The 52597-nt window shown below is 59.5% G+C and carries 66 protein-coding genes and 2 pseudogenes (1 of these 68 cut by a window edge); 27 read left to right on the top strand and 41 right to left on the bottom strand.

Features of this window, described 5'->3' with window-relative positions; all coding sequences use genetic code 11:
* The 4 genes from RlegSU303_RS04155 to RlegSU303_RS04140 all read right to left on the bottom strand — a co-directional run.
* Window positions 1-388, bottom strand: the 5' end (the start) of a protein-coding gene (locus RlegSU303_RS04155) for a TRAP transporter large permease (protein WP_077976769.1). The gene continues 1040 nt to the left of window position 1, outside the view; the window shows 388 of its 1428 coding nt (coding positions 1-388); it begins with the start codon at window positions 386-388; its stop codon lies off the left edge, out of view.
* A complete protein-coding gene (locus tag RlegSU303_RS04150; RefSeq protein ID WP_017959442.1) occupies window positions 385-1032 on the bottom strand; it encodes a TRAP transporter small permease subunit in 648 nt (215 codons plus the stop codon). The genes RlegSU303_RS04155 and RlegSU303_RS04150 overlap by 4 nt, the downstream gene beginning before the upstream one ends.
* 59 nt (window positions 1033-1091) lie before the next feature.
* The gene (locus RlegSU303_RS04145; RefSeq protein ID WP_222034640.1) at window positions 1092-2222 is read right to left on the bottom strand and encodes a TRAP transporter substrate-binding protein; all 1131 of its coding nucleotides are present in this window, start codon (window positions 2220-2222) and stop codon (window positions 1092-1094) included.
* A gap of 593 nt (window positions 2223-2815) precedes the next feature.
* Window positions 2816-3172, bottom strand: coding sequence for a winged helix-turn-helix transcriptional regulator (locus RlegSU303_RS04140; protein ID WP_017959440.1), 357 nt, complete (start codon window positions 3170-3172; stop codon window positions 2816-2818).
* Between the two features lie 120 nt (window positions 3173-3292).
* On the opposite strand from RlegSU303_RS04140, the gene RlegSU303_RS04135 reads away from it, so the two are divergent.
* From RlegSU303_RS04135 to RlegSU303_RS04120, 4 genes are all read left to right on the top strand, one after another.
* The gene (locus RlegSU303_RS04135) at window positions 3293-3730 is read left to right on the top strand and encodes an ester cyclase (RefSeq protein ID WP_020485976.1); all 438 of its coding nucleotides are present in this window, start codon (window positions 3293-3295) and stop codon (window positions 3728-3730) included.
* 120 nt (window positions 3731-3850) lie between these two features.
* The gene (locus RlegSU303_RS04130) at window positions 3851-4624 is read left to right on the top strand and encodes an AAA family ATPase (RefSeq protein WP_131630275.1); all 774 of its coding nucleotides are present in this window, start codon (window positions 3851-3853) and stop codon (window positions 4622-4624) included.
* A 201-nt stretch (window positions 4625-4825) separates the two neighbouring features.
* The gene (locus RlegSU303_RS04125; RefSeq protein ID WP_017959437.1) at window positions 4826-4981 is read left to right on the top strand and encodes a hypothetical protein; all 156 of its coding nucleotides are present in this window, start codon (window positions 4826-4828) and stop codon (window positions 4979-4981) included.
* Between the two features lie 83 nt (window positions 4982-5064).
* On the top strand, window positions 5065-5625 hold the full coding sequence (locus RlegSU303_RS04120; protein WP_017959436.1) for a BA14K family protein: 561 nt from the start codon (window positions 5065-5067) through the stop codon (window positions 5623-5625).
* Window positions 5626-5724: 99 nt separating this feature from the next.
* Here the strand turns inward: RlegSU303_RS04120 and RlegSU303_RS04115 are convergent, their stop codons facing one another.
* Window positions 5725-6471: a glucose 1-dehydrogenase gene (locus tag RlegSU303_RS04115; protein ID WP_168280127.1), complete on the bottom strand. Its 747-nt coding sequence runs from the start codon at window positions 6469-6471 to the stop codon at window positions 5725-5727.
* A 106-nt stretch (window positions 6472-6577) separates the two neighbouring features.
* On the opposite strand from RlegSU303_RS04115, the gene RlegSU303_RS04110 reads away from it, so the two are divergent.
* Window positions 6578-6922, top strand: coding sequence for an ArsR/SmtB family transcription factor (locus RlegSU303_RS04110; protein ID WP_129418290.1), 345 nt, complete (start codon window positions 6578-6580; stop codon window positions 6920-6922).
* Between the two features lie 136 nt (window positions 6923-7058).
* On the opposite strand, the gene RlegSU303_RS04105 is transcribed toward RlegSU303_RS04110, so the two are convergent.
* Entirely contained in the window at window positions 7059-8864 is a 1806-nt protein-coding gene (locus RlegSU303_RS04105; RefSeq protein ID WP_168280126.1) for an amidohydrolase, read from the bottom strand.
* Window positions 8865-9066: 202 nt separating this feature from the next.
* Between RlegSU303_RS04105 and RlegSU303_RS04100 the strand changes: the two genes are divergently transcribed.
* Window positions 9067-9936: a LysR family transcriptional regulator gene (locus RlegSU303_RS04100; RefSeq protein ID WP_131720287.1), complete on the top strand. Its 870-nt coding sequence runs from the start codon at window positions 9067-9069 to the stop codon at window positions 9934-9936.
* A gap of 152 nt (window positions 9937-10088) precedes the next feature.
* Here RlegSU303_RS04100 and RlegSU303_RS04095 read toward each other — a convergent pair whose 3' ends face one another.
* Both RlegSU303_RS04095 and RlegSU303_RS04090 read right to left on the bottom strand, forming a co-directional pair.
* Window positions 10089-10511 (bottom strand): hypothetical protein, encoded by a 423-nt coding sequence (locus tag RlegSU303_RS04095; RefSeq protein WP_231283485.1) that lies wholly within the window; start codon window positions 10509-10511, stop codon window positions 10089-10091.
* A gap of 153 nt (window positions 10512-10664) precedes the next feature.
* Window positions 10665-11102, bottom strand: coding sequence for a hypothetical protein (locus tag RlegSU303_RS04090; RefSeq protein WP_231283843.1), 438 nt, complete (start codon window positions 11100-11102; stop codon window positions 10665-10667).
* Between the two features lie 152 nt (window positions 11103-11254).
* On the opposite strand from RlegSU303_RS04090, the gene RlegSU303_RS04085 reads away from it, so the two are divergent.
* Window positions 11255-12238 (top strand): phosphotransferase enzyme family protein, encoded by a 984-nt coding sequence (locus RlegSU303_RS04085; protein WP_222283539.1) that lies wholly within the window; start codon window positions 11255-11257, stop codon window positions 12236-12238.
* Window positions 12239-12379: 141 nt separating this feature from the next.
* Here RlegSU303_RS04085 and RlegSU303_RS04080 read toward each other — a convergent pair whose 3' ends face one another.
* The 3 genes from RlegSU303_RS04080 to RlegSU303_RS04070 all read right to left on the bottom strand — a co-directional run bounded on the left by RlegSU303_RS04080 (window position 12380) and on the right by RlegSU303_RS04070 (window position 14948).
* Window positions 12380-13297 (bottom strand): RNA polymerase sigma factor, encoded by a 918-nt coding sequence (locus RlegSU303_RS04080; protein ID WP_231283484.1) that lies wholly within the window; start codon window positions 13295-13297, stop codon window positions 12380-12382.
* Window positions 13294-14037: an SDR family NAD(P)-dependent oxidoreductase gene (locus tag RlegSU303_RS04075; RefSeq protein WP_231283483.1), complete on the bottom strand. Its 744-nt coding sequence runs from the start codon at window positions 14035-14037 to the stop codon at window positions 13294-13296. Before RlegSU303_RS04075 ends, RlegSU303_RS04080 begins: the two co-directional genes overlap by 4 nt.
* A gap of 98 nt (window positions 14038-14135) precedes the next feature.
* A complete protein-coding gene (locus RlegSU303_RS04070) occupies window positions 14136-14948 on the bottom strand; it encodes a sulfite exporter TauE/SafE family protein (RefSeq protein WP_231283482.1) in 813 nt (270 codons plus the stop codon).
* 217 nt (window positions 14949-15165) lie between these two features.
* Between RlegSU303_RS04070 and RlegSU303_RS04065 the strand changes: the two genes are divergently transcribed.
* A complete protein-coding gene (locus RlegSU303_RS04065) occupies window positions 15166-15450 on the top strand; it encodes a hypothetical protein (protein ID WP_165507549.1) in 285 nt (94 codons plus the stop codon).
* 160 nt (window positions 15451-15610) lie between these two features.
* Here RlegSU303_RS04065 and gcvA read toward each other — a convergent pair whose 3' ends face one another.
* Window positions 15611-16498, bottom strand: a complete 888-nt coding sequence (gene gcvA / locus RlegSU303_RS04060; protein WP_231283481.1) for a transcriptional regulator GcvA — start codon at window positions 16496-16498, stop codon at window positions 15611-15613.
* 116 nt (window positions 16499-16614) lie between these two features.
* On the opposite strand from gcvA, the gene RlegSU303_RS04055 reads away from it, so the two are divergent.
* The 3 genes and pseudogenes from RlegSU303_RS04055 to RlegSU303_RS34480 form a co-directional block, all read left to right on the top strand.
* Window positions 16615-17319 (top strand): SDR family oxidoreductase, encoded by a 705-nt coding sequence (locus RlegSU303_RS04055; RefSeq protein ID WP_131710171.1) that lies wholly within the window; start codon window positions 16615-16617, stop codon window positions 17317-17319.
* A gap of 94 nt (window positions 17320-17413) precedes the next feature.
* Window positions 17414-17983 (top strand): pyridoxamine 5'-phosphate oxidase family protein, encoded by a 570-nt coding sequence (locus tag RlegSU303_RS04050; RefSeq protein ID WP_231283480.1) that lies wholly within the window; start codon window positions 17414-17416, stop codon window positions 17981-17983.
* A pseudogene (locus RlegSU303_RS34480) lies at window positions 17984-18145 on the top strand (kinase); the annotation flags it as partial.
* A 21-nt stretch (window positions 18146-18166) separates the two neighbouring features.
* Here the strand turns inward: RlegSU303_RS34480 and aac(3) are convergent.
* The 10 genes from aac(3) to ccoN form a co-directional block, all read right to left on the bottom strand.
* The gene (aac(3), locus tag RlegSU303_RS04045) at window positions 18167-18982 is read right to left on the bottom strand and encodes an aminoglycoside 3-N-acetyltransferase (RefSeq protein ID WP_131720294.1); all 816 of its coding nucleotides are present in this window, start codon (window positions 18980-18982) and stop codon (window positions 18167-18169) included.
* A 197-nt stretch (window positions 18983-19179) separates the two neighbouring features.
* A complete protein-coding gene (locus tag RlegSU303_RS04040) occupies window positions 19180-19491 on the bottom strand; it encodes a hypothetical protein (protein WP_003546181.1) in 312 nt (103 codons plus the stop codon).
* A gap of 35 nt (window positions 19492-19526) precedes the next feature.
* Window positions 19527-19685, bottom strand: coding sequence for a cbb3-type cytochrome oxidase assembly protein CcoS (gene ccoS / locus RlegSU303_RS04035; RefSeq protein ID WP_003546179.1), 159 nt, complete (start codon window positions 19683-19685; stop codon window positions 19527-19529).
* The gene (locus RlegSU303_RS04030; RefSeq protein WP_131720295.1) at window positions 19682-21952 is read right to left on the bottom strand and encodes a heavy metal translocating P-type ATPase; all 2271 of its coding nucleotides are present in this window, start codon (window positions 21950-21952) and stop codon (window positions 19682-19684) included. The genes ccoS and RlegSU303_RS04030 overlap by 4 nt, the downstream gene beginning before the upstream one ends.
* Window positions 21953-21965: 13 nt before the next feature.
* Window positions 21966-22772, bottom strand: a complete 807-nt coding sequence (locus tag RlegSU303_RS04025) for a DUF2189 domain-containing protein (protein ID WP_017959415.1) — start codon at window positions 22770-22772, stop codon at window positions 21966-21968.
* A gap of 18 nt (window positions 22773-22790) precedes the next feature.
* On the bottom strand, window positions 22791-22982 hold the full coding sequence (locus RlegSU303_RS04020) for a hypothetical protein (RefSeq protein ID WP_131720296.1): 192 nt from the start codon (window positions 22980-22982) through the stop codon (window positions 22791-22793).
* Window positions 22982-23860: a cytochrome-c oxidase, cbb3-type subunit III gene (gene ccoP / locus RlegSU303_RS04015; RefSeq protein ID WP_131720297.1), complete on the bottom strand. Its 879-nt coding sequence runs from the start codon at window positions 23858-23860 to the stop codon at window positions 22982-22984. Before ccoP ends, RlegSU303_RS04020 begins: the two co-directional genes overlap by 1 nt.
* Window positions 23851-24021 carry a cbb3-type cytochrome c oxidase subunit 3 gene (locus RlegSU303_RS04010; RefSeq protein ID WP_131623434.1) on the bottom strand — a complete coding sequence of 57 codons (171 nt, stop codon included), beginning with the start codon at window positions 24019-24021 and terminating at the stop codon, window positions 23851-23853. The genes ccoP and RlegSU303_RS04010 overlap by 10 nt, the downstream gene beginning before the upstream one ends.
* 18 nt (window positions 24022-24039) lie before the next feature.
* A complete protein-coding gene (gene ccoO, locus RlegSU303_RS04005; protein WP_017959411.1) occupies window positions 24040-24792 on the bottom strand; it encodes a cytochrome-c oxidase, cbb3-type subunit II in 753 nt (250 codons plus the stop codon).
* A gap of 3 nt (window positions 24793-24795) precedes the next feature.
* Window positions 24796-26439, bottom strand: a complete 1644-nt coding sequence (gene ccoN, locus RlegSU303_RS04000; RefSeq protein WP_017959410.1) for a cytochrome-c oxidase, cbb3-type subunit I — start codon at window positions 26437-26439, stop codon at window positions 24796-24798.
* A gap of 391 nt (window positions 26440-26830) precedes the next feature.
* Here ccoN and RlegSU303_RS34310 point away from each other — a divergent pair, with 391 nt between their 5' ends.
* On the top strand, window positions 26831-27019 hold the full coding sequence (locus RlegSU303_RS34310; protein WP_017959409.1) for a hypothetical protein: 189 nt from the start codon (window positions 26831-26833) through the stop codon (window positions 27017-27019).
* A 115-nt stretch (window positions 27020-27134) separates the two neighbouring features.
* On the opposite strand, the gene RlegSU303_RS03990 is transcribed toward RlegSU303_RS34310, so the two are convergent.
* From RlegSU303_RS03990 to RlegSU303_RS34195, 7 genes are all read right to left on the bottom strand, one after another.
* A complete protein-coding gene (locus RlegSU303_RS03990) occupies window positions 27135-27785 on the bottom strand; it encodes a pyridoxamine 5'-phosphate oxidase family protein (RefSeq protein ID WP_131720298.1) in 651 nt (216 codons plus the stop codon).
* A gap of 152 nt (window positions 27786-27937) precedes the next feature.
* Window positions 27938-28768 carry a Cj0069 family protein gene (locus tag RlegSU303_RS03985; protein WP_231283477.1) on the bottom strand — a complete coding sequence of 277 codons (831 nt, stop codon included), beginning with the start codon at window positions 28766-28768 and terminating at the stop codon, window positions 27938-27940.
* The gene (locus RlegSU303_RS34200) at window positions 28765-28890 is read right to left on the bottom strand and encodes a hypothetical protein (protein ID WP_261337497.1); all 126 of its coding nucleotides are present in this window, start codon (window positions 28888-28890) and stop codon (window positions 28765-28767) included. The genes RlegSU303_RS03985 and RlegSU303_RS34200 overlap by 4 nt, the downstream gene beginning before the upstream one ends.
* 88 nt (window positions 28891-28978) lie before the next feature.
* On the bottom strand, window positions 28979-29515 hold the full coding sequence (locus tag RlegSU303_RS03980; RefSeq protein WP_231283476.1) for a hypothetical protein: 537 nt from the start codon (window positions 29513-29515) through the stop codon (window positions 28979-28981).
* 23 nt (window positions 29516-29538) lie between these two features.
* Window positions 29539-29790, bottom strand: a complete 252-nt coding sequence (locus tag RlegSU303_RS03975) for a hypothetical protein (protein ID WP_315859781.1) — start codon at window positions 29788-29790, stop codon at window positions 29539-29541.
* 390 nt (window positions 29791-30180) lie between these two features.
* A complete protein-coding gene (locus RlegSU303_RS03970) occupies window positions 30181-30561 on the bottom strand; it encodes a hypothetical protein (RefSeq protein WP_131720300.1) in 381 nt (126 codons plus the stop codon).
* Between the two features lie 287 nt (window positions 30562-30848).
* Window positions 30849-30977 (bottom strand): hypothetical protein, encoded by a 129-nt coding sequence (locus tag RlegSU303_RS34195; RefSeq protein ID WP_269207224.1) that lies wholly within the window; start codon window positions 30975-30977, stop codon window positions 30849-30851.
* 233 nt (window positions 30978-31210) lie between these two features.
* On the opposite strand from RlegSU303_RS34195, the gene RlegSU303_RS03965 reads away from it, so the two are divergent.
* A complete protein-coding gene (locus RlegSU303_RS03965; RefSeq protein ID WP_131720301.1) occupies window positions 31211-32032 on the top strand; it encodes a DUF1206 domain-containing protein in 822 nt (273 codons plus the stop codon).
* A gap of 27 nt (window positions 32033-32059) precedes the next feature.
* Here the strand turns inward: RlegSU303_RS03965 and lov are convergent, their stop codons facing one another.
* Window positions 32060-33097, bottom strand: coding sequence for a blue-light-activated histidine kinase (gene lov, locus RlegSU303_RS03960; RefSeq protein WP_131720302.1), 1038 nt, complete (start codon window positions 33095-33097; stop codon window positions 32060-32062).
* Between the two features lie 205 nt (window positions 33098-33302).
* On the opposite strand from lov, the gene RlegSU303_RS03955 reads away from it, so the two are divergent.
* From RlegSU303_RS03955 to RlegSU303_RS03935, 5 genes are all read left to right on the top strand, one after another.
* Window positions 33303-34328 carry a sensor histidine kinase gene (locus tag RlegSU303_RS03955; protein ID WP_131630290.1) on the top strand — a complete coding sequence of 342 codons (1026 nt, stop codon included), beginning with the start codon at window positions 33303-33305 and terminating at the stop codon, window positions 34326-34328.
* A 249-nt stretch (window positions 34329-34577) separates the two neighbouring features.
* On the top strand, window positions 34578-36191 hold the full coding sequence (locus RlegSU303_RS03950) for a DUF1254 domain-containing protein (RefSeq protein WP_131720303.1): 1614 nt from the start codon (window positions 34578-34580) through the stop codon (window positions 36189-36191).
* Between the two features lie 55 nt (window positions 36192-36246).
* Window positions 36247-36543 carry a hypothetical protein gene (locus RlegSU303_RS03945; RefSeq protein ID WP_131720304.1) on the top strand — a complete coding sequence of 99 codons (297 nt, stop codon included), beginning with the start codon at window positions 36247-36249 and terminating at the stop codon, window positions 36541-36543.
* Between the two features lie 160 nt (window positions 36544-36703).
* The gene (locus RlegSU303_RS03940) at window positions 36704-36976 is read left to right on the top strand and encodes a BON domain-containing protein (protein ID WP_017959395.1); all 273 of its coding nucleotides are present in this window, start codon (window positions 36704-36706) and stop codon (window positions 36974-36976) included.
* A 128-nt stretch (window positions 36977-37104) separates the two neighbouring features.
* A complete protein-coding gene (locus RlegSU303_RS03935; protein WP_094086514.1) occupies window positions 37105-37500 on the top strand; it encodes a DUF1236 domain-containing protein in 396 nt (131 codons plus the stop codon).
* Window positions 37501-37662: 162 nt separating this feature from the next.
* On the opposite strand, the gene RlegSU303_RS03930 is transcribed toward RlegSU303_RS03935, so the two are convergent.
* Window positions 37663-37920, bottom strand: a complete 258-nt coding sequence (locus tag RlegSU303_RS03930) for a GlsB/YeaQ/YmgE family stress response membrane protein (protein ID WP_131645278.1) — start codon at window positions 37918-37920, stop codon at window positions 37663-37665.
* A gap of 167 nt (window positions 37921-38087) precedes the next feature.
* The gene (locus tag RlegSU303_RS03925) at window positions 38088-38306 is read right to left on the bottom strand and encodes a hypothetical protein (protein ID WP_131623460.1); all 219 of its coding nucleotides are present in this window, start codon (window positions 38304-38306) and stop codon (window positions 38088-38090) included.
* A gap of 477 nt (window positions 38307-38783) precedes the next feature.
* Between RlegSU303_RS03925 and RlegSU303_RS03920 the strand changes: the two genes are divergently transcribed.
* Window positions 38784-39098, top strand: coding sequence for an EthD family reductase (locus RlegSU303_RS03920; protein WP_131623462.1), 315 nt, complete (start codon window positions 38784-38786; stop codon window positions 39096-39098).
* Between the two features lie 32 nt (window positions 39099-39130).
* Here RlegSU303_RS03920 and RlegSU303_RS03915 read toward each other — a convergent pair whose 3' ends face one another.
* From RlegSU303_RS03915 to RlegSU303_RS03900, 4 genes are all read right to left on the bottom strand, one after another.
* Window positions 39131-39742: an ATP-dependent Clp protease proteolytic subunit gene (locus tag RlegSU303_RS03915; protein ID WP_131645280.1), complete on the bottom strand. Its 612-nt coding sequence runs from the start codon at window positions 39740-39742 to the stop codon at window positions 39131-39133.
* A gap of 46 nt (window positions 39743-39788) precedes the next feature.
* Window positions 39789-40148, bottom strand: a complete 360-nt coding sequence (locus RlegSU303_RS03910; protein ID WP_131623466.1) for an SRPBCC family protein — start codon at window positions 40146-40148, stop codon at window positions 39789-39791.
* On the bottom strand, window positions 40145-40459 hold the full coding sequence (locus RlegSU303_RS03905; protein WP_003557361.1) for an ArsR/SmtB family transcription factor: 315 nt from the start codon (window positions 40457-40459) through the stop codon (window positions 40145-40147). Before RlegSU303_RS03905 ends, RlegSU303_RS03910 begins: the two co-directional genes overlap by 4 nt.
* Before the next feature lie 136 nt (window positions 40460-40595).
* On the bottom strand, window positions 40596-41207 hold the full coding sequence (locus RlegSU303_RS03900) for a TetR/AcrR family transcriptional regulator (RefSeq protein WP_131645282.1): 612 nt from the start codon (window positions 41205-41207) through the stop codon (window positions 40596-40598).
* Between the two features lie 137 nt (window positions 41208-41344).
* On the opposite strand from RlegSU303_RS03900, the gene RlegSU303_RS03895 reads away from it, so the two are divergent.
* The 3 genes from RlegSU303_RS03895 to RlegSU303_RS03885 all read left to right on the top strand — a co-directional run bounded on the left by RlegSU303_RS03895 (window position 41345) and on the right by RlegSU303_RS03885 (window position 43013).
* Window positions 41345-41734, top strand: a complete 390-nt coding sequence (locus RlegSU303_RS03895; RefSeq protein WP_131720305.1) for a RidA family protein — start codon at window positions 41345-41347, stop codon at window positions 41732-41734.
* 346 nt (window positions 41735-42080) lie between these two features.
* Entirely contained in the window at window positions 42081-42398 is a 318-nt protein-coding gene (locus RlegSU303_RS03890; RefSeq protein WP_012756441.1) for a PepSY domain-containing protein, read from the top strand.
* An 18-nt stretch (window positions 42399-42416) separates the two neighbouring features.
* On the top strand, window positions 42417-43013 hold the full coding sequence (locus tag RlegSU303_RS03885) for a hypothetical protein (protein ID WP_131720306.1): 597 nt from the start codon (window positions 42417-42419) through the stop codon (window positions 43011-43013).
* Between the two features lie 123 nt (window positions 43014-43136).
* On the opposite strand, the gene RlegSU303_RS03880 is transcribed toward RlegSU303_RS03885, so the two are convergent.
* The 4 genes from RlegSU303_RS03880 to RlegSU303_RS03870 all read right to left on the bottom strand — a co-directional run bounded on the left by RlegSU303_RS03880 (window position 43137) and on the right by RlegSU303_RS03870 (window position 45956).
* Complete coding sequence (locus tag RlegSU303_RS03880) at window positions 43137-44000, bottom strand: ferritin-like domain-containing protein (RefSeq protein WP_131630302.1); 864 nt, start codon at window positions 43998-44000, stop codon at window positions 43137-43139.
* Window positions 44001-44158: 158 nt separating this feature from the next.
* A complete protein-coding gene (locus RlegSU303_RS03875; RefSeq protein ID WP_231283475.1) occupies window positions 44159-44887 on the bottom strand; it encodes an RNA polymerase sigma factor in 729 nt (242 codons plus the stop codon).
* Between the two features lie 84 nt (window positions 44888-44971).
* Entirely contained in the window at window positions 44972-45445 is a 474-nt protein-coding gene (locus RlegSU303_RS34475) for a GNAT family N-acetyltransferase (protein WP_445944755.1), read from the bottom strand.
* A 214-nt stretch (window positions 45446-45659) separates the two neighbouring features.
* On the bottom strand, window positions 45660-45956 hold the full coding sequence (locus tag RlegSU303_RS03870) for a DUF982 domain-containing protein (protein WP_131623475.1): 297 nt from the start codon (window positions 45954-45956) through the stop codon (window positions 45660-45662).
* A 377-nt stretch (window positions 45957-46333) separates the two neighbouring features.
* On the opposite strand from RlegSU303_RS03870, the gene RlegSU303_RS03865 reads away from it, so the two are divergent.
* From RlegSU303_RS03865 to RlegSU303_RS03850, 4 genes and pseudogenes are all read left to right on the top strand, one after another.
* On the top strand, window positions 46334-47449 hold the full coding sequence (locus RlegSU303_RS03865; RefSeq protein ID WP_131645284.1) for a sensor histidine kinase: 1116 nt from the start codon (window positions 46334-46336) through the stop codon (window positions 47447-47449).
* Window positions 47450-47460: 11 nt separating this feature from the next.
* Window positions 47461-47835 (top strand): response regulator, encoded by a 375-nt coding sequence (locus RlegSU303_RS03860; protein WP_231283474.1) that lies wholly within the window; start codon window positions 47461-47463, stop codon window positions 47833-47835.
* Between the two features lie 401 nt (window positions 47836-48236).
* Window positions 48237-48920, top strand: a complete 684-nt coding sequence (locus tag RlegSU303_RS03855; protein WP_026265013.1) for a winged helix-turn-helix domain-containing protein — start codon at window positions 48237-48239, stop codon at window positions 48918-48920.
* A 61-nt stretch (window positions 48921-48981) separates the two neighbouring features.
* Window positions 48982-50468 (top strand): annotated as a pseudogene (locus tag RlegSU303_RS03850) (ATP-binding protein).
* Here RlegSU303_RS03850 and RlegSU303_RS03845 read toward each other — a convergent pair.
* Window positions 50416-51237 (bottom strand): glycosyltransferase family 25 protein, encoded by an 822-nt coding sequence (locus tag RlegSU303_RS03845; RefSeq protein WP_131720319.1) that lies wholly within the window; start codon window positions 51235-51237, stop codon window positions 50416-50418. The pseudogene RlegSU303_RS03850 and the gene RlegSU303_RS03845 overlap by 53 nt on opposite strands.
* 814 nt (window positions 51238-52051) lie before the next feature.
* Between RlegSU303_RS03845 and RlegSU303_RS03840 the strand changes: the two genes are divergently transcribed.
* A complete protein-coding gene (locus RlegSU303_RS03840) occupies window positions 52052-52495 on the top strand; it encodes a hypothetical protein (RefSeq protein ID WP_131720310.1) in 444 nt (147 codons plus the stop codon).
* Window positions 52496-52597 lie beyond the last annotated feature (102 nt).

Below are 52597 nucleotides of genomic sequence, written 5' to 3'. Positions count from 1 at the left end.
TCGAGCCGGGCACCCGGCGCGTGACGCTGAATAGCGTCGAGAACAGCCGATCGACGATGTTGGCTCGCTCGACGATGTAGCCCATGAACAGGAACAGCGGGATAGCCGTCAGCACGTCGTTCTGGATGACCGAGTAGGTCTGGTTGACGAACAGATCGAAGATCCGGTTGTTGAAGAAACCGCCGATCCAGGTCTGCGCCAGTGTAAAGGCATCGCCGCCGGATTCGAGCGCGCGGTCATAGCCGCGCCACATGCGGCCGGCATCGAAATAGGCATAGTATCCGAAGCCGACACCCAGAGCCATCAAGGTGAACGCCACCGGGAATCCGAGGAAGATGGCGAGGATCAGGATGAGGAGCATCCCGACGGCGATATGTGCATCCGTCATTGAGCGTCCCGATCCCGTGGTTCACGTCCAGCGTCAACTTCCCGCGACGGAAGGAAACCCTCGTCCTCGGACTTGAGCACGTCCAGGCTTTTTGTTTCCAGTAGTACCTTTTCCAGTTCTTCGACATCTTCGGCCTGCTTCGGCCATTCGCCCGTCCTTATGCAGAGAATGCAGCGGAAGACCTGCGCCACGCCCTGCAGGAACAGGAGAATGCCGGCGGCGACGATCACGGCCTTGAACTGGAAGATCGGCACACCGGCGGGACTGTTGGAACTGACCTCCAGATAGCCCCAACTGCGTGCGGCATATTTCCAGCCCGAGATCACAAGCGCGGTAATACCGGGAAAGAAAAAGATGAAGTACAACACCAGTTCCAGCCTGGCCTGGGTGCGCGGTTTCCAGAGCCGGTAGATGAAGTCGCCGCGCACATGGCCATCACGCGAGAGGGTATACGCTCCCGCCATCATGAAGATCGTTCCATAGAGCATGTAGCTCAGATCGAAGGCCCAGGGGGTCGGCGCGCGAAAGAGGTAGCGTGCAACAACCTCATAGCCGACGCCGAAGGCCATGATGAGTATCCCCCACGCGAACACCTTGCCGAACCACGCCGACAATTCGTCGGCGAATGCAATGTAACGGAGCATGCAAGCGCCTCCCTAATCTCGATGAGGGACGAGGCCCGGAAATACCGGGCCTTCACCATCTATTTTCCGAGGTTCAATTTTCCGGGGAAATAGTGCTCATAGGCGAGTGCGAGATCGGCGGAGTTCATCAATTCGTAGTACACGACCCTCTCCACCCACTGCCGCTGACTGTCGAGCACCTTCTTCATGAACGCATCCGCTTCAAGCGTGGGGATGATCTCATCCCAGGCCTTCAGTTGCGCATCCAGAATTTCCTTTGGAGTGCGGTGCACGGTCACGCCATGTTCGGCCTGGAGTTTTTGAAGGTCGCTTGAATAGTTGTCCATCGCGGACGCTGTTATCGCCGTGCTTGCTGCCTCCACGCCATATTCCAGGATCGCCTGCAGATCTTCGGGAAGGTCGTCAAACACATCCTTGTTGAAGAGGAACTCGAAAGATTCGCTCGCTTGATGGTAGGACGACAGCATGTAGTTCTTGGCGACATCCTGCGAACCAAACCGTAGGTCCGAGGAGGGATTGTTGAACTCGAAGGCGTCGATCACACCTCGCTCCATTGCCGGCACGATCTCGCCGCCCGGAAGTTGAGCGACGCTCATGCCCATATTCTGCATGAGATCGGCGGCGAGCCCGACCGTACGATATTTGAGGCCGTTGACGTCGTTCACCGTCGCGACCGGGTTCTTGAACCAGCCGAACGGCTGCGCGGGCATCGGGAAGCCATAGAAGCCGTAAAGGTTCAGCCCCATGATGTCCTGGGTGAGTTCTCGGTAGAGATCCTTGCCGCCACCTTGATGGAACCATCCGAGCATGGTGGTTGCGCTGCCGCCAAATACCGGCCCGGTACCGAAGAGGGAGGCTGCCTTGTGCTTTCCGTACCAATAGACGGGAACGGTGTGGGCTGCGTCGATCACGCCATCGTTGACGCCGTCGAGCACCTGAAACGCGCCGACGACCGTACCGGCAGGCATTAGTTCGAACTTCAGGCGTCCGCCGGACATTCGTTCGACCCGTTCGACGTACAGGCGGGCAAAATCCATCCAGATGTCCGACGCGGGCCAGGATGTTTGCATTTTAATGACGGTGGGTGCCTGGGCCAGCACGGCCGGGGCGGCAAGAGCCCCAACTGCGGTTACTCCAACGAGCGTAGAGGCTCCCAGCAACTCTCGACGCGATACTGCCTTTTTGGTCATTGTTCTTCCTCCCTGGATTGTAGTCGAATTCTCCCTGCGTTTCCTGATAGTCTGCTAAGTTGAACAAGAGGCCTCCCAACCTCTTCGCGATCAGTATCAACAACTGATTGTTCTCATTTGTCAATTATGCACACTTTTTGCAATTCTGACAGACGTTCAATTGTTGTTGATCACAGCTTGGGGCTGTGGTCCAACGTCCAAGGCACAGTACCGCTACTCCGCGTTGTCCGGACTACCTCAGCTTAGAAAGAACGAGCTGCTTTCGCCCGGCCGCTTTCGGGGAGCGGCAACAATTGCCTCTATGAGCGAGAAGAGGCGCAAAACAGTCGCTAGACAAGTCACCTGACCGCCTACATCCCCCGCCAGACAATGCCCGGCTGCTCCACTCTGATATCTCAGATCAGTCAGGAAGGCCCGCCTTGGCCAAGCCCTCTCGTAATCTTTCTGCGTCTTTCGGGTTTCGAAAAGGCAGCCGAGCCTCATGCCCATCGAATGAGTATTTCGGGTGAAGGCGCAAAGCGGAAATACTTCCGTACCGTTGCCGCCAGTACACCTTCGACCGGGGCCAACTGGTCATCGGGCTCATCCGCGTCTCAACTGGATGCCACCTTCGACGATCGCTGCAGCGTGCCCGCTACCTGTGCACGGTTTTGATTGCCCCATTCGCAGAGCGGAACCAGCGCCTGAACGAGCGTTTCACCGAACGGTGTCAGCGCATAGTCGACCACCGGAGGCACCTGTTGGTGATCGTGGCGTACAAGAACGTTCATTGCGACCAACTCCCGAAGCTGCTGGATCAGCACTTTTTCGCTGATGCCTCCGACGCGCCTTCTGATCTCGGAAAATCGCGTGGGGCCATCCCGGAGATGGTAAAGCACCAAAGGCTTCCACTTGCCGCCGATGACCGACAGCGAAACGTCCAGGCCACATTGAGTCTTCAGTCCGTCCATTAAAAAGCCCGCACTTACCTTTTGGTATGTTCTACCCATAGAGCAAGTGGGCGTCTACATGTCTTCTGTCCTTCGGCCGGCAGAGTTCGGGATAGCCGGAATTCGGACGAGGAGCTGTTAATGAGAGACGATATCCATACGATCAAAGAGCTATACGCCGCAGCAGAGGGAGATGGACTGGATGTCGGCAAATTCGTCTCCTTCTTCTCTGAAGATGCTTATGTGCGGGATATCCCGACCGACATGGAGTTCCGCGGCAAGGATATCGCCATGGTCGCGGGCGGCATGGCTCAGGCCTTTCCAGATATTCACCGAGAACTCTTCAACATCTACGCGATGGAAGATGTCATCGTGGTCGAGCTTGCCATTCGCGGCACCCACAAAGGAGCATTGGTGACGTCAGCGGGCACAGTCCCTCCGACCGGCAGGACCATCGATGTTCCTTGCTGCGATGTCTTTCACATGCGAGATGGAAAGGTCGTCTCCTTTCATTGCTACAACGCGGCGTCCATTCTCCAGCGCCAGTTGGGTCTTGCCGGTAACGCAACGGCTGCTTGATAAGCCGCAGATTCCTTAGCAGGTGACGCGGCCGGCTGCTTCAACCTCATCCAGCCGGGCCGCTTTTGGCCCAGGCCAGCCCGCTCGTGTCATGAACTCTAAACAGATTGCCCGGTGCCAATGTCTGCGATGCGAAAGACCAGATTGACAAGCCTGCCAGCCCCATATCTGAAGCGCCTTTGGGTGCGGGAGGATGCGGCCCTGAGCGAGCAGTATCCGTTCAATCTGCCTTGGCTGGATAAGGATTTCGCCCTCGATTTCGCCACGCCGGTGACGATTATAGTGGGTGAGAACGGCACCGGGAAATCCACGTTGATCGAGGCTGTGGCAGCCTTGTGCGGGTTTGACGAGGCCGGGGGCGGCAAGGGCTACATGCCAGTCGACCATTCCCGTGCGGTGGACCGCAGCGGCGCCCTTCTCGCCAGCGCGTTGCGAGCAGCCTGGTTGCCCAAGGTGACCGCAGGCTGGTTCTTTCGCGCCGAATCCTTCTTCTCTGTCGCACGCTTTCTCGATGAAGCCGCTCGAGACGCCAATGCTGCACCGCCGGACTTCTTGTCATGGAGCCACGGTGAAGGCTTCGTGCGTTTTTTCGAGGAACGCATGTCCAAACAGGGAATATACCTACTGGACGAACCGGAGAGCGCGCTTTCCCCGAAGCGCCAACTGGAACTACTCCGCCCCCTTCATGCCATTCAGAGATCGGCAAATGCTCAGATCATCATGGCCACGCATTCGCCCATCCTTATGGCTGTCCCTGGTGCTCGGCTGCTGGAGATCACCCGCGGCGGGCTTGCGGAAATTGAACTGCGCGATACGCGACATTTCAAGCTCTACAGAGACTTCACCCTCAATCCAGATGACTTTGTGGATCGTGCCTTGCGCAACGAGATGTAAACGCAGGCGGAGCATTACCAGTCCGGTTCATACGTCAGAGTAGCAAGGCTCTTGCTTGCTAAGCGCCAGCGTAATTGAAATTGTGAATGACGGACTTCAGATCCATTCAAGAACGCTTAAACGATGTCGCCCATCCGACGCATAGGCGACGTACCGCCGCCGGGGCGATGTCTGCTTCCAGGCAGGATACTTGCGTCCTCTATGACCGAAAAGGCGGCGCAATGCCGAAATGATTTCCGCAGCGGGGCCGAGAGCATGGAGCGCGCACCGAGATTGGCGCGTGCTTTCGCCGCGACGCCGCCGTCGAAGAAAAGCCTTCCTGCGAAATTGCTCGAATCAAAGCCGATTTTAGAGTAAAATTAACCAGTGCATTGAGAGGGCTGAAATGTCCTTGCGCGCCGCATGCGTCGCGCAGCGCTTACGGAAGGAAAGATGAGCCAATGAAAAGGTTAGCAATCGTTATCCTCTCGCTGGTGACGGCGCTGACGAGCGTCCCGCCGGCCATGGCGTTTCCCACCGTCGCCGTGCCGAAAATCGAAGCCACCAAGGCGCAGCCGGTCCAGTACAGAAATTATCGCGGTGGGTACCGCGGCGGCTATCGAGGCTATCGCGGGCGTGGATATCGCCATGGTGGCGACGATTGGGCCTGGGCACTCGGTGGGCTCGCGACCGGCGCGATCATCGGCGGAATGCTAGCGCAGCCGCGGTATTATGGCCCCAGCTACTACGGTGGAGGCTACTACGGTCAGGGCTACTATGACCGGGGCTACTACGGATCGCCCTATTACGGTCCGCCGCGCTACTACGGGTCGACCATTTACCGTCCGCGCTACTACGCGCCTTACCGCCCGCGCTACTACGCGCCGCGTTACCGCCAGGTCTATAGTGGCGGCAACGGACATGTAAGCTGGTGCTATTCGCGCTACCGGTCCTACAGGGCTTACGACAACACGTTCCAGCCCTATTACGGTCCGCGGCGGGCGTGCGTCTCGCCCTACTAAAGCATGTCGCGCGAAACTGTGCAGCGGTTTTGCGCAACGACCTGCGCAAAACCAAAGACCTGAAGCGCGACATGCGAGCTTGAAAGATCGCGATGCGCTTTAGCGGAAACCGCCGCTTGCCGCCAATCGTTCGCCGGTCAGCCAGCGGGCATCGTCGGAAGCGAGGAAGACGGCGACACCGGCGATATCGTCCGGCTGCCCGATGCGGCCGAGCGGCGTCTGGGCGACGATGGTCTGTTCGAAATCCGAGCCGATGACGCCGGCCGTGTGCGTGCCCTCGGTTTCGACCATCCCTGGCAGGATAGCATTGACCCGGATCTTGCGCGGGCCGAGTTCCTTGGCAAGCACGCTGTTGATGCCCTCGACGGCCCCCTTCGTGCCGGTGTAGACGGCAGTGGCCGGTGGGGCCAGGCTGGTGACCACAGAGGAGATGTTGATGATGCTGCCGCCCTCGCCGAGATGCTTGACCGCTGCCTGCGTGGTCAGGAGAACACCGAGAACATTGACGTCGAAGATGCGGTGATATTGCTCCTCGGTCACCTCCTCAATCGAGGCGAATTCATAGACGCCTGAATTGTTGACCAGCACGTCGAGCTTGCCGAATTCCCTGACCGCTGCGTCGACCAATCCCTGCGCCTCGCTGGCTTTAGAAACGTCGCCCTGCACTGCGATGGCTTTGCCCCCGGCCGTGCTGATCGCCTCAACTACGGCGTCGGCTCCCGCCTTGCTCGAAGCGTAATTGACCACCACTTGCGCGCCTTCCGCCGCGAGTGCCTTGGCAATCGCAGCACCGATACCCTTGGAGGCCCCCGTTACGACAGCGACCTTTCCTGTAAGCTTAGCCATTTCTCGTTCCTTCAGATCTGGATAGCCGCCGGAGTGGCGGGCTTGTTCCATAGTTCAGAAATTCGGAACTGTTGATCTCGATGTCAAGGGTGGCTATATAAAATTCATGAGACCGCTTTTTCACCCAGCCCTGGAGGACATCAAGCCCGAGGCGATCCTCTATGCGCTGTCCGATCCGGAGCGCGTTGCCATTTATGCAAAGCTTGCCGGCGCCAGCGGTGGCGGGACGTGCTCTGCGCTCGCCGATCTCGGCGACCGCGTCATTCCAAAGTCGTCGCTGTCCAACCATTTCAAGGTGCTGCGCGAGTCTGGGCTCATCCGGAGCGAGCGGCAGGGTGTGGAGATGCGCAACCAAACGCGCTGCACCGAGCTGGACGAGCGCTTCCCAGGCCTGATCAGGGCCATTCTGACCGCTTACGGCCAGCTTCCCGGGCAGCCGAAGACGGACTGATCGCCCCTGGAACAGCATCGCGCCCGATGGCCGCTGCCGACGGAGGTTCGCCTGCGGTCAGGACTCGTTAATCACAGCCGGAAGAGGACGGAAGCTGGCTCTTTGGCGTGAAAGCCGGAGAACCTTTCCGCTGGGTTCATTTTTCCCCATGATAGCTGCCGAAGGATTTTACGGGTGACCAAGCCGGAAGGATCTCGGGCAGTTTTGGCGATAGAGCGCTATAGTCCTGCGCACCGAACACGACCTTTCCGTCCATGATCGTGAGCACAGAAGAGATGGATTTGATCTGATCTTCCGACACGGTGAAGTAATCCCTGTCGAGCACAACGAAGTCCGCCAGGTATCCGGGAGCGATTACGCCCATTTCGGATTCTGTGTTCATGAACCACGCTGCACCATTGGTAAACAGTTTCAGCGCCTCGGCGCGGGATAGGCGATTGTCCTCAGCAAGAATTTCGGAGCCGGACACAGACTTGCCGGATACCATCCAACTTATACCGACCCAAGGGTTGAACGTGGCAGCCCGGAAGGCGTCGGTGGTCATGGCCAGCGGCATGCCGCTATCCACGAGCCTGCGCAGACGCGGGGTCTCCAGAGCCTTCTCGCGACCATGGGTTTTGATGAAACCATCGCCGTGCAGCGCCATTTTGGCGTCCAGGGCAATTCCGCCACCCAGCTTTTTCACCCGATCGATGTTCTCCGGATTGATGGTCTCAGCGTGCTCGAGACTCCATTTCAGGCCATCGAGCGGGATCGTTTCGTCCACCTTCTCGAGAGCGTCGAGAAAGGGCGAGATGTTCTCGTTGTAGCTGACGTGCATGCGAAACGGGATACGCCTCTGGACCAGCTTCATCACATCCTGCTCGACGAAGCGTCGCATCTTCTCGGGCGCGATGACGACCGCCGGACGGTCGAAGTTCTCATGATCGTGCACTTCCCCGCTCAGAACCTCCCCGGCCCCTCGATATTCATGGCCATGTGCCAGGGTGGGGTGCAGGTTTTGTCCTGGACTTATCGGCGCCGTTTTCGTGATCGCCTCGAGTTCCAGATCCACCATGTTTACCGGCCCGCCGTCGCCGAGTTGCAAGTCCACAAAGGGCATGCGCACATTGAGGCGGTTGTCTCGTGCAAGCACGTCTACCCTCGCCTGGGCCTCCGGGTATGGCCACCTGCCGCCGTTATCGATGATCGAGGTCACGCCGAACCGGTTCAGACCGTGAATGCTATAGATCAACGAACTCACTTCTTCGTCGAACGTGGGCTGCGGCACCATGCTCTCGAGGGCGAGAAACAACCAGGTATAGCCGTGGACCACACCGGTCGGATTGCCGCGGCTGTCCTTTTCGAATTCGGTGTCCGGCAACTTTGGGAACCGATCGGTGCCGACGCCAAGTGCCTCCATCGCCTGTTTGTTCAAGAAGGCGCGGTTGTAGGCGTATTGCACGATCATGGGGCGATCGGGCACGGCCTCGTGCAGTTCGTCCAGCGTGGGAAAGCGGTTCTCCTCAAACTGGTAGGGGGACCAGCCTCCGATTACCTTGACCCATTGGCCCTCGGGCGTGCGTGCGGCCTGCTCGCTGAGCATGGCCAATGCGTGACGCAACGTCGGCACGCCATCCCATCTTACATTGTAGTTGTAAGCCATGTCGTTGAGGACGTGCGTATGAGCATCGATGATGCCGGGGATGAGCCGGCGGCTGCGCGCATCAATCACCTGGGTCTTGAAATTCTTCAGATCGAGAATATCCACATCAGAGCCGACGGAATAAATGCGGCCGTCCTTGATCGCCAAAGCTGAAGCTTCGGGCTGAGCACGGTTGCCGGTGAAGATTTTTGCGTTGAGGATGATCAGGTCAGCACCGGGCTGTTCCTGCGTCGTTTGTGCCTGAACCGCAGAGAAAGACAAACTTGTCACAAACGCGATGAATATTTTTCTGATCATTTTATCCTCGTTCGAATGATTTTTATGAATTGCGGTCATGCACAAGCCGGCGCTTACGGATGCGTGCGATGGACGAAGAAGTGAGTCGAAGCCGTAGCGAGGATGCTCATGGGAGAGTCAGCCGCAGTGAAGTTGTCATTCTCCTCTTTGCCTCGGTAGCCCTCGGTCGTGTGAAGCCGTGTTGCAATATAAGGAACGCTTTGTGGAACTTGAGGATCTCAGAATATTTGTCGAAGTTGCCGATGCGGGCGGAGTATCGGCTGCGGCGCTGCGACTGGGCATCTCCAAGTCGATGGTCAGCCGGCGGATCGCCAGGCTTGAGGCGGAACTCGGCGCACAGCTATTTGCAAGGACGACCCGTGGCATAGCGCTCACGGAAGCAGGTTTTACATTCAGAGATTACGCAGCACGGGTTTCTGCTGACTTCGATGTGGTGCGCGAAACGATCCTGCCCGCCGGTGAGCTTCGAGGCCGCATGCGGGTGGCCGCGCCACTGTCATTTGGTCCGACCTATTTTGCTCCCGTCCTCTCCCAGATGGCCAGCCGGCACCCGCAACTGCAAATCCTTTCCTCCTATACCGATCGCTTCGTAGATCTCGTGGGAGAGGGTTTTGATTGTGCAATTCGGCTGGGACATCTGCCGGACTCGAACCTCGTCGCAAGACGTATCGGACCGATCTTTGGCAAGCTGGTTGCGAGTCCTGCCTACATCGAGGCTCACGGCGCCCCAGAAACACCGGACGAGATTGTCAATCACCAAGTCGTCATGCGGGACGCCGAGAAGTGGCAATTCATGGATGGCGACGAGATTGTCACGGTGCGTCCCCAGGGACGCTTCATAGCTGATAACGCAATGTCCCTCGTAGCGGCCGCTCTGGATGGGCTCGGGGTCGCCTATCTGCCAGAACCGCTTGTCACGGACCATATTTGTTCGGGTGCACTGGTGCCAATCATGACGCGTCATCCGATTCCGCCAGCCGGCATCTTCGTCGTGAGGCCGCCCGGCCAGTATCCCTCTCGAAAAGTGCGAACCCTCACTGAGATGCTTATCGAACGATTTGGAACTCGTTAGTCACAGCGTGCGCCGCGTCCGCCTTTATGGTCTCCGCGCCACGGAGAAAAGCTGGCCTGGTCAGCACTGCGCCGCGAATGTTGAAAAATGCGGCATCCGCGATCTCAGCAGCTATCCAATGCGCGGAAGCACCAACAGCGGACGGCAGCAGATCAACGAGCGCTTCTGGCTATGATCCCCATCACGAGCTCTTTGTATTTGTCCGTCCGGTAGATTCCCTGCACCCGGCAGCCGCGCATGATTTCATAGTTTTCGCGGTTATCCGGGTTCGATCGCATGAGCGCAACAATCACGTCGTTCGGCCCCCTCCACTGGTCCGCAAGCCCGCTTCGTGTCCAATTGAAAGACAATGGACCCTGTTGAACGCTCCCCTTCAGGGTCTCCAGTATTTCGAGGGTCACCCGCGCCTCATGGCCCGGTTCCAAAACTTCGTAGTCCCGGAAATTGCCCCGAACGATCACGTCAGCGTCGAACAGCTCAGAAAAAAATGGTCGAGGTACTGCGCACGCGTGAGCGCACGTCGCTGCGACGAAAACGGAAATCAGGGCGCAGACTGCCGGAAGCATAAATTTCATCCCATCCCTCCGACCGTAGCGAACAGGCTCACCGCCTCTGCAATCGTAGGTGAGCCTGTTTATGACCGCAACCGGTCGAGCGGAAGGAGACACAACCCTACTTCGCGACGATATTATTGAGAAAGCCACATAAGCCCAGCTCTGCCAGCGACTTTAGTTCTTGATCACATTGATGTTGACGGTGACGTCCTTGATGGTGCCCTCACCGTAGGACACCCTCACCTTATACATGTCACGTCCAAAATACCCGCTCTTGGAAGTATAGTATTCCGACACGCCAGGAGATTTCCTGGAATTGCATTTATTGCGGACGCCATCTCTGTAATTTGAATAAATATTCTCTTTGACGAATTCAACCGAGCCATGCTCCGGGGCTTGGACCAACTTTATATTGGCGATTGTTGCAGCCGTGCAATCTTCATTCAAATTGTAGGACTGGCCCATCTTTGTCCGCTCTCCACTCAGAGCCCGACTGTGATCCGCAGAAATAGCAACACCGTTTTGCGTGGTGACACATCCGGACAGACCGAAAATGATGGAAAGGACAGAAATCGAAATAGAGTTTTCTTTCAAAAATCGCGAAGCCGGCATTTTGTTTTTCATCTCTTGGTTTTATTAATAGCGCCATTCAGCTTATCCAATCAGCAGCCCATTGCAATCGTAGGTGCCTGCGGCCGCTACCGCCTTCATGGTCTTTTCACCGCGGGAGCAGCCTGCCAGCAAAGCCCGATGGTACAGCGCCCATGCTCGATTTTAATCCGCTCTATTCGACCCCGCAGGTTGCGGCTATCGAACAGTTCATCCATCAGCACTATCCGCTTGCAGGGCCGGTTTCCTGCCGGATGCTGCAACGGGGCTTGAATGATGTGTATCTTGCCGTTGCAAGCAACGGCGAGCGGTATGTGTTCCGGCTTTCCCATCGCCGCGCCCGCGGTCCAGCCGACGTCAAGACCGAAATGGCGTTCCTGGCGCACCTCTCGCAATCGGGCGTTCCCGTCGCCGCAGCCATCCCGACACGCGAGGGCAGCTTGTTCCTTCAGGGAGATGCGCCGGAGGGCGTGCGTCAGGCCGTGCTCTTCCAGGCGATCGAGGGCCGCAAGCCGGATGCGGCGGATGCCGGCGATGCGCGGGCCAACGGGACGACTCTTGCGCTGATGCACAACGCCGCCGAGACATTCCAGCCGGACGGATCCCTCTATCGGCTCGACCTCGAACACTTGCTGCATCGGCCGCTCGCGCGAATAGTCGATAGCGGCGTCGTGGAAGACGCCGAGGTCCGCAGCGATCTTGAAGACATCGCGGCGCGGACCGCACAGGCGATCGAAGCCTTCGCCGATCTGACATGCACTTATTGCCATGGTGACTGTCACGGCTCCAATGCGCGGATCAACGACGCCGGCGAAGCCGTCTTTTTCGACTTCGATGACGGCGGTCCGGGATACCTCGCTTACGACTTGTCGGTGTTCCTGTGGGCGCAAATATCCTTCGGCCGGAGGTCGACCGAAATGTGGGACGCCTTCGTCGATGCCTATCGGGCGGTCCGGCCGATAAGACCAGACGACTTCGAAGCCGCCCACCGCTTTGTGATCGTCCGCCACATCTGGCTGATGGGCGAATACGCCAGCCGGGCCCAGGAATGGGGAAGCGAGACTGTCGGCTGGATTGCCAGGCAGGCGAATTTCCTCAAGACGTGGGAGACCGAGCGATGTGTCGACCGCCTGTTTTGAATTCAGTTCTGCTCGTCCCGGAGGATCGGAGGAGCAGACCCGGAGCTGGGCGATCACTTCGACCTTCGCCCACTCCTGGTGCAGGTACATTGCTTTGACGCGACGATCCGTGCGCCAACACGAGCCGTGAGAGCGCCTGGCCTAATAGCCGCGTTGCGATGCCACCCGCGTCACAGCCGCGTCCTCCATGACGTAGGTCGCATATCGATGGTCGCGGATCAGTGTTATCTTTTGGTCCCTCCATTCAAGCAGCATGAAGTAGGCAGGAGCAGCGGACGGCGCGGCCGAGACCAGCAATATTTCCCTGCCCTCCAGACAAGCCGGTTCGATCCAAACCCGCGGATAGTCCGCATAATAGGAAAAGAATCGGCCAACGTTCGCCGCACCGGAGACCTGTGGTCGTCGTGCCTGACGAAGCCGAACATCCTCGGCAAGCAGCCTGCGCAGGGCCGTCCAATCCCTCGCGTTGAAGAGCGCTGCGAAATTCTGAACCTCGGCACTTGGGGGCAGCGGAACTTCGGACTCTGACTCGGTGAGGGATCGCAATCCTGCCCGACCACGTGAGAGATGGGCTTTGACGGCATCGATACTCAGGCCCAATAGCGCGGCGATGTCTGCGATCGGCTCTCCGAGCACATCCTTGAGGATCACCGCGCTACGCTGCGGCACCGGTAATTTGGCAAAGTGAGCTAAGGCGATCTGCACCGTGTCCTGCCTTATCAGTGCATCCTCTGGATCAACAGCACTGACATCAGCCAGATCAAAGGCCGTCTCCAGCGGCTCCGACCGGCGGGTACTTCGCTGGCGCAGCGCATCAATGGCGCGATTGTGAACAATGCGAAACAGCCAGGGGCGCAGCGGCGTGTCGGACGAGATCGAGCCGACCGTCGCGAACGCATTGACCAACGCGTCCTGTATCACGTCCTCGCCGTCGATCACCGAGCCGACCAATCGGGCGGCATAGCGATGCAGTTCCGGGCGAACTGCATCCGCCTCCTTGGCCAGCGCCGCGTAGAGTGTGTTCTTCGCTTCTGCTTCGAGGGCAGCTTCATCCATCATTCGATGACCGTCACGCCGGTATCTCCACGCACGGCGTAGATCATAGCCTCTTCCAGCGCCGTCTTGCCGATCAGTTCGGCTACCGTATCGCCAAAGCCACGCGGTGTCATGTCCGGCCAGGTCGCGGCCTGTTCGGCGAATGTCCGGCCCGCCGCCGCAGCATAGCCGGAGATTCCGGCGTTGCCCACGCCGGTTCCTGCGAACATCTGCCTGGGAGCAATGACCCGGAAACGCAGGCCCAGGCCGAGCTGGGTCGACAAGCCCTCGGCATATTTTGCAATGAACCACTGCGCCCGTTTTGCTCCTGCATAGCCTCCCGATAGCGGCGAGCCCTGCACCGCGGCTCCGCTGGAAACGAGAACGACCAGCCCGCCCGGCGCCATCGGCAACGTCAGAGCGGCCTGGACCCAATGCAGGGCGGCCTTCACATCGACGTTCCAGTTGGTCGTGAACGCCTCCCAGCCAACACGATCGATACGTTCCATGGGCGGTTCGGCGCCGGCGTTCATGATGACGACATCAGGTCGTGTCTCCGACATGATCCTCTTCGCGGCGTCGGCGCTGGTCGCGTCAGCAGACACAGTCGTGACGGCGAGTTGCTCCCCCAGCGCTCGCAACGCCGTCGCGTCGCGAGCCACGACGGTCACTTTAGCTGCGCGCGCTACAAACGCCTCGGCCATTCCGAAGCCCAACCCGCGGCTCCCACCGACGACAACGATACGTTTTCCATCCAAATCCATGTTCTTTTCCTCGTTCGATCCAAACCGCGCAAAGGCAGTCGCTACAAGGACGTTCGAACAAGCTGAAAAGAGTCATCATTTTCGCGGCTGTCATTAAGCTAGCTGTGTCGCCAAACCTTTATCGCTGAGATCAGCAGGATTGCGGCCAGGGGTGGCAGGAGGAAGCCGTTTGGCACTATGCCAAGCAAGAGGCCGCCGGCAAAGGTGCCGACGATCGAGCCCGCGGCCATGACCAGCAGGAAGGTCTTGTTGCGGCCAAGAACTGAAAAGCTCTGATCGCGGCTGTAGCGGGTGAACCCGACCAGCATGGTGGGCAGGCTTACGGCGAGGGAGAGGCTTCCGGCCAGTTTGATATCCGCCCCGAAAAGCAGGACCAGCGTCGGGATCAATAGCTCTCCGCCCGCAACGCCGAGCAGGGAAGCCACGATCCCGATAATGAAGCCCGCCACCACGCCTGCGATCATCTGGGCCATGCCTGTTAGCAGCGCCTGGCCGGCTGTCGCGTCGTGGCCGACGACCAGTACGACGGCGATCGCGACCAGCATCGCGGCAATCACCTTGTAGAGGGTTTCCGACTTCAGGCGGGTTGCCCAACCCGCGCCAAACCATGCGCCGAGCAGACTTCCAGCGAGCAGGTTGACGACGATCGGCCAGTTCTCGGCGATCGTGCTGAAAGGCACTGTCGCGGCACGGAACGGGAGCGCAGTGGCAACAACGACCAGGCTCATGGCCTTGTTGAGGATGACCGCCTCAAGAGCCGCAAAATTGAACAATCCGATCAGGAGAGGTAACCGGAATTCCGCTCCTCCAAGACCAATCAACCCACCGAGCGCACCGATAATTCCCCCGCCTGCAAAGGCGACGGGGAGATTTTGAGACTTAGGTTGCGAGGCGGGCAAACCGTCAGACATCGATATAGTCCGGTGAAGATATCGCTATCCCTAACGAACATAATCGAATTCACCAAGATAAGGCCGGCTGCATCTCTCGTGATTGGTTTTACATCTGTCTGGCTCACTCCGAACATTCTCGAAATGTCGGCGTCCGTTCCCAACGAAAACCGAGCCTCGGCATCATCAGGCGAAGCGGGTCTCAATCGCACGCCAGCACCTTTCAGAGAAATCATAGATGCCGTCCAACTTCAAAAACGATCAGTTTGGCCAGTCTAAGCAAAACTCGTCCCGGGGCAATGATCGCTTGGAGCGCGAAGCAGAAGCTCGCAACGGCTGCACTCGGCCCAAAGCTGCCATAACGTTGGTGCTATTTTCCGCGCAAAGCGAAGTTGAACCACACGGTAAAGAGACGGGAAAACTCGGCGAACAGCAGAAGTATAAGGCAACCTCCCCACCGCGGCTCTCCAAAAATCACCATGCTTATGAGCGCCACCAGAAAGTAGGCCGCTGCAAAGATTGAAATGTACCTTAATAGCGCCACCTGTATCCTCCTTCCGCTATCCGCTTATTTAATCATTCCACCTCAAAATACAACCTCAGGCCGCAATGGAATCCCATGACCGCAATCGGCTCAAACCTGTCGCAATTGGTCCATTCCTTGAGCGATGGCTGTCCGACTATCAGGCCAGCACCTGCGAACGCAGCCAGTCCTGAAGCTTTTCGACCGCTTGCGACTTCCGATATCGCGGCTTCACCAGATAGAAGTGCGAGCGCGTTTTGAGGGCGCCGTCGAAGACTTGTCTCAGCCTGCCCGCCTCGATGTCGGTCGAGACGAAAGCGCGGGTTGCTACGGCGATGCCCTGTCCGGCGATGGCTGCTTCGATCGCGTGCGATGTCTGCGAGAAGCTGATGCCCCGAAACAGCGTGGGATCGCCGCCGCCGAGGAAGCGATCGATATATTCGGGCCAGGAATTATGGGCATCGTGAAGGAGCGTGTAGTGCGAGAGTTCTTCTGCATTCTTGGGCTCGGCTCCCTCGGCGACGAGGCTTGGATTGCAGATGGCAATGATCTCCTGCTCGAACAGCAGTTCGGCGGCGAGGCCGGGACCGAAGGGAGGGCTGCCGTATCGGACGGCGAGATCGACGCCGTCTGCCTGGAAGCTGGAAATGCGGTCTGTCGCCAGGATGTGGAGATCGAGATCGGGATGCCTCGAGGTGAAATCAGGAAGACGCGGGATCAGCCATCTCGAGGCGAAGGTCGGCGTCGTGCTGACCACCAGTTTGACCGGCTGAGGCTTCAGGTTCGCCGTCGCGTTTGCGAGCAGTTCGAAGGCGCGCCTGACATCGGCGACGTAGCTTCTCCCCTCGCCCGTCAGCGCCAATGACTTCGGCAGGCGCTCGAACAATGTCACCCCGAGTTCCGCCTCAAGCCCGCGCACGTGCTGGGCGACAGCCCCTTGCGTGACGCCGAGCTCTTCGGCCGCGAGCCGGAAGTTCAGATGACGCGCCGCTACGTCGAAGGCCTTGAGGCCGTTGAGGGATGGAAGATTGCCGATCAGCATGGACATTCGATAGTTTTTCTACTGGGACATTTCACGAAAACTGGTTCGCTCGCGCTTTGAGCCCATGGTATTCCATGGATCAACGCCCGGCAACGGGTGCAAATCGAGTAGGGAGAGCGACGATGGCAGTAGAAAAGGTAGCGATCATTACGGCTGGCGGCAGTGGCATGGGTGCGGAAGCCGCCAAGCGGCTGGCGGCCGATGGCTTCAAGATCGCCATCCTGTCCTCGTCGGGCAAAGGCGAGGCGCTTGCCACCGAACTCGGCGGCATCGGCATCACCGGCTCGAACCAGTCGAACGACGACCTGAAGCGCCTGGTCGACGCATGCATGGAAAAGTGGGGCCGTGTCGACGTCCTCGTCAACAGCGCAGGTCACGGTCCCCGTGCGCCGATCACCGAGGTCACCGACGAACAGTGGCATGCGGGCATGGACATTTATTTCATGAATGTGGTCCGCCCCGTGCGGCTGGTCACGCCGATCATGCAGGCGCAGAAGTCGGGCGCAATCGTCAATATCTCGACCGCCTGGGTGTCCGAACCGTCGGCGATGTTCCCGACCTCGGCCGTCTTCCGCGCCGGGCTTGCCGCCTACACCAAGATTTATGCCGACACCTATGCGGGCGACGGCATTCGCATCAACAACGTGCTGCCAGGCTGGATCGACAGCCTGCCGGCGACGGAGGAGCGCCGCGACAGCGTGCCGATGAAGCGCTACGGCACCAGCGCCGAAGTGGCCGCGACGATTTCCTTCCTCGTTTCCGAAGGGGCGGGCTATATCACCGGCCAGAGCCTCAGGATCGACGGCGGCCTTACCCGGTCCGTCTGACAGGATCGCTCTCAATACCAAGGAGAACAGCGATGTGCTTCAACTGGAACGTCAAGGCCGGCGAGATAAAGAAGGCTGATGCGGAGGCGACACAGTGACCCTCGCCGAGGTCGATGCATCGGCCTGGGCCGAGCTGGAAGCTGCCGCCGCCGATCCGCAGTCGGCCTTCCGCTACCTGAACCTCTGTTCGGTCGACGCCGGCGGCCGGCCGCAAACCCGCATGGTGGTGCTGAGGCGCGTGGATGTGGCGCGACGCCTGCTGGAAATCCATACGGATGTCAGAAGCCCGAAATGGCAGGAAATATCGGCCAATGCTTTGGTCAGCCTCCTCGGCTTCGGCCCGCAGCCGAAAGTGCAGCTTCGCCTGCAGGGATCGGCCGAACTCAACGGACCGGCAAGCGAACGTGCGGCCGAGGCCTGGGGCCTGCTGCCGCGATCGACGCGCAGCACCTATATGGGCGGGCCGCCGGGCGACGCAATCGTCGAACGGCCGGCAAACGAGAGTACGGCCGCAGACGCCGACGGACAGGCCTTCTTCGGGGTGCTGCTATTCCGAGCCGAGACGCTGGACTGGTTCCAGCTGCGCCACGCCGACAACCGGCGCGCAGTCTTTGCCTACGACCATCTGGGCGCGCTGACCTCCTCCCGCTGGGTCAATCCCTGAACGCCAGACGACGTCGAAGCCGCCCATCGCTTTGTGATCGTCCGCCACATCTGGCTGATGGGCGAATATGCAGGGCACAGAAATGGGGAAGCGAGACTGTCGGCTGGATTGCCAGGCAGGCGAATGTGGGAGACCGAGCGATGTGTCGACCGCCTGTTCTGAAGCAACGCGCGGCTTAGCCGCTCAGCCTTCAAGCCGTACATGATGCTCCAGCCACGCGACAGCGAAGCTGCAGATCGCGGCCGCATCGACCAGCACCGATCTTGCGTCTCCGACCAGGCCCTGCGCGCCCTGCCCGCTTGCCAGAAACGCCCGCACGATCACGCCGAAATAATCGTCGTCAAGGCCCGGCACGACCGGGTCGCTGGTGTCGAACTCTTCCAGCATCCGCCACACCACGCCAGCCGATGTGGCAAAGGGCGCCTCGTAGCGGCGGAGGCGCTTGTTCGGAATTCGCGCCAGGTGTTCTGCATGGTGGAGCAGGGTCATGGTGTCGAGCGGAGCGCCGGCCATCAGAACCTTGCCGCCTGCCGCCACCAGCCTGCCGAGCGGCGATGTCTCTCCATAGCCGTAATCGAGCGGGTGGTCGGCAGTGAGCCAATCCGCGCGCGCGCCGATCGCCGCGACCGAGGCGCCCGGATTGCCGCTGCGTCTTGCCCCCGGTGTCGCTCGAATGAATTCGGCGAGCACGCCATTATCGCGGGCAGCGCGGGAAACAGCCGGATCGAAGGGCGCGATATGGGCGCGCCATTCCGGCGGGACGCGGCCATTTTCATCCAGCAACGCATCATAGGCACCGTTCCAGTCGGTATAGGCGACGATGGTGCCGGCAGGCCCCACGGCGTCGCGAAGCGCTCCGATCAGTACATCAGGCCCGTTGAGCAGCCGCCCCACCCGCTTCATCGCGGCGTGGACCATGACAATGTCGCCGGCACGAATGCCGAGACTGTCGAGATCCCTGGCGAGCGAGAGGCGGGTGTGAATGCGCGGAACGATCATCGGCAGACGATCCTATTGAATCTGGCATCAACGCCAAGAGCAATCGCTATCAAGATAGCCCACGAACGGCAACTTCTCGCCACTATGAGATTTAGATCAAGGTCTCAATAGCGCTGCAACCACACCACGCATTTGCCTCGGTCACAGAACCCTTCTTCAATAAGGACTCTCTCGTACTGCGCAAACGGATCGACCTATTAGGTCTTACGATCCTTGCGGGCGGGTATCGTCACTCCCCTGATTACCCCGAAAATCGCTCCAAACATTCCGCCAATAACGATCCCTGCGGAGCCTCCCGCCAACGCCGCAATGAAGCAGTAGGCGATCCAAGAGCCAACGCTGGATGCATCGCCCAGGAGCGCCGTGGATACCGCCCCGATCACCGCACCAAGGATGCCAAACACGATGCCCACCCCGGTAACGGACTCCGAGGGGTCGATGGTGCGAATACGCGGGCTTTGTGTGGTGCCGGAGGCACCTAACGGAGACTGATGATCCGTGTCTTCCATTCGAACCTCCTTCAGAGTGTTTTACAATTGTGTTTTCAGCCGCCGAGAGGCTTGTCGTCCTTCTCGAACAATATCCTCTCTGCTGCGCCATCCAGATCGTCGTATTGGCCGGTGCGCAAACACCAAAGAAAAGCGCCAAGCCCGGCGATACCCATCAGGAGGGCTACGGGAATGAGAAACGACAACGTGCTCACTGTCTTGCTCCTACCAACCCACTTATCCGGCCCAAGTTCCGCTCTGGTGGCGTTCTGTCGATCTCAAGCCTCATTGCATTCGCCACGACCAGTATGGACGACGAGGACATCGCTATCGCGGCGATGAGCGGGTTTACATAGCCGAGCAATGCGAGCGGGATGCTGCAAGCATTATAGACAATAGCCAAAGCAAAATTCTGACGGATCAGTGCAGCCGCGCGCCCTGCCGTTGTTATGGCGATCTCGACCCCGTCCACGCCTCCACTGAGCAGAATGAAGTCGGCGGCACTTCGACCGATGTCGCTTCCCGACGCCGGAGCCATGGCAACATGGGCGGCCTTGAGCGCCACCGCGTCGTTTATTCCGTCACCGACCATCAGGGCCTTGCGTCCACTGTCGCGTAACGCTTCGATTGTCTTCGCCTTATCCTTAGGAAGGGCGGCTGATGTTACCGTGTCGATTCCAACCTCCTTTGCCACCGCACGAGCCGCTTCCGGGGCGTCGCCCGTCAGCATCTGGACGGCGATGCCGCGGCTCTTCAGGAACTGCACCGCCTGCGCCGACCCCTCCCGGAGGCTTTCTCCGAAAACGAAGGAAGCGAGGATTTCTGCCTGTCGCGTCAGGACGACCGTGGAAGCTGCGGCAGTCCGATCCTCTCCCTGGCCGCCCGTCGCCCAGGCCGCTCGTCCGAGTCGATAGATTTGCCCATCGAAAGATGCCTCGAGACCGCTGCCCGGAACCTCTCTGACGTCGTCGAGCGCGAGGGCATGCGGCTCGCGCCGTGAGGCGTAGGCCGCAATCGCAGTCGACATCGGATGACTGGAGTACCGCGCCAGCGAAGCTGCCAATGAAAACTCCAACGGTCCGACCCAGTTCCCGCTCAGCAGCGTCGGCTCGTATTGCGTCAGGGTGCCGGTCTTGTCGAACACGACGGTGTCGATTTCCGCCAGGCGTTCCAACGCAGAACCGTCCCGCGCCACGACGCCGTGCTTGAACAACTTACGGGCGGCGACGACCTGGACCATCGGAACCGCGAGGCCGAGAGCGCAAGGGCAAGCTATGATCAGGACGGAGATCGAGGTCGTCAGGGCGAGGTGGACGTCTCTCGTCATCACGAACCACTGAATGAATGTCAGAATCGAGAGACTATGGACAATTGGAGCATAGAGGCGCGCTGCCCTGTCCACGAGCAGCCGATATTGGGATCGGCCGCCCTCGACGGCTTCGAGCATCCCATGTATCTCGGCGAGGATCGAATCGGCAGGCATTGCGGTGGCTTCGACAGTCAGGGGATGGCCAACGTTCAACTCGCCCGCGCGAACCTTTTCGCCTGGTCCGACGCTCGTCCATCGGCTCTCTCCCGTCAGCAACGAGCGGTCAAGCTCCGTGAGGCCGGAGAGAATGGTGCCGTCAGCCGGAATTCTGTCGCCGGCGGCAATCAGTGTGTGGGTTCCGGGCGCGATTTCGTTCAGCGGAACATACTCGATCCGTCCGTCCGCGCGTATCACATTCGCGCCTTTCGGCATCATCTCGGCCAGCGCCGTCGCCGCCGAGTGTGCCTTCCTTCGCATCAGATGATCCAGCGTGCGTCCGACGAGCAAAACGAAGAGTAGCGAGGTACTGGCCTCGAAGTAGGCTTGCCGTCCTTCGGCGAACGTGTCGTATACGCTGAGACCGAACGAGAGCAGGACGCCGATGCTGACCGGCACATCCATGTTGGCCCGACCGTGCACGAGCGCCCGCCACGCCGACCGGTAGAATGTCGCCCCGGAGTAGATCACGGCCGGTAGTGCGAGCGCAGCCGACATCAGGTGGAGCGTCTGACGTGTTGCCGGGTCCGCACCCGCCCAGACCGATACCGACAGCACCATGATGTTCATTGAGCAAAAGCCGGCGACTGCCAGCGCGCGCAGCAGGCCTGACACCTCACCGTCCGGTTGATCGCGGCCTTCCGCCGGCAAGACGGCCGTGTAACCGATCGTTCCGATCAGAGCGGCAAAATCGGGTGGCGAACCATTTTCCGCTTGCCAATGGATGGTTACACGCTTTGCCGTCAGATTGGCGCGCGCCATGTGAACTTCGGGGTGCTTGCCAAGGGTCGATTCCAGAAGTGCCATGCATGCACCGCATCGCATGTCCGGAACGGACAAGGTGATCTGCCTGAGACCATTGCCCAAATCCCTGCTTGCCAACGCGATCTCGTCCACACCCGGCCTTCTTGGTCCGGGCTCGTGGAGCGACGACGCAATGGACGCACAGCAGGTCATTGTCCGTTCCTCGCTACCTCATTGCCTTATAGGCATGCCATGTGGCGTGGCCGAGCAAAGGAAAAACGACGATCAGTCCGACAAGTCCCGTCAGCAGGCTGGCGAGGAAGAGGGCGAGCACGATCGCACCCCAGACCATTGACGGTCCCATGTTGTTCCAGACCATGACAACGCTAACGCCCATCGCCGTGAAGGCGTCTATGCGCTCATCCAGAAGCATCGGGATTGAGAACACCCCGATTGCAAAAGCGAATCCAGCGAACAATGCGCCGACACACAAGCCGACGATCAGCATGCCCCAGCCCGAGGGGGTGGTGACCAATAGCCTTGCTACGCCATCAAGGCCGGGAAACGGATTAACGCCGAAAAAGAGCGCGTAGATAATAACCGCCGCCCTCATCCAGAGCAGCATCACCATGCACAGCAGCATCCCCGTGAAAAACACCTGCCCTCCAGCTCTCGGCCGGACGAATAACATCTCACGAAACGTGGTGCGCTCCCCGTTCGCCAAACTCCTGCTCTTGACATAGAGCCCTGCGGCAAAGAGCGGGGCGACGATCAATATGCCCGCCAATGCCGGAAAGAGAAGATAGTCGCTATCGAGCCGAAACAGCATCACGGTGGCCGCCAGCGCGAGTAAGAACACCACGAACCCATAGGCCAGACTTGGCCAGGGTTGCCGGATCAAGTCCTGCCAGCCTTGGCCAAGCCAACCGAGAGGAGCGCCGAGGGGCAGATGCCGCTGCCACTCGGGATTCATCGTCTCCTGTATCCCCGATACCTCGCTCCGATATCGGCCGGAAGTGTCGTCCTGCGGCATCTGATCCTCCTCGTGCGTTCAGCAAGCTGAAGCGGCGGCCCTGAATTGGTTGGGTTGCTGGCCTTTTTCCTTGATATGCTCGATGCAGGCGGGCTGGGTGGCGATCGCCATGTATACAAAATGGGCGTTAGCGCCGACAAAGATCGCCCCGGTCAGCCCGATCAGCAGCCACTTGAAAGCGCGTGGTATACGTCTCTTCGCTTCGGGCATCACTGTTGACCCCCACCCAGCTTGTTCACATAAAGCGCGAGTATCTTTATCTCAGCGGGACTTAGGCGTTCGTCCCAGGTGGGCATATGTCCCTGCCGTCCGCCATGGATCGACTGGACGATCCGTTCGATGCCCCCGCCGTAAATCCAGCGGCCATCGGTCAGGTTCGGCGCACCCACATCCTGTTTGCCTTTGGCGTCTTCGCCGTGGCATGCCACGCAGCTAGCCATGAACACCTCGCGGCCCGCAGCTATCTGGCTGGCGTCTGCGGCCTCGGTGGACGAATTGCTCAACGAATAGACATAGGCGGCGACATCGCTCACCTGTTTTCGGTTGAGCATTTCGTCTGTTCCGAACGCAGGCATCTGCGACACGCGGCTTTGCGAGTGCGTCGTATTGACTCCCACCGTCATGGTCTGGACGATCTTTTCTGGTCCTCCACCCCAAAGCCAGTCGTCATCGGTAAGATCGGGGAAATCTCGCCCGCCTTTGCCGTCCCTTCCATGACAGGCGGCGCAGTTGTCTCCGAACAACTGATGGCCGCTGGAGGCCACCTTCGCCATCAGCTTTTCGTCGGCACGGATTTCATCAAAGGAACTGGTCTCGATCTTCTCGATCCAGGCCGCGCGCGAAGCATCGGCTTCTATGATCTTTCGCTCTACCGCCTGCTTTTGACCCGTGCCGATCAGGCCCCTCGTATACGTGCTTCCAAGCGGCCAGGTCGGATACAGTATCCACCAGAGAGCGGCGAACAGGTGGGTGATGATGAGGAAGAGCAGAACCCCGCGCGGTACAGGAGTATCGAGCTCCTTGATGCCGTTCCAAATGTGTCCCGTCGTCTTCCGGCCTGTTATGGGATCGACTTCCTCTATCGCCATGGGGTGTCGTCCTTATCGAATATGTCCGTTTCCGCCCGATCGAAACGCGCCTTGTTGGAAGGCCAGAAGGTGTAGATGATCACCCCGATCGAAAACAGAATGAGATAAAACAGGCCCCAAATCTTGGACAGCTCCAACATGGTCTCGTGGGTAATATCCATTTCCATTCCCCTGACGAATCAATTGTTGGGGTTCGGCATCTGCTCCGGTGCCGCAGTGTTCTGGTAGGCAGCCTTTGTCAGCCGGCCAAGCACTTGCAGATAGGCGACCATGGCGTCCATCTCCGTCACGCTGGTTTTTACGCCGTCAAACGCAGAGACCTGCGTGTCTTGCCCATAGCGTTCCGTAACGCCTGAGGACTGTTCGCTGTCTGGATTGGCTTGGCCGAAGGCATCGGCAGACGCGTTTGCGACCATGTCGTCCGTATAAGGCACTCCCACGGTTCTCAGCGCCGCCACTTGGTCGCGCAGATCGGCAAGATCGAGTGGGGTTGTCGCCAACCATTGATAGGACGGCATGTTGGATTCCGGGACGACCTCGCGAGGGTTGATCAAATGGGCCACGTGCCAGAGATCGGAATACTTCCCGCCGATACGCGCCAGATCGGGACCCGTACGCTTAGACCCCCACAACATGGGATGGTCATACTTGGATTCGACCGCAAGAGAATAAGGACCGTATCGCTCGACCTCGTCCCGCAGCGTTCTGATCATCTGGCTGTGGCAGGCGTAACAGCCTTCTCGGACATAGATGTTCCGGCCCGCCGCCTCAAGGGGTGTGTAGACTCTCATGTCGGGGGCGTCCTCGACCGTCTCGTGGATCGTGAACAGTGGGGCGATCTCGACGAGCCCGCCGACGCTTCCCGCTACAACGATAGCCAGCATAAACCCAACGGCCGTCCGTTCCAGTCTTCCATGCAGAGGTTCGCTCATCTCTCACTCCGCCGGCGCATGTTCGAGAAGGCCCGAAGTCAGGGGCGCGTCATGAACTGCTCCCACGGCGGGAACCGTTCGGACGGTCATCCAGATATTGAAGCTCGCCACGATCGCTCCAAGGAGGAAAAGCAGCCCTCCGAAAGCGCGTGCGATGTAGTAGGGATACATCGCCAGCAGACTGTCGACGAATGAATAGACCAAGGTGTTGTCGGCTGAATATGTGCGCCACATCAAGCCCTGGATGATGCCGGAATTCCACATGGCGAAGACGTAGATGAGCGTGCCCGCAAGCGCCAACCAGAAGTGGACTTCGACCAGGGCAGCAGAATACATCCTTTCGCGTTTCCAGATCGATGGAACGAGTGTGTAGAACGCCCCGAACGTTATCATAGCAACCCAGCCCAGCGCGCCGGCATGAACGTGTCCGACCGTCCAATCGGTATAATGGGAAAGTGAGTTGACGGGTCTGATTGCCATGAAAGACCCTTCGAATGTCGACAGACCGTAGAAGAAGGCAGCCATCATGATGAAGCGAAGAGTGGCGTCGTCACGGACGCGATGCCAAGCCCCGTTCAACGTAAGCAGCGCGTTGCCGGCCGACGCCCACGACGGAACGAGCAGCATGACCGAGAACGTCATTCCAAGGTTTTGCACCCAGAGAGGCAGCGCGGTGTAATGAAGATGGTGGGACCCCGCCCACATGTAGAAGAAGGTAATCCCCCAGAAGCTGAGTATGGACAATCGATAGGAAAAGATCGGCCGTTCAGCACGGATCGGCAGGTAATAGTAGAGCATCCCTAGGAAGCCCGACGTCAGAAAAAACGCCACGGCGTTATGACCGTACCACCACTGGACCATCGCATCCTGTACACCGGGCCAGACCGTGTAGCTTTTGGCGTGTCCGAACGATACGGGCACTGCCAGGTTGTTGACGATATGGAGGATCGCCACCACGATGATGAAGGCAAGATAATACCAGTTGGCCACGTAGATGTGAGGTTCCTTGCGCCGTGCCAAGGTGCGTACGAAAAGCGCGAAATAGGCGATCCACACGATCACCAGCCAGAGGTCGGCATACCATTCCGCTTCCGCGTATTCCTTCGACTGGGTAACGCCCATGAAATAGCCGCTGACCGCGATCAGACAGAAAAGGTTGAAGCCGAAGATCACGAACCACGGCGAGAGTTGATCGGCCAGCCTTGCGCGCGATGTTCGCTGAACAACATGGAATGATGTCGCGATCAAGGCGTTTCCACCGAAGCCGAAGATCACCCCTGTCGTATGGGCGGGCCGTATACGGCCGAAGCTCGACCACGCCGTATCGAAATTCAGGCTCGGCCAGGCAAGCTGTGCGGCTGCCCAGACTCCGATAAACATGCCAAAGACCGCCCACGCCAGTGTGAGGGCCACGCCGACCTTGATTGGATCGTCATAGTAGCTGGAAAAGCGCGAAGCATCCGGTTCTTCGCTGAAAGCCGAAGTCAGGATGTAGCAGAACAACGTGCCGCAATACACAAGGACGATAGCACCGTGTATGCCGATGGGATCAAAGCGGCCAGCGGCCGCCATCGCGACACCGACAACCATCAAAGCGATAAGTATAGCTGCCGCGGACCCCCGCTCTCCGCTCGTGAGCTGTCCCATCGTTCCACCCCCCGGCTGTGCCGATGATGGTGCTCCACAAAACGTTGAAAGGCAAATCAGTTCTACGCGCGAAGATAGACTAGATCGTCCATCGGTGTCTTCGTTGCGGCAGGCGCTACGCACATCTTATTCTGGTGGTCCCGTGTCAGATATAGTCGCGAGGCGTGTGTCACGCTGATTTCACGCGATTTCGATGGTGGATTTTACTAGATTTCTTCACGACTTCGCCGGCACGATTTGGCGGGACGCGTTGTCTTCTGGATCGCGTTTCGGACAGCGCCGGCCGCCGAAGTGGCAAAGAGTTTTCGTGCCGATCAAGCTTGTCCCTCCAGGGTGGGCGGCGGTCGGTTGTTTTCATTTGGTCATGCTGCAGTGCAGGAGGCAGCTGAAGATGCAATTTCTGGTCCATTCAAAGACGATCGCCGAACTTGAATATGATAGCGAGACCTGCGTCTTGCGGGTGCTCTACAAAGACGGACGAGTGAGCTCTGTTCCTGATGTCGCTCCCACGCTGGTGATGAAGATCGTCGCGCGGGTTCCCGTCGAAAAATCTCCTTATCTCATGCAGACCGCGATCTGAGACTTCTGCGAAAGGCACAACGCGTCGGAATGGGCGGGCAGCTCCGTTCTGATCCGCAATGAGGCGCCAGCCTGTTTGGGGCGCGCCATCGCCCGCTTCTGCCGGCGCCGGGCTGCTAGTAAAGTGTCCTTCGGTAGGCTTGCTCCAGGTCTTCGTCCATCTTTCGCATTTCATCCCCGTCCTTCGGCGCCCCTGTCGTCTCATCCAGAATGATTTTTATCAGCGAGGGCATCTCCGTGCGGTCCTGGAAATGATCCGGGCTCCACAGGTGGGACCGTCTGAACGCCTTGGCGCAATGCATGAAGACTTCGCTGACGTTGACGATGATCGCGAGTTTCGGGAGACGATCGGCGACGCTCATGCTCGTCAACAGCTGAGGATCATGGGTCAGGCTTGCCCGCCCGTTGACGCGCAATGTGTCGTCGAAACCGGGGATAAGAAACAATAGCCCGACATTCGGGTTGGCGATGATGTTGCTTAAGGTATCCAGACGATTGTTGCCGGGTCGATCCGGGATCGCCAGGGTGCGCTCGTCAAGAACCTTGACGAACCCCGGAGGGTCGCCGCGAGGACTGACGTCGGCCTTTCCCTCCGAACTCTGCGTGCCGATGCAGAAGAACGGCGAGCGCCGAATGAATTCCTGCGCGTGCTCGCCAAGCGAATTCTGACACTTCACGATTGCCAGAGCGTGGGTCGGCTCGAACAGCGCCCGAAGCGACTGCTCATCGGCGATGGCAAAATCTGGATTGAGTTGTAAACCCGTCATGATCCCCTCCCGAAGTCCCTCTCATCACATGGCCGAACTGCAGGTCTGGAATCCTGTCCCCGCAGCGCTCGTCCCGTCTGTCAGGATATGATGTACGTACCTCAGAAGGTATACATGAGTTGATATCCGGGATCAATGCTCCGGCGACAGAGTTACACTGCGGACTGGCGCAGCCGCGACGCCATCGCGCGTGCAATCTCCGCAGGGGCTTCGTCAGGAATGGCGAAGACGGAGCTGACGTTGATCTCGCAGAGAACGTAGGTGTCGTTGCCTGAAGCGTCTGGTGGCCCGTAGAGGAAATCGGCGTCCCAGATGATCGGCAACGACGCCTCTTCGATCCCAAGCGTCGACATCATTTCCGGCGTCCACTCACTTTCCATCCTTGTCCTCAAGGTCTGGAAGGGTTCTGCTGATGCCGGATGCATGATCCGTGGACCGGGCTGAAGTAGTGCCCGACCAGATCCCGACGGTGGCGCCACCAGTGCCTTGACCAACTGTTGTCCGAAGCCCACGACCCTGCTTCCAGACATGTAGCAGCGGATCATGCCCTCGGTCAGGCGGGACTGAAACGGCTGATCGACGATGCAGCCATCCTCGGTGAAGTAGCTCTCGCAGCGGCAAATGAAGTCGGACAGGTCGATGGCTTCAGGAACGCTGCCTGATTTCGCTTCCAGCACACTGATCGAGGTCGCACCGCCGGCGGGCGCTCCAACGAGTTCGACCTTCCAGATACCTTGCCCGCCGTTGCCGCGGTTCTGCTTCAACACGCGCGGCCCGGCGGCCAGGAAGGTTGGAGCGAACGCTTGGCGGAAGTCCGCGGCGGTGCGATAGAGACGGGTGTCGACGCCCCAGCCGATATGCCTGGTCTCGTAGAGCACCTCCTTGACGCCCATCTTGAGGATCACGTCCGGGTGCGCACTTACAAATCGGCCGGCTTCCGCTACCTGTCGCAGAAGCGGATCGAGGATCTTTCTCGTCTTCATGGATGCAACTCGAACGACAGGCAACCGGCGAAGACGCCGGGCGTGCCGACGATCCGATTCAGCTTGTTAGGTGTGATTTCAAGAAATGACGGCATTGCGCGTCCTCCGTTGGTGCGGTTCAAGGACGCGATCCTTCGGCCGTAGCCTCGTGGGGCGATCGCTGCCCCATGATCCGAAATTCTCAAAGCAGGATCGCCCTGTCAAGCGGCTTCAGTTTTCAATCCGCTGCTCGGAGACGACGCTCGCCACAACCTCGTCGGCGCCGTTCGGATAGATTGGAAGGTCGAGCGTTAGCGCTTCCTTCACGCCCTCGCGCTCGATCGCAAAGAACTTCCGCACCCGCCCTTGTCCCTTCTGCTCTCCAGAAGGCCGCGCGGCTCCCGTCGACGCGAAGCTGCTTTCGAATGCGGCCGCGTCGGTCCCTGCGAAGGCCATGGTGCAACTCTCGACGGTCTTTGGACCGACGGCCCCACGTGCGACCACCACCGCCTCGAACGGAGACGTGCCGTCCGAATTCACGAGCCAGCCTTGGAAGGTCGCTGGTTCCCCGAGAGGCTGAATGCCCATCGTCATGTCGTCCGCCAGATCCGGCCAGCCGCTTTCCTTCGCGAGTGCGACCGTCTGGTCGTAGCGCGGCCCTTGTTCGAGGCACCGCTCGGCGAACCGCTGGAACGGCGACGTCGTCTCCTCGCACTGGGCGACGCCTGCCAATGCCAGCAGCGCTGCCGTCGCGCCAATCATGGCCATTTTTGTTCGACGCATCATTGCCCTCATGTAAACGCCAGCCAATTCGCTATCTCGGCCGCAGCGACGGCAACCAGCACCAGCCCCGCGAAGCCACCCGTCGCGCGGGATACGGAACCCAACAGCCGCGGCCGCGTCCTCATCAGATAGGCGATGCGGTCGCGGAAAACCACCGTCAGGAGGGCGACCACCGAGAGCGTCAGCCCGACGCCCATCATCATGGTGAAGGCAAACAGCAGGCCGGTGACGACGACCTGATGGATCAGGGCGAAGGTCATCGGATCCCTCAAGCCAGGAATAAGGTCGGGCAAAGCCCGGCGTGACGTCCGACGTCCGGAACAGTTCCTCCATCTTGTCTTCGACGACGACATCCCGGTATCGGCGATCGCCGACGCCCAGGGCCGGCGCTTCGTCCGTCGTGAAGGTGTAGTCCTTTCGGGTGAGAAGCGGAACTGCCGACCCCTCAGGCGGGTTTGAAAGCAGGTCGCTCGGCTGGTTTTCACCCCGAAAACCGCTGTCTCCTGTTAAGCCGGGCGGCCGCCTCGGCTTGCAGGTCGACGGTCCTCTTGATCGATGTTGCAGATCCTTCAAGAAGGACGACAGCTCAGCTGCTTCACCGATGCTTGCAGCGCCCGCGCCCGGTTTGCAAATCGATCACGGCATCGAAGCTATTTCCAAGAATTCATGCCAATATTCTCTTTTCCGTTCAACGCGCTAACAGACTTCTGGCCCGTATTATTCCAGGTATCACATACCGCCTTGCCCGCGTCCCTTCCCCCCTTCCAGGTACGGCAGAACGTGTTGCCGGAAATGTGCCACACGCCGTCAATCGAGATTACATCTCCGGAATCGAGTTTAACCTGACCATGTGCGGTGCCGTCCTTGAGTAGAGAAAGCTCCCCACTATAGCCCTCTTTTGGCCCGCCCATCGCAATCACCTTGCCGTCTGAAAGCAGAGCCTGAAGCTCCTTTCCTATCATCGCGGTAGCAGCAATAGCTTGCGTTCCGAGAAACATTATAGATAGTACAGTCAGTATAGTTCTGTGCATTGGCCGATCCCGCCATCCCCGTCAAGCACAGTTTCTATCCGACAGACATGAACTACAAGTCATCTCTTGTAATTAGCTACCAATCGCTTTGCAGGAAAAGCGAAGTCGAACGATAGTTTGATAGTTTCCAGCAGATATCTGGGGAAAAGTTAATTCATGGATTATTGTTTTATTGAAAACTTTATGATTTGTGTGCGGAATAATTTTCGCAGCGCAATTAATTTGCCAGCCCAGAAAACACCCCCCTTTCCTGATCCCCGCCCCAGCGGGGTTTTTCTTCTCTGAACTCAGCAATCGTTGCGCAAGTACAGTTTAATCCAACCATTGGTGCGGAAGCCCACAGGAACCTTTTCGATCAATCGTTGTTTGGCCATCAGGATCGTACAGGTGGCCCCAATCCCGGGGCCGTCCGCCATCCCTTCCTTCCTGTACGATCCGTCCTTTCCAGCTTGCCCCGTTTCGGCGGGGCTCCTTTTTTGATCCGCAGCGAGCAAAGCGCGACCAGCCCATTCCGCCGAGAAATAAACCTGGGCGAGAGTTTGACGGGAAGACGCGCCGGTCAGGCCGGAGAATGCCTCCCGGCTTCTCAGGAAAACTTTCAGCGGGTTGGCGCGTTAATATCGCACGCTCAAACCGACGGGGACCGCTGATGACCAAAGGATATCGATTTGATCTGCTCGCCAAAGGCGGCTATGTCACGCGCGGCGTTGTCTTTCTCCTTGTGGCCGGGCTTGCTCTCCTCTCTGGCCTGGCCGGTGGCCGGCCGGAGACGAAATCCGCGCTTTCGGCACTGCTTGGGCAGCCGCTCGGTCGCGTTTGGGTCGGATTGATCGGGCTCGGCCTTCTCGGTTTTGTCGCCTGGAGGTTGGCGCAGTCTCTAGCCGATAGCGACGGCCATGGCGGCAACGCAAGAGGATTGGCGATCCGATCCGCACTCTTCGGCAGCGCCATCACCTATCTCGGGCTTGCTGGATATGCACTCGGCAAGGCTCTTTTCATGGGCGGCGGCAGCGGAAATTCCGGTGAAAAGGATCTGGCAGGATGGATCATGTCGCAGCCCTTCGGCTCCTACCTTGCGATCGCCGTCGGCGTTGGCTTCGTCATCGGCGGCTTCGTGACGGCCGCCAAGGGCATCACCAGGAAGTTCGAGCGCCACCTTCGGATACCTGATCAAAAGGGTATTGTGGCATTGGTATGCATCTACGGTCTTGTCGCCCGCGGCGTCGTGTTCGCGATTACCGGGGTCCTTTTCGCCTATGCGGGTTTCAGGGTGGATCCTGGACAAGCCGGCAGCATGGGCGACGCCTTGGAATGGCTCCGCCAGCTTCCGCTGGGATCCTTTCTGTACGTCGCCGTCGCCGTTGGATTGGCGGCTTTCGGAATTTATAATTTTGTTGAGGCAAGGTACCGCATCGTTCGGAGTCCTTCGCTAGCGGACGCTAAGCGTTCGATCTCGATGGCGGGTTCTTGACATCACTTTTCCTGTGCCAAGGTGCCGTTATGCGGAGGTCGAGCCGGCAGCTGGAACTTCAATGTCGATAAGCAGCCCGTCCTCCGACCAGGTTTTCTCGAGACGTCCTTGAAGCTGCTTTTCAACCATTGCGCCGACGATCACCGTACCAAAGCCCCGCTTGGTCAATTTGGGTGGAGTGGGGGCGCCCACCTCCTGCCAGCGGATGTTAAAGCCGGCCCCTGATGGTCCGGGCTTCCAACTGATCGAAAGCCTGCCTTGCGCAGTGGCAAGCGCACCGTGGTGGGCTGCGTTGACAGCGAGCTCATGCAGCACGAGCGCAAGGGGCTGGACGACCGGTGCCGGCATTTTGACATCCGGCCCGCTAAAAAAGGCGCGGGTGGCCGCGAATGGCGCCACCTGTTGGCGAATGAGTTCCTCAAGAGAAATGCTTGTCCATCTTCGTGCAGCAAGCAAGCTATGGGCACGGGCGAGCGCGTGAACGCGGTGTTGAATGGCGGCGGCGTAAAGCGCGGGGTCTTCGGCATTACTCAGGCGGACGATGCTGTCGACGATCGCCAAGACATTCTTGGATCGGTGGTCGACCTCCATGAGCAGGCGATGTTCGGAGGCCTCCAGTGCCTCGATCCGCCGGTATTCCGTCATGTCGATCTGAGATCCAAAAAAATACAGGATCCTTCCGTCATCCCCATGGACGGGACTGAGATGCAAGCGGTTCCAGAACTGCTCCCCGCTCTTCTTGTAATTGAGGATCTCTACGCTGATCTCACGCTCGCCGGCGATAGCGGCACGAATTTCGGCGACGGCGATCGGAGACGTCGCGGGGCCTTGCAGGAAACGACAGTTGTGGCCTAGCACTTCTTGGGCCTCGTAACCTGTCAGCTCGAGGAATGCCTTGTTTGCAAGCACGATCGGCTGATCGGCCTTACGCCCATCGGTAACGACCATCGGCATCCTGGTGCGTTCAAATGCGATCGCTGCCAATTCTTTCCGATCGGCAGAAGCTGCTTTTGAAGATGCGGAGGGCAAATCCCCGTGGAGTTTTTCTTTGGTATGGGCTGTCATGCTTCACGCTCACAAGGTCGTCGATTGATAACGTAGCGCGTGTATCTTTGTTTCCGAGACAGTTGCGTGGCTTAGGCGATCGCCGCTCCCGAGATTTGCCGGACAACGTGTCACGGCTGCGGCCTTTGCCAACGCCACGCCATCCGGTATAAATCAGGATGAGGCCTTTCAGCCTTGCAGGCCCTGAAAGGATCAGACGCACCACATGATCATGAAACTCTTTTCCAATTCCAGCCGCTCCCGGGAGCGCTTTCTCGAAGCGATCCTCCAAAGCGCGATCGAGTATGCGATCATCTCCACGGATCTCGATGGCCTAGTGACCACGTGGAATGAGGGCGCGCGCCGGATTCTCGGATGGAATGCGGATGAGATTGTCGGCCAGCCTGCGGCGGTCATTTTCACCGAGGAAGACAGGCAGGCCGGGATTCTCCAGCGGGAAATGACTGCCGCCTTGACCGAAGGTCATGGCAATGATGAGCGCTGGCACGTTCGCAAGGACGGCTCGTTGTTCTGGGCGTCCGGTCAGATGATGGCGTTGACGTCGGACGACGGCGAAGTCGAGGGCTTCGTAAAAATTCTGAGGGATCGCACTGAGCAGAGAGAGAATGAGGAGCGACAACGCGTTCTGATGCACGAACTCTCTCATCGTATGAAAAACACGCTGGCCGTCGTTCAGGCCATCACCAGCCAATCCTTCCGAAACGCCAGCTCTTTGGAGGATGCGGAGCATTCGATCACGGCACGCATCAATGCTTATTCAAAGGCGCACGACATTTTGCTTCAGCAGAACTGGCTGGGCACGAGCATGGCGACAATCGTCGAGGCGACCGCGATCAATCTCGGACTTGAGACGTCAGGACGTTTCAAGGCGAGCGGTCCTGCGGTTGAATTGGGTCCACAAGCGGCCCTTTGCTTCTCCCTGGTGCTGCACGAACTCGTCACCAACGCCAGCAAGTATGGTGCGCTGTCGGTAGATACAGGGACGATCGAAATCGAATGGTCCGTACGCGATGAGGCGGGCGACCAACGCCTGAACTTCACTTGGCAGGAGGTTGGAGGCCCGACGGTGGAAGCTCCGAGCAAGAAGGGGTTCGGCACACGCCTTGTCAGCTCCAGCCTGTCCGCCTTTGGAGAGGTCGCACTTGATTATGCGCCGACGGGGCTCATCCTAAGGCTGGATGCGCCGCTCCAGAAGCTGCAATATAAAAACTATTCCGACGCTGAGGAATAATTTGCTTACGAAGCTAGGCCGTAGGTGTGGCGAGGCACTCCGCTCGCACCGTAAGTTACTGTTATATACGTTGCCCTCCGTGCAAAAATGCCGCCATACTTGCGGTTTGTATAATAAATCTTTTCCTATGACGTAGTCTTCTGGACGCATCCGCGCACGGCGCGCCTGTGAAAAGGAAATTCTTTGTACGGAGAGAGGGTAAGCTTTGTATAAATTTCAGTAAAACTATCAACGGGAGGGGTGCACATCATGAAAGCCATTTGCAGGTCCGCCGTACTGGCGTTGATACTCCTTATAACAGGCAATTTCGGGGGCACAGGCATCGCCTCCGAGCAAATTCCTCCATCGCTCGTTACACCCGACAAGGTCGAGTCCCCGCTAGGCACGCTTGAGTTCAAGGACGGCGTACCGAGCAAGGCGACCGCCGAGAAACTCTACGAGAACCTCGACTTCACCTACGCCTACCGTGCGTTCATGGACAACTTGCGTGGCGTCAGCATTCACGCGTTGCGCCAGGGCATGATGAGCATCGGGATGAAGGAGAACGAGGTCGTCGTTTTCGAAGAGTTGATGGATGCCAAGTCGCTGTTCCTGACCGCGAACGCCGACACGATCTACGTCATGGGCTTCCTCGACCTTTCGAAAGGTCCGGTGGTGCTGGAGACGCCGCCCAAGTTTCTCGGCGCGGTGCAGGATGCCTGGTTCCGCTGGGTCATCGACCTCGGCGGGCCGGGGCCTGACCGCGGGGAAGGCGGCAAATATCTGCTTGTCGGGCCGGACTACACGGGACCGCTGCCGCAAGGCGGGTTCTTCGTCGCACACGCCCGCACCAATTCAATCGTGTGGTTCGGACGGTCGTTCCTTGAAAACAACGATCCCAAGCCTGCGGTCGAAGTGATCAAGAAGTTCACCAAGGTCTATCCTTTCGAAGTCGGAGGTGTCGGCACTCCCGTCGCCGACTTCCTGGCCGGGAAAGTCAAGCTCGGGAAGATCGCTCCGCCTCCGCCGACGGTGTTTCACAACGGAAGCGGCAAGGTCATGAACACCCTTCCGCCGAACGACTGGAGCTTCTACGAGATGCTCAACGAGGTCGTGCAGAACGAACCGGCCACCTCGCTCGACCCGGAGTTGATGGGCCCGATTGCAGCGATCGGCATCGTCAAGGGTAAGCCCTTCGCGCCGGACGAGCGCATGAAGAAGATCATGACCGAGGCGCTGGCGCTGGCGAACGCAACCTCGCGCACCCTCTTCATGAATTCGCGCGATCCGAGCTGGTTCTACTATCCCGACTCGTCCTGGATGAATTACTTGTTCCAGACCGGTTACGAGTTCGAGACGCCGATCCCTGAAATTACGCCCGAGGGCGTCAAGCCCCATCCAGCCACCGGCTATCGCACGATGGATGCGCGCACCAATTTCTTTTATGGCATCACGGGCATCACGCCCGGCATGGCTATGCGCCTGACCGGCATCGGGTCGCAGTATTTGTTTGCCTTCACGGATGCCGACAAGAATTACTTTGACGGCGCCAAGACCTACAAGGTGACGTTGCCGAAGGACATCCCGGAAGCGAACTTCTGGTCGTTTACGCTCTACGACAACATGACCCGCTCGATGCTCGACACGCCACAAGGCTATCCGCGCGCCGGCAGCCAGAGCTTCCCCTCGCCGGCAGCCGAGGCTGCGGCGGACGGCTCCACGACCGTCTACTTTGGCCCGACCCAGCCCGACGGCGTTGCGCGGGGCAACTGGATCCAGACCGACCCGAAGAAAGGCTGGTTTACGCTCCTGCGTCTCTACAGCCCGCTTGAGCCATTCTTCACCAAGGAGTGGCGTCCGAGCGAGATCGAGTTGGTCCAGTGATGGCCGCTGGCTGTTGAAGGGTGGCGCCTCTAACTCTGCACGGGAGTGTACGCACATGAATCCGACCAAACGCTTGGCTATGCTCGCCCTGTTCGTCGCATGGCTGGCGCTGCCGGTAACCGCAACTGTTGCCGGAGCACAGACTGTGGAGACGGGTCTTGTCGAACTGAAGGACTCCAAGATCGAGTACTTCAGCCGAGGAGAAGGTGAACCCATAGTCCTGTTGCCGGGCGGAACGCTAAAGGTGGGCTACCTGGATGGCCTGGCCGAGGCGCTTGCCAAGGCCGGCCATCGGGTGGTCTCGTTGGAGAGTCATCAGGGAGGCTCTGACTGGAGTTTGGCAACATGCTAAAACCTCCCTGACGTCCTTTTAACAAGGATCAGGAGAATCTAAGCCGGATCGTGCCTGGGGAAAGGCGGACTTAAGTCCGGCTGGCGACGTCGGGGCCCGCTGCTCATATTAGCTTCGAGGTGATGTGAAGGTCCGTGGAGGGGCGGCACAGGAGGAGAATATGAAATTCGGCCCCGATAACTACAATCACGAAGAGCGCTGCTCGCAAGGCCATAGTTCGGCGTCTACCATCGCCACAATTGAAGCAGCCCTTTCCGCCGATCCGGACATCGACAGCAGTGCCATCGAGATCAGGATGCTCGGCCCTGTCGTCCTGCTCGAAGGCTTTATAACCAAGGCTGTGGACCGCGACAAAGCCATCTCGCTTGCTGCGATGATCGTCGGCTGGGAGAACGTCCAGGACCGGATGCTCAGCCGCTTTCCCACGCAGTAGACAGCTGAATCCTACGGCTAGGACCAAGGTCGGAGCGGCCCCGGCCTGAAGTCCGACGTCTGGAACACTTCCTCGATCTTGCGGTTTGTCTCCTCAGCGGAACCAACCGCATCCAAGGAGGAAAACAGATGAATATCAAAGTAGTAGGAATTGCCGCGGGCATCCTGTTGGCATCGACTTCTGCCTTTGCGCAGTCGTCAACGGTGACGGGTGCCGCAGGCGGTGCTGCAACGGGCGCGATTGTCGGCGGCCCGGTCGGTGCTGCTGTCGGCGGCATCGTCGGCGGCGTGGCAGGTAGCGTCATCGATCCGCCGCCGCCGAAGGTGGTGACCTATGTTCAGCAGGCTCCGGCCCCGACCACGCGCGTCGTGGTGAAGGAGAAGGTCGTCGTCGGGCAGCCCCTGCCGGAGACCGTGGTCGTCACGCCAATTCCCGATGATCCGAAATATGCATACGCGATCGTCAACGATCAGCGTGTGATCGTCGAACCTTCCTCCCGGAAGGTCATCCAGGTCATCCAATAACCGACGGGCGGCTCCAGCCGCCCCTTTCCCACAGTGTCCAACCTCGTAGTAGGCATGGTTCCGGCGGCGCCTTGCGCGCCGCCGGAATCCCGGGAGCAATCAGCCGGGCTAACCCGAAAACGTGATGAAGGCGGCCGGTTTGCGAAGCCGCCTCCTGTTTGGTCAGGCCGTCCGCCTGACCATTCTCGCAACAGCGATGAGGATACAGGCTCCGATGAAGCCCGCGATCAGATAACCCAGCCATCCGCCAAGGGCGACGCCGAAGAGCGACAGGATAAAGTTGGCGACGATGGCGCCGACAATACCGAGAATGATGTTCATCAGCACGCCCATGTTGCTCTTCATGAGCAATTCGGCGAGCCAGCCGGCAATGCCGCCGATGATGATGGCGGCGATCCAGCCGATACCTGCACTTTCCATAGCAATTCCCCCTTGTGAATGATGAGCGGCCGGCGCGGGCAATCACGTCTCGCAGATCCGGGCTAAACCGATTGCCGAGCGACAAGACTGTAATCTTCGCCGCGCCAGTTGGTTCCATAAGCCCGCGCCCCAAAGCGCTCGCGTGCCCCTCCCCGATCGGCTTCAGATCACCTGTCGGCCGCGGGCCAGTCGTTCGCCGGCTCCTCTATCACCGCAACATCGTCCTCCGCAGGATCGGGATCGCGCTCAAGGGCTGCGCGCAGATTGCCGATCTCCTTGATGATCGTATCGAAGACGTCCTGCTGCCTGGCCCCGGCCACAACGCAGTCGTCGACGAGATGCTCCAGCTTCGCGCGAAGCCCGGCCTTCCAATTATTTTTGCTCATGACCTTTTCCTCCTCTGATCGATCCACACGGAGCATGGTCGCTCGCCTGTTCCACCGCCTATGATGGGCGGGCGGCGGTTTGCGCGCTCAAAAGACAGTGATCGATGTGTGGCCCTGGTTGACGGTTCGATCCTCGCCAATCCTGTTGTCCGGGATGAGATCGCGGCGAACGGGTAAGGTGCTCGCCTGGCATTTCGTTGCCCGCACCGAGAAATCGGAAAAACCGGTGCGTTCACCATCTCCGTCACGTCCGATTGGCACGCCGCGACCTCGGCGGATTAACCGATAGCCGCTGCAACGGTTCCGCGCTGTCTGGACTCTTTGCGTCCGTGATCGCCACCCGCTTCGAAAAGCACAGCGAAACTACCTTGCTCTCGTCGAACTCGCTTCGGCCAGAAATCCGGTTGCGGCTCGACGAGTCGGTGAGCTAGAAAGCCCTTCGGACGCTCGCAGAGGCGTTCAGACAGGAGTCCGACCATGATCAAGATGAGCGTCTATTATCCGGCCGATGGCGGCTCGAGGTTCGATCACGACTACTACCGCACCCGCCACATGCCACTGATCCAGGAACGGCTCGGCGATGCCTGCCTGCGCTACGAGATCGAAAAGGGCCTTGCGGGTCGCGAACCTGGAAGCGCGCCGAAGTTCGTCGCGGCGTGCCACGTCTACTCGCCGACCCTGGAGACATTCCAGGAGGCGTTCGGTCCCCACCGCGCGGAGATCGTCGCGGACGTCGCCAACTATACGGATATCGCGCCCATCGTGCAGATCAGCGAAATCGTTGGAGGCTAGGGGCTTCGGCGCGTCAGGCGTTTCACGACAAGCTATAGGCTGTCCGTGTCTTCCCGAACCTTTAGAATACGGTCGATCAGACCCCATTCCAATGCTTCTTCCGCCGTCATGAAACGGTCGCGATCCATCCCGCGCTCGAAGTCTTCATAGGAGCGTCCGCAATGCTCCGCGTAGAGCCGCGTCATGCGCTGCTTGGTCTTCAGAATTTCTTCGGCATGAATCAGCATGTCGGAAGCCTGGCCTTGGAAGCCGCCGGATGGCTGGTGAATGAGGATACTGGAATTGGGCAAGGCAGCTCTTCCGCCGGCCTCGCCTGCCATCAGCAGGAACGATCCCATGGAACGGGCTGTCCCCATGCAAAGCGTATGAACTGGCGCGCGGATAAAGCGCATGGTGTCGTACATGGCGAAGCCGCTGGTCACGACGCCGCCCGGAGAATTGATGTAAAGATTGATCGGCTTATTTGGATTCTCGGCCTCGAGGAACAGTAACTGCGCGCAGACCAGAGCGGAAACGGTATCGTTCACCTCGCCGTTGAGGAAGATGATGCGTTCGCGCAGAAGGCGGGAGTAAATGTCAAAAGACCGCTCCCCTCTGCTGGATTGTTCTACGACCATAGGGACGAGTTGCATCGCTTCGCGCATCGGCGAACTCCAATCTTCCAGAATTTAAAGGGGAGAGCTTGCCGCGTCAGGCGGCGAGCATGAGGGCCGGACTGTTGCTGTTCGCGGCCGTTTCCGCCATCCGCTCAAGTCTCGCGTCGGTGAGCTCGTGGATAATGCGCAGGCGGGTGCCGCCGGTCGCGTTCGGGACGATCGTGAACGTCACCGTGCTTTCAAGGAAAGGTGGGGCATCGTCGCGCAGGCTATAACGGACTACCTCGCCAGGTGTGATCGTGGCCGGGGTGGGATCGGCCAGAGCGTCTTTCGGCAACCAGTTTTCTCGAAATTCCGGAATGCTGATTGCACGCCAGACCTTTTGCGGCGGTTCATCCAGATCGAATTCCAGTTCGATGCCGTCTTTCTGCTCCTTGGCCTTTCCATCGTTCATTGGTCCATATCCTTCAGCAAGACCTTGAGAGCTTCGATGCGGGCAGGCCAGTAGGCGCGATATTTCGCCAACCATTGTGCGATGAGAGCCAGCCCGTCCGGATCGACTTCGTAATTCACGAAACGCCCCTGCCGTTCTTCCCTCACGAGCTTAGCGCTCCGCAAGACCGAGAGGTGTTGCGACATTGCCGGCTGGCTGATCTCCATGCCCTCACGCAGGGCACTGGCGTTCATGCCGCCTGCCGCCAGCTTCTCGAAGATCGCGCGGCGGGTCGGGTCAGCCAAGGCTCGGAAAATATCATTCTCGATCATGCATACACATAAGCACATACTTATGCGATTCGCAAGTCCGGAAAGCTCTGTCGCAAAAGTTGGAGTTTCGCGGCGGATTTTTGCGACGCACGTTACCGCGGTGAACGTCTCTTCGCTCGACTTGGCTTTTGACAAATCACAAACGCTCCGCCAGCAGACCGGCCGCCAAGGCCTGAAAAGCCTCGACCGCCTTTGGCATCACGCTTTGCGGATCTTCGCTGGCGGCGATCCAGAGGGCGGCATTGAGAGCCGCGCCGCTCAGCAACCGGGCCGCCGCCTCCGCGTCGAGCGGCTTGAGGATGCCTTGGGCGATCAGGCGCTCAACCGTGCTCTTGGTCACCTGCAGGCAATTGTTCTGGCTCGGCCACTGCGAGGGATCGCCCAGCACCGCAGGTCCGTCGAGCAGGACGATGCGCTGGACTTCCGGATTGAGCGCCATCTCGATATAAGCAGCACCCTCGGCAAGCAGGCCCTGCCAATCATTGCCTGCGCGCGCCCCGATCTCTTGCGCGCGCACCGCCATTTCCGTGTCGATCTGATCGACAACCGCCGCCAGGAGCCCGCGCTTGTCTCCGAAGTTGTGATAGAGTGCGCCCCTTGTCAGGCCGACGTCGGCGGTCAATTCGTCCATCGATGCTGCCAAATAGCCCTTTTCCGCAAAGCTCTTGCGCGCCGCCGCGATCAGCTTGGCGCGGTTTTCCTGCATCGTTTCGCTGCGTTTCCTTGCCATCCGATTCCTCAATTTCATATACGAAGCGTATATGGACTTGACATACGATGCGTATCTCATACATTTCACATACGATCCGTATACCAAATGGGGCGCGAGATGTGAAGCGATACGTCGCGCTCAACGGTCGTTGTCAACAATGAAGAGAGATCAGAATGACCCAACGCGAAGCAATCTTTCCGGCCGATCGGCACGCTCTTTACGAGAAGCACGGCTATTCCGCCGCGATCCGATCCGGTGACCTGCTGTTTGTGTCCGGACAGGTCGGCAGCCGTTCGGACGGGACTGCCGAACCCGATTTCGAAAGCCAGGTGCGGCTCGCCTTTGAAAACCTGAAGGCGACGCTGAGTGCCGCCGGCGCAACGCTGGATGACATCGTCGACGTCACCAGCTTCCACACCGACCCCGAAAACCAGTTCGGCACGATCATGGCCGTCAAGCAGGAGATGTTCAGCAAGCCGCCCTACCCGAACTGGACGGCCATCGGCGTCAACTGGCTGGCCGGCTTCGACTTCGAGATCAAGGTGATCGCCCGTATTCCGTGAAGTCACTGACATTGCCGGGGCTGCATCCGTCACCGCACGACGTGCCGTCAGGAGAGCGGCCCCGCGCTGTCACCCCTGGGACATTTGACAGCAGCACAACTTTAGGAGTTAGAGGATGAGCCTCACACCGAGGGGCTTCCTTGAAGCGCGCCCGTGGATCGTCGGTTACCCCACACCGTTACTGTCTGCTTACATTGCCCCGGCGCCGCAGAAAATGACCCCGCAGCGCGCCGTGTTGCCATATATTTAGAAAAATCAATTGCATAATCTCTGGGAACAAAGAACTCGCTTGCGTGTTTTCAGCGCATGGATCGTCATCTGATCCGCAAAATGAGAGGAAACACATATGAAGAAGATCGTCTTTGCGGCGACCATTCTCTGCGCGTCCGCCGTTGCAGCCCTTGCCCAGACAACGCCGGCTCCATCTGCGGATGGAAATACACCTGCGGTTGCAACTCCGGACACCAAAAATCCGACTGCGCCGGTTGAAGGCGCCAACAGTTTTACCGAAGCCCAGGCGAAGGATCGCATTACGGAAGCGGGTTACACCGACGTCAAGGATCTCAAGCTCGATGACAAGGGGATCTGGATGGCCGCCGGCATGAAGGACGGGAAAGCCGTCTCCATTGCTCTCGATTATCAAGGCAACATCGTCGCCAAGTAACCCCCAAGGAGAAGCAGGATGAGAACTGTAACCGGACTTTTCGACGACTATTCGGACGCTCGCTCCGCCGTCAGCAAATTGGAAGCTGCAGGCATTCCCTCGAACGACATCAGCATCGTCTCCAACAAGGCTGGCCGCGGTGATGGCGACTCTGACGTTGCCGAGGACGCTGCGACCGGCGCCGGCATCGGCGCTGCCGTGGGTGGCGCCGGCGGCCTGCTGACCGGATTGGGCCTGATGGCCATTCCCGGTGTCGGACCGGTGGTTGCCGCAGGCTGGCTTGCCGCAACTGCGGCCGGGGCTGTTGCCGGCGCCGTCGCGGGCGGTGCCGCTGGTGGCCTGATCGGCGCCCTCACCGACTCCGGCGTCCCGGAAGACGATGCTCACCTCTATGCCGAAGGTGTCCGCCGTGGCGGCAGCCTGGTCACCGCCAAGGTCGACGACGCCCGCGCCTCCGAGGCGCAGGCTATTCTCCAGGGTTCAAACTGGGTCGACCCGGTCGAACGTCGGCGCGCCTATAACGAGCAGGGATGGACCCGCTTCGACGACACGCTCGATCCATATGCGCCTGAGCAGATCGCGCAAGAGCGCGACCGGTATCGACGGACGATCTAACCGGCCTTGATTTCAACCCTCCTTGCACGTAGCAAGGAGGGTTGAAGCGTTGATCTCACGCAGAGCAGCGGGATACCAATCCGCTCAGTTTCCGGTGGCCAATCGTCACTCGTCGCACCTGGCTCAGGTGGTCTTGAGCGTGCCGTTCATCCCTTCCGGATAAAAGCCGCCCTTGCTCACTCCGTCCTTGTCAGTGAGGTAGACGATCCGGAGCACCTCCTGCGGCGTTCTGGTGAATGCAATCGCATCGGGCGTCGAGGGAACGATGTTGGCTTTTCCGTCCGCCTGAATCCCCTGGTCCTTATCGTCTGATCCGTCGATTTTGTCTCGAGCATCGGAGACGGCGTTGGCGGCCTTCCAGGCTTTCTCTCCCTTTCGGTATAGCGTAGATCGCGCCATTCCCATGTGATAGGCCTCGACCGCCAGGATGCCTGCGGCTGCGGCGAGGAAGTCCTTGTTTTTCAGAACTGTCGCCGCACCGGCATAGGCGGTGACGCCGACATCCTCGAACACCATCCCGCCGAGAACGAAGTTCGTCTCGTTGCCGAAGGGGTCGAAGTCCGGCCCGAGGCCCGCTGCTTCCGCGACGGCTTTGAAGCCCGCATCGAAATCGATGGCCGGCCTGTCAACCGCGTTCGTTCCAAGCGTCTTGCGGTAGAAGCGGACGTGCGCGAGTTCGTTCTCCGCGACTTCCTGCATAAATTCGCCGATGGCGGGCGTCTCGAACGAGACTTGCTTGCCACCAACGACGTCGCCGGGTTTCGAACCGGCATCGGCTGCGTCGATGCCCATTCCGGTGGTGCCGCGGAGGTAGTATTCAGCCTCCATATATTCGAGGTTGAGCGCAAAGCGGAAAATGTCCTCGTCCGATATGTCCTGTGCCAATACCGGCGAAGGCCGCGCAATTCCGCTGAGTGCCGCTCCGGCACCGAGTACGATAAGTCCCTGAAGCGACTGACGCCGGGATAGGTGAAGTGCACCCTGCATGGCGGTCTCCTATGTTTGTTGATTCAACACCGCTGTCAGCACCGCGGCACCGAATGCATTTGCCTGACGATTAGATGATCCGGGCCGCCAAAATATTCCCGTGTCCCGCTACAAAGGCCCTGCGAAAAGAGCCGGCGTAATCTCGGCGTGGACGGCGTCTAGTCTAGGGTGTGCTCAGTCGCCGCGTTCAACAGCTGCGTATCCTTTCGAACCAGGCGAATTGCCAGCCGATCGAGGACTGATTGCGTGAGGCGGTCACAACGAGCGCCAGCGAAGAGAAACGTATCCGTGAACACGGTGGCGAGCTGGTCCCGCAGCGCTTCGCGAAGCAGCCGGCGTGCGCGATAAAGACGGGTGCTCACTGTCTGAGGTCGCAATGCCAAAAGAAAAGCTGTTTCCTCAATGCTCATTTCCTCGACGTCCCGCATGACAAAGACGATGCGAAAGGGCTCTGGCAAGTCACCGACGGCGCGCTCCAGCAGTCCGCGGATTTCAGCGAGAGCGGCCGCCTCTTCGGGATCAGGCTTGTGTGCGCTGAACGGAGCGACCATGCCTTCGATGGCTTTCGCGTCTACGGTGGGTCGCCTTTTCCGGCGGCGTCCCAGCGCCTCGTTCAGCGCGATCCGGGTGAGCCAGGTCGACAGCCGCGCCTCCGCGCGGAATTCGGCCAGATGGGTGAAGGCGTGGATATAGGTCTCCTGAAGTACGTCCTCCGCCTCGGTGTCGTCATTTAAGACGGCGCGGGCGACCCGGTGAAGCCGCAGATTGTGACGCTTGATGATTAGCCAGAATGCGGCGGGGTCAAGATGTCGCGCGTGTTCAACCAGCCCCGCGTCGTCAAGGTCCTCGATCCTCACTGCCTCGGTGGATCCGCTCGGCTTCATCATGGGCGCTCCAGATGCATCAGCTTACTATGAGATAAGCGATTTGAAGAAGCACAATGGCGGTTCGCTACCAATACGAAGTGACCATCAAGGACGTGGCCACGACCCGACTGGAACCAACCAGACCAATCCCTGCCAAGGTGGAGACGTTGACGTTCGTATCGTGAAATCTCGCGATGAATCGCGGACAAGTCCGAGCTTTCGCATCACGCTTTGGGAGCGGAGGTTGTCACCACTGGTATATGAGACGATTTGGTCTAGCCCGACATCATGGATTGCGTGAGAGAGGGCTGCTCTGGCACTCTCGAAAGCGTAGCCATTCCCCCATGCCCCTCGTCGAAATCGCCAACCCACTTCGTAGTGGGAACCCAGAGGATGTTTTGGGTCCATCCGCGGCATCACCCCGCAATAGCCTAGGAAATTGCCTTTTACGTCTTCCGCAGCCCATCGCGCGACACCATGCTCGGCTTGAGCGGCGAGGTAGCGGGCAAATTTGAGATCGCTTTCGACATTGTCGATTGGGCCGCCGAGGTCCGCCATGACTTCTGGGTCGGCGTGCATCTCGGCAAATGGTGACCGGTGGTGGTCGGCGAAATGGCGCAATTTCAGGCGCGTCGTCTCAATCACTTTGGGTTCCCGCTTGATCCGTCGCACCTACTTTAAATGCCATTCGACCATAACAACGGCGGGTCTCTGGCGCAAAGCCGTCGCAATGCGCCAGGAGCCGGAACGCGCGCCCTCGGCCCGCCCTGGGCCGCGGCGATCACCTTCGGTGCTAGATACCTGAGACATTTCGATCGCTGACCCGCCGCAGGTGCAGGGGCACGTCTTCTATGTCGGCGAGCTTGCCATGCTTTTTGAGAAAGCGACTGAAATTCGCCGCGACGACCGACGCGGGAAGTTGCCGATTGGCTGCTTTCCGGCAGGCGTCCAGCATCACCTCATAGGTGATATCGCGTTTCTCCTGTGGCCATTCGTCGAGAAAATCAAAGACATCGTCAAGTCCGGCGATCTCCTGCACGAAGTACTTCCGTTGCGCGTAAATCGGGTGTTCAAAAGTATCGAGTGCCATCGTTTACCTCCTTTCATGGCGTGATTGCCGCTGATTTAGGCAACGGAATTCCGCTCTTCAAGATCGCGGTTTGGCTGAGATCGTCACCGGGATGGCTTGACGCCAGGACGTATATCCTCGTGCGAGATCACAGAGCGCGAGTGACGGACTGGGATCTTGGTGGAGGGCTGGTTAAAGCCTATAGCTTCAGGTTAGTCGCCGTGAAATATTCGTTATCATCGGCCCATCGCGTCGACTTGGCAGCCGCAATATTTAATATGAAGGGATTACGCGTCAGGCGTGTTACGGTCTCTTTGTCGGGCCGAGCCTTCTGGCCGGTTGGCATTGTTGCCGAGTATGACTTGCTCCGTGAGTCTTCGGCCCATGAGGGCCTCCCTATGCAAACGATCCCCATCGTGCATTTCGAAGCTGCGAGCACGCTTGCCGTGGTGGTATCATCCAACGAACCGCTGCTGTTCCTGTCCGACGACCTGAAGGTCATCGCGGCGAGCGCGTCTTTCTGCCGGGCCTTCGACATCGACCCAAAGACGGTTTGCGGCCAACGCCTCAGCGAAATTGGCAACGGCGAATGGGCGATGCCCAAGCTTGCATCACTGCTGATGGCCACCGCCTCGGGAAGCGCCATCATCGAGGCTTACGAAATCGACTTTCAACGCCCAAACCAGAAGACACGGCACCTGGTGGTCAATGCACGGACGCTCGATGACGGCGACATCGATCATATTCGCCTGCTTCTGGCCATCACCGACGTGACCGATGTGCGCGCCCAGGCTCGGCTGAAAGATGACCTCGTTCGTGATAATGCCATCCTGCTGCAGGAGGTCCAGCACAGGGTGGCAAACAGCCTCCAGATCATTGCCAGCGTTCTCATGCAGAGCGCCCGGCGGGTCCAGTCGGAGGAAGCGCGCGGTCATCTCCACAATGCCCATCACCGGGTCATGTCGATCGCGGCCCTGCAACGCCAACTCTCCATGTCCAACGGTGGCAAGGTTGAACTCCGTCACTATTTCACTCAGCTTTGCCAAAGCCTCGGCGCGTCGATGATCGCTGATCCAGACAGGCTTTCGATTCAGGTGACGGTCGACGATAGCGCGGTGGATGCGGATGTTTCCGTTCGCCTGGGGCTTGTCGTGACCGAGCTTGTGATCAACGCCCTCAAGCACGCCTTTCCCGATGAACGACCGGGCGCAATCGTCATCGACTATCACTCATCCGGCAAGGACTGGACTCTGTCGGTTACCGATAACGGTATCGGCATGCCTGCCGGTCGCGATGCACCAAAGTCGGGACTGGGAACTGGCATTGTGGAGGCGCTGACAAAGAGCCTGAATGCCGACATCGAGTTGAGCGATGCAGGTCCCGGCACCGCCGTCACAATCCGCCATCGGGAAAGCGCCGGTTTGCGAACCGACTTTTCTACGGCCGCGCAGGAACCGAATGGCTTGCGAAACGCTATCCCAGCGGAGCCCACGCGGCTCGCACCTCCAATCTGACCGAGTGAGCGATGAAATATGGCAAAGCGGTCGTCCTGGTCGTCGAAGACAGCACGATTATCCGGATGAGTGCCGTCGATCTGGTATTATCAGCGCGCTACGAAGCGCTTGAGGCCTGCGATGCGGACAAGGCAATCGGCATCCTTCAATCCCGAGAGGACGTCGATCTGGTTTTCACCGATGTCCAGATGCCCGGCACGATGGACGGCATCAAGCTCTCCCATTACATCAACGATCGGTGGCCGCCTGTGAGGTTGATTGTTGCGTCGGGCGCAGCAATCCTCGAAGAGAGCAATCTCCCCACCGGAAGCAGGTTCTTCTCGAAACCCTACGACAGCCACGCGATTGCTGATGCAATGGCTCATCTGCTGTCGATCCGGAATTAGACTGGCTGGGAAGTTACGTCGACAAGCTTCCACGATGATCATGACGTCGTCGACATCAATCGTCGACTTCGTGACAAATACGATCCGCATCGCAGGCCGGCCCCGTCCTTCGAGGCCCCTTCGGGGCACCTCAGGATGAGGCTGGAGAGAGGTCGCAGCCTGGTTCAACGGGAAGCGCAGCAGGCAAGACGCGCCGGTAGCCCGAGGCAAGCACCACGATCAGCCCTCATCCTGAGGTGCGCAGGCCAAAGGCCGGAGCCTCGAAGGACGAGGGCGGGTGGCGACACGGTTGCGTCTGAAGCCACTCCCCCCACCCATCACCTTACGAATCCGTAAGTTGTGGCCAAGCCGTCCTCTCGGCTAAATCTCGCCATCTACGCATGCCGGGAATGATCGGGCTGATGCGAATCCTGCTTATCGAGGACGATACCAAGACATCCGATTATATCGCCAAGGGTTTCTCCGAGGCCGGGCATGTCTGTGACGTGGTTGGTGACGGCCGCGATGGGCTGTTTCAGGCGCAGCGCGAGGCCTATGACGTCATCGTTGTCGATCGCATGCTGCCGGGCCTCGACGGCCTGGCGATCGTGCGTTCACTTAGGGCTGCCAAGGTCGGCACATCGGCGCTGTTCCTGACGTCGATCGGCGGCGTCGACGATCGGGTCGAGGGGCTGGAGGCGGGCGGCGACGATTATCTGGTCAAGCCCTTTGCCTTCTCCGAGCTGATGGCGCGCGTCAATGCGCTTGGCCGGCGGCCGCCGGTGCAGGAGCAGCGGACGGTGCTGAAGGTTGCCGATCTCGAGCTCGATCTGATCCGGCGGGAGGCCCGCCGCGCCGGCCAGGTGATCGAGCTGCAACCGCGCGAATTCACCCTGCTCGAGGTGCTGATGCGCGGCGAAGGCCGGGTCATCACCAAGACGATGCTGCTGGAGCGGGTCTGGGATTTCCACTTCGATCCGAAGACCAGCGTCGTCGAGACCCATATCAGCCGGCTGAGAGCCAAGGTCGACAAGCCGTTCCAGATCCAGCTTCTGCACACGGTCCGCAACACCGGATACAGCCTGCATGCGCCTCGAACAGGATGATTTCAGGCCCATCGGCCTGAAAATCTCAAATCCTGTTCGCAATTTAAAGAGTAAGAGCATGATGTCGTCCGAAAACCGCGCACACTTTTCGGCATCATGCCCGGAAAGAGTGAGAGCATGATGTCGTCCGAAAACCGCGCACACTTTTCGGCATCATGCTCGAGCCTGCGCAGGAGCACGCCGTTCCGGCTTGCCGTCACCTTCGGCGTGCTCTTCGTCGTCACCTTCATCCTGAGCGGCGCGATCATCTACCACATGCTGCGCCTCGGCCTTGAGCGGGATCTCGAACAGTCGCTGAACGAGATGAATTCGCTCATCGTCTCGACCTACAAGCCCGGTGACACCGAGGATCTGATCAACACGCTGAACAATTATGCAAGCTTCCAGTCGACCTCCGACGGGCTCTATTCGTTGACGGATGCAGGCGGGCGCAAGCTTGCCGGCAATTTCGCCGCACCCCGCATCCCCAACGGCGTCTATACCGTCACCTCCGGGGATGTCGGGCTGAAGGGGCATGAACGCTACCGGATGCAGGTCTCGACCATCGGCCCCTACAGCCTGGTGGTGGCGGAAAACTTCAACGATGTCGACGAGATGCTGCGGATCGTGCTGGTGAGCTTCGAATGGGCGGCCGCGATCGTCGTCGCGACCGCGATCGGCGGCGGCGTCTTTCTCGCCGTCCGCGCTCAGGCGCGGCTGGACAGGGTCGCCCACACCATGAACGACGTCTCCCTCGGCGCGCTCGACGCCCGCATTGCCATCACCGGCAACGGCGACGATCTCGATACGGTGGCGATCCAGATCAACGCGGCGCTGGAGCGGCTGCAGAGATTGGTCGAGAGCATGCGGCAGGTGAGCGCCGATATCGCCCATGATCTGAAGACGCCGCTCAACAGGCTTCGCCTGACGCTGGATGCCGCCGTGGCCGGAAACGACCAGCAGGCGGATGTTTCGGCGCTGCTTGACGAAGCGAGGAACGAGAGCGACCGGATCAACGCCACCTTCGAGGCGCTGCTGCGCATATCCCAGATCGAGGCCGGCGCCCGCAAGGAGCGTTTCCAGGCAACCGACATCGACGCCGTGTTTGCCGTCATTTCCGAGGTCTATGTCGATGTCGCCGAAGACGCGCTGATGGCGCTTGATATCGCGGAGCGCTGTCCCGCGCTCATTCGAGGCGACCGCGATCTGCTGACGCAGATGATCGCCAACCTGGTGGAGAACGCGATCAACCACTGCCCGCCCGGAATCGGCATCACCATCTCGCTCCGCTGCCGGGACGGCCGCGCCATCGTCTCGGTCGCCGACACCGGCCCCGGTATTCCCGCCGGCGAAAGGGAGAAGGTCTTCCGGCGTCTCTACCGGCTCGACAAGAGCCGCGCGACGCCCGGAAGCGGCCTCGGGCTCAGCCTCGTCAAGGCGATCGCCGACCTGCATTCGGCTGAGATCACCATGGCGGACAATCACCCCGGCCTCATCGTTTCGATCGCCTTCCCTCTCACTTCGGCAGTTGGTCCCAACCTCTCATCCGCCATGCCGCGAGCCGGCTGAAGCGGGCGGCAAAGCGGCGCAGCTCGGCCGCTGCGCGATACGGCAGCACGCTCCACGGCCGGCGGCGGCCCAGCCGATAGGTCGAAAGCCCTGCCTGGATCTGCGAACAGGGATCGGCCCTTTGGCTGACCGGCAGCGGATCGACGAAGCAAGCGCTCAGCCCATCATCGAACTCCAGATCGAAGGCGAGATCATAGGGCAGGCGCATGGGGACAAGCACACCGGCAATCCAGCCCGCCGCCTTGCGGTTGATCAGATAGGCGCCGGACCCCTTCTCGCGGGTGAGCGCGATGGCGAGCGAGCGCGATGCGGTCAGCGGCTCCACCTTGTGCTTTCGCCCGGTATTGACGGTCGACAGCCGCAGAATGTCCCAGCCCGCCTGGTGCTTAAGGGCGGCGTCGAGCAGCTCGGCCAGATCGTCATCGAAATCGAGATCGTCCTCCAGAATGAGCGCGAACTCGGCATGGCTGCCGAGGAACCGCTTGGCGCATTCGACGTGGCTGAGATAACAGCCGATCTCGAAAGGGTTCGGCCGGCGGCCGTGCTGGCGGAGATAGGATGCTTCGTCAAAGCCCGGATGCGGCAGGCTCAGCCCTGCCCCATCGACCGCCGCCACGCGCTCGAAGGCAAGGCCGAAGCGTGCCAGCAGGCGCTCCATTCGAAACCTGCGCAACGGCGCACGGTCGAGATTGATCAGGTAGGTGTTCACCCGCAGGCTGACCGGATGAAGGGCCGGCATAAGGGCGGCAGGTGCGGCGCGCATGTTCATGAAAGAGCTGACCTTCGACTTGGCAATGATGGCGCCAAGCCTGCGCTCCAAACCTCACGGGGACCTCGCTGGAACTATACATTTTCGTAAAGTGCGGCGGTCGAACGGCCGGGGCGGCATTCTTACGGATTGGTATGATCCCGGCAAAGTGCGCGTAACAATGTCGCGCTACCAGCTCTCCTGCGGCATGCAGTGGACGCCTCCCTTCCCGCGATCGAAACGACAACCCCGCGCCTTCGATGACGACAGCGACCCACTGCGTGCCGCGCCGGATGGGCCTTGGCACGGAGTCCTGGGGACCCGGCCAAGACGGCCCCAACCTCCGTCATTCCAGGCCTTGAGCCTGGAATCCATGCCCACGGCTGACGGAGGCGAGAGTGGATCCTCGGGTCAAGCCCGAGGAGGACGGAGCGGGGGTGAGCTTCGGAGCAAGGACAGCGACGCATCGCCGCCTGCCCCTCATCCGGCTGCCGCCGCCTTCTCCCCGTAAACGGGGCGAAGGGACATGCCGCAACGTCTCCGTTCCCACCTCGCTCTCGCGTGGCACGTCCCCTCTCCCGTCTTTTACAGAGCAGCATGAAATGGTCGTCGTTCGCCTGAAATCTCCGAACCTGCCTATTCCGGTCGACGCTGCCAAACCGCGTCGATGAATCAAAGTTGAAAAGCCTTGGGGGTCGATCTCATGGTCTCCCGCCACCGAGAAAGGCGGCCGGAGCAGGACGACACGCTTCACTCACACGACGCTTTGGGATATCGATTCCGCGTGCCTTTTGGTCCGAGACACCGAAGCAGCCGTCCCAATGAGGAGGGAAACATGCGCTTTCTCCATAGGTCGGCCGTTCCCATCGAGGAATTTATTCGAGCAAAGAAGTTCCATGTATTGAGATGTGATGTCGACGGGTTGACCAAACCCGTGGCCGTGCCTCCTTCCGAGGTCAGCGAATTGCTTGATAGGTCTCAGATGGCTTGGGGAGCCCGTGCGCCCTACTATCTCTTCGCTGGAATGGCTGAGGAACATGCGCCCCTTCCGCTCGAAGACGCAGTTCGCCAGATCGAACAAACTTCTGGCGATGAATTTCTTTTGGACATGTACGTCGACGGAGGGCTGATATCGGTGTCAGCAAGCGTGCTGGAGTTCCAACAAGGAGCCAGCGAAGCAAACTGGTGGCAGCATCCACGCCCGTTCAAAAGACGATGGCGCGATCTTCCTGGTGTGCGGCATCTCATTCATTTGAGGTCAACATTCAAGAGGTCATGATCGGGCAAGACCTGAACTGGAGAGATCGCCAAATTTTCGGTGGGGACCTTCGCGCCGGGCATCACCGATCCTTGCCTGATAACTATCATCATCGATCGTGTT

This window comes from Rhizobium sp. SU303 (genome assembly GCF_021052345.1).
Lineage (GTDB): Bacteria > Pseudomonadota > Alphaproteobacteria > Rhizobiales > Rhizobiaceae > Rhizobium > Rhizobium laguerreae.
This window is presented reverse-complemented; position numbering and strand designations above follow the sequence as displayed.

Bases quoted from the DNA above. Each gene is read 5' to 3' on its own strand.
- RlegSU303_RS04150 (WP_017959442.1), bottom strand. From the start codon at position 1,032: ATGCTCCGTTACATTGCATTCGCCGACGAATTGTCGGCGTGGTTCGGC.
- RlegSU303_RS04145 (WP_222034640.1), bottom strand. From the start codon at position 2,222: ATGACCAAAAAGGCAGTATCGCGTCGAGAGTTGCTGGGAGCCTCTACG.
- RlegSU303_RS04140 (WP_017959440.1), bottom strand. From the start codon at position 3,172: ATGGACGGACTGAAGACTCAATGTGGCCTGGACGTTTCGCTGTCGGTC.
- RlegSU303_RS04135 (WP_020485976.1), top strand. From the start codon at position 3,293: ATGAGAGACGATATCCATACGATCAAAGAGCTATACGCCGCAGCAGAG.
- RlegSU303_RS04130 (WP_131630275.1), top strand. From the start codon at position 3,851: ATGTCTGCGATGCGAAAGACCAGATTGACAAGCCTGCCAGCCCCATAT.
- RlegSU303_RS04125 (WP_017959437.1), top strand. From the start codon at position 4,826: ATGACCGAAAAGGCGGCGCAATGCCGAAATGATTTCCGCAGCGGGGCC.
- RlegSU303_RS04120 (WP_017959436.1), top strand. From the start codon at position 5,065: ATGAAAAGGTTAGCAATCGTTATCCTCTCGCTGGTGACGGCGCTGACG.
- RlegSU303_RS04115 (WP_168280127.1), bottom strand. From the start codon at position 6,471: ATGGCTAAGCTTACAGGAAAGGTCGCTGTCGTAACGGGGGCCTCCAAG.
- RlegSU303_RS04110 (WP_129418290.1), top strand. From the start codon at position 6,578: ATGAGACCGCTTTTTCACCCAGCCCTGGAGGACATCAAGCCCGAGGCG.
- RlegSU303_RS04105 (WP_168280126.1), bottom strand. From the start codon at position 8,864: ATGATCAGAAAAATATTCATCGCGTTTGTGACAAGTTTGTCTTTCTCT.
- RlegSU303_RS04095 (WP_231283485.1), bottom strand. From the start codon at position 10,511: ATGAAATTTATGCTTCCGGCAGTCTGCGCCCTGATTTCCGTTTTCGTC.
- RlegSU303_RS04090 (WP_231283843.1), bottom strand. From the start codon at position 11,102: ATGCCGGCTTCGCGATTTTTGAAAGAAAACTCTATTTCGATTTCTGTC.
- RlegSU303_RS04085 (WP_222283539.1), top strand. From the start codon at position 11,255: ATGCTCGATTTTAATCCGCTCTATTCGACCCCGCAGGTTGCGGCTATC.
- RlegSU303_RS04080 (WP_231283484.1), bottom strand. From the start codon at position 13,297: ATGATGGATGAAGCTGCCCTCGAAGCAGAAGCGAAGAACACACTCTAC.
- RlegSU303_RS04075 (WP_231283483.1), bottom strand. From the start codon at position 14,037: ATGGATTTGGATGGAAAACGTATCGTTGTCGTCGGTGGGAGCCGCGGG.
- RlegSU303_RS04070 (WP_231283482.1), bottom strand. From the start codon at position 14,948: ATGTCTGACGGTTTGCCCGCCTCGCAACCTAAGTCTCAAAATCTCCCC.
- RlegSU303_RS04065 (WP_165507549.1), top strand. From the start codon at position 15,166: ATGCCGTCCAACTTCAAAAACGATCAGTTTGGCCAGTCTAAGCAAAAC.
- gcvA (WP_231283481.1), bottom strand. From the start codon at position 16,498: ATGTCCATGCTGATCGGCAATCTTCCATCCCTCAACGGCCTCAAGGCC.
- RlegSU303_RS04055 (WP_131710171.1), top strand. From the start codon at position 16,615: ATGGCAGTAGAAAAGGTAGCGATCATTACGGCTGGCGGCAGTGGCATG.
- RlegSU303_RS04040 (WP_003546181.1), bottom strand. From the start codon at position 19,491: ATGGAAGACACGGATCATCAGTCTCCGTTAGGTGCCTCCGGCACCACA.
- RlegSU303_RS04030 (WP_131720295.1), bottom strand. From the start codon at position 21,952: ATGACCTGCTGTGCGTCCATTGCGTCGTCGCTCCACGAGCCCGGACCA.
- RlegSU303_RS04025 (WP_017959415.1), bottom strand. From the start codon at position 22,772: ATGCCGCAGGACGACACTTCCGGCCGATATCGGAGCGAGGTATCGGGG.
- RlegSU303_RS04020 (WP_131720296.1), bottom strand. From the start codon at position 22,982: ATGCCCGAAGCGAAGAGACGTATACCACGCGCTTTCAAGTGGCTGCTG.
- ccoP (WP_131720297.1), bottom strand. From the start codon at position 23,860: ATGGCGATAGAGGAAGTCGATCCCATAACAGGCCGGAAGACGACGGGA.
- RlegSU303_RS04010 (WP_131623434.1), bottom strand. From the start codon at position 24,021: ATGGATATTACCCACGAGACCATGTTGGAGCTGTCCAAGATTTGGGGC.
- ccoO (WP_017959411.1), bottom strand. From the start codon at position 24,792: ATGAGCGAACCTCTGCATGGAAGACTGGAACGGACGGCCGTTGGGTTT.
- ccoN (WP_017959410.1), bottom strand. From the start codon at position 26,439: ATGGGACAGCTCACGAGCGGAGAGCGGGGGTCCGCGGCAGCTATACTT.
- RlegSU303_RS34310 (WP_017959409.1), top strand. From the start codon at position 26,831: ATGCAATTTCTGGTCCATTCAAAGACGATCGCCGAACTTGAATATGAT.
- RlegSU303_RS03990 (WP_131720298.1), bottom strand. From the start codon at position 27,785: ATGACGGGTTTACAACTCAATCCAGATTTTGCCATCGCCGATGAGCAG.
- RlegSU303_RS03985 (WP_231283477.1), bottom strand. From the start codon at position 28,768: ATGAAGACGAGAAAGATCCTCGATCCGCTTCTGCGACAGGTAGCGGAA.
- RlegSU303_RS03980 (WP_231283476.1), bottom strand. From the start codon at position 29,515: ATGGCCATGATTGGCGCGACGGCAGCGCTGCTGGCATTGGCAGGCGTC.
- RlegSU303_RS03975 (WP_315859781.1), bottom strand. From the start codon at position 29,790: ATGACCTTCGCCCTGATCCATCAGGTCGTCGTCACCGGCCTGCTGTTT.
- RlegSU303_RS03970 (WP_131720300.1), bottom strand. From the start codon at position 30,561: ATGCACAGAACTATACTGACTGTACTATCTATAATGTTTCTCGGAACG.
- RlegSU303_RS34195 (WP_269207224.1), bottom strand. From the start codon at position 30,977: ATGGCGGACGGCCCCGGGATTGGGGCCACCTGTACGATCCTGATGGCC.
- RlegSU303_RS03965 (WP_131720301.1), top strand. From the start codon at position 31,211: ATGACCAAAGGATATCGATTTGATCTGCTCGCCAAAGGCGGCTATGTC.
- lov (WP_131720302.1), bottom strand. From the start codon at position 33,097: ATGACAGCCCATACCAAAGAAAAACTCCACGGGGATTTGCCCTCCGCA.
- RlegSU303_RS03955 (WP_131630290.1), top strand. From the start codon at position 33,303: ATGATCATGAAACTCTTTTCCAATTCCAGCCGCTCCCGGGAGCGCTTT.
- RlegSU303_RS03950 (WP_131720303.1), top strand. From the start codon at position 34,578: ATGAAAGCCATTTGCAGGTCCGCCGTACTGGCGTTGATACTCCTTATA.
- RlegSU303_RS03945 (WP_131720304.1), top strand. From the start codon at position 36,247: ATGAATCCGACCAAACGCTTGGCTATGCTCGCCCTGTTCGTCGCATGG.
- RlegSU303_RS03940 (WP_017959395.1), top strand. From the start codon at position 36,704: ATGAAATTCGGCCCCGATAACTACAATCACGAAGAGCGCTGCTCGCAA.
- RlegSU303_RS03935 (WP_094086514.1), top strand. From the start codon at position 37,105: ATGAATATCAAAGTAGTAGGAATTGCCGCGGGCATCCTGTTGGCATCG.
- RlegSU303_RS03930 (WP_131645278.1), bottom strand. From the start codon at position 37,920: ATGGAAAGTGCAGGTATCGGCTGGATCGCCGCCATCATCATCGGCGGC.
- RlegSU303_RS03925 (WP_131623460.1), bottom strand. From the start codon at position 38,306: ATGAGCAAAAATAATTGGAAGGCCGGGCTTCGCGCGAAGCTGGAGCAT.
- RlegSU303_RS03920 (WP_131623462.1), top strand. From the start codon at position 38,784: ATGATCAAGATGAGCGTCTATTATCCGGCCGATGGCGGCTCGAGGTTC.
- RlegSU303_RS03915 (WP_131645280.1), bottom strand. From the start codon at position 39,742: ATGCGCGAAGCGATGCAACTCGTCCCTATGGTCGTAGAACAATCCAGC.
- RlegSU303_RS03910 (WP_131623466.1), bottom strand. From the start codon at position 40,148: ATGAACGATGGAAAGGCCAAGGAGCAGAAAGACGGCATCGAACTGGAA.
- RlegSU303_RS03905 (WP_003557361.1), bottom strand. From the start codon at position 40,459: ATGATCGAGAATGATATTTTCCGAGCCTTGGCTGACCCGACCCGCCGC.
- RlegSU303_RS03900 (WP_131645282.1), bottom strand. From the start codon at position 41,207: ATGAAATTGAGGAATCGGATGGCAAGGAAACGCAGCGAAACGATGCAG.
- RlegSU303_RS03895 (WP_131720305.1), top strand. From the start codon at position 41,345: ATGACCCAACGCGAAGCAATCTTTCCGGCCGATCGGCACGCTCTTTAC.
- RlegSU303_RS03890 (WP_012756441.1), top strand. From the start codon at position 42,081: ATGAAGAAGATCGTCTTTGCGGCGACCATTCTCTGCGCGTCCGCCGTT.
- RlegSU303_RS03885 (WP_131720306.1), top strand. From the start codon at position 42,417: ATGAGAACTGTAACCGGACTTTTCGACGACTATTCGGACGCTCGCTCC.
- RlegSU303_RS03880 (WP_131630302.1), bottom strand. From the start codon at position 44,000: ATGCAGGGTGCACTTCACCTATCCCGGCGTCAGTCGCTTCAGGGACTT.
- RlegSU303_RS03875 (WP_231283475.1), bottom strand. From the start codon at position 44,887: ATGATGAAGCCGAGCGGATCCACCGAGGCAGTGAGGATCGAGGACCTT.
- RlegSU303_RS34475 (WP_445944755.1), bottom strand. From the start codon at position 45,445: ATGCACGCCGACCCAGAAGTCATGGCGGACCTCGGCGGCCCAATCGAC.
- RlegSU303_RS03870 (WP_131623475.1), bottom strand. From the start codon at position 45,956: ATGGCACTCGATACTTTTGAACACCCGATTTACGCGCAACGGAAGTAC.
- RlegSU303_RS03865 (WP_131645284.1), top strand. From the start codon at position 46,334: ATGCAAACGATCCCCATCGTGCATTTCGAAGCTGCGAGCACGCTTGCC.
- RlegSU303_RS03860 (WP_231283474.1), top strand. From the start codon at position 47,461: ATGAAATATGGCAAAGCGGTCGTCCTGGTCGTCGAAGACAGCACGATT.
- RlegSU303_RS03855 (WP_026265013.1), top strand. From the start codon at position 48,237: ATGCGAATCCTGCTTATCGAGGACGATACCAAGACATCCGATTATATC.
- RlegSU303_RS03845 (WP_131720319.1), bottom strand. From the start codon at position 51,237: ATGAACATGCGCGCCGCACCTGCCGCCCTTATGCCGGCCCTTCATCCG.
- RlegSU303_RS03840 (WP_131720310.1), top strand. From the start codon at position 52,052: ATGCGCTTTCTCCATAGGTCGGCCGTTCCCATCGAGGAATTTATTCGA.